At 41.4% G+C, this 52,850-nt stretch carries 54 protein-coding genes and 1 rRNA gene; 37 read left to right on the top strand and 18 right to left on the bottom strand.

The features are described 5' to 3' along the window. The coding region (locus tag FTT98_RS10645) for a transposase domain-containing protein (RefSeq protein WP_180177369.1) at positions 1-508 on the bottom strand (508 nt) is incomplete at its 3' end. A gap of 926 nt (positions 509-1,434) precedes the next feature. Here FTT98_RS10645 and FTT98_RS10650 point away from each other — a divergent pair. Genes FTT98_RS10650 through FTT98_RS10685 form a run of 8 tightly spaced genes read left to right on the top strand, consistent with a single transcriptional unit; the run spans position 1,435 to position 9,659 of the window. Beyond that, positions 1,435-2,916 (top strand): carbohydrate porin, encoded by a 1,482-nt coding sequence (locus FTT98_RS10650; protein ID WP_180177370.1) that lies wholly within the window; start codon positions 1,435-1,437, stop codon positions 2,914-2,916. 33 nt (positions 2,917-2,949) lie between these two features. Next, complete coding sequence (locus FTT98_RS10655) at positions 2,950-4,005, top strand: ABC transporter substrate-binding protein (protein ID WP_180022184.1); 1,056 nt, start codon at positions 2,950-2,952, stop codon at positions 4,003-4,005. 9 nt (positions 4,006-4,014) lie between these two features. Continuing rightward, positions 4,015-5,268 (top strand): MFS transporter, encoded by a 1,254-nt coding sequence (locus FTT98_RS10660; protein ID WP_180177371.1) that lies wholly within the window; start codon positions 4,015-4,017, stop codon positions 5,266-5,268. Next, positions 5,265-6,113: an ABC transporter permease gene (locus tag FTT98_RS10665; RefSeq protein WP_180177372.1), complete on the top strand. Its 849-nt coding sequence runs from the start codon at positions 5,265-5,267 to the stop codon at positions 6,111-6,113. Before FTT98_RS10660 ends, FTT98_RS10665 begins: the two co-directional genes overlap by 4 nt. Further along, positions 6,110-6,904 carry an ABC transporter permease gene (locus FTT98_RS10670; RefSeq protein WP_180177373.1) on the top strand — a complete coding sequence of 265 codons (795 nt, stop codon included), beginning with the start codon at positions 6,110-6,112 and terminating at the stop codon, positions 6,902-6,904. The genes FTT98_RS10665 and FTT98_RS10670 overlap by 4 nt, the downstream gene beginning before the upstream one ends. Before the next feature lie 12 nt (positions 6,905-6,916). Beyond that, positions 6,917-7,972 (top strand): ABC transporter substrate-binding protein, encoded by a 1,056-nt coding sequence (locus FTT98_RS10675; protein ID WP_252725830.1) that lies wholly within the window; start codon positions 6,917-6,919, stop codon positions 7,970-7,972. 2 nt (positions 7,973-7,974) lie between these two features. Then, positions 7,975-8,808 (top strand): ABC transporter ATP-binding protein, encoded by an 834-nt coding sequence (locus FTT98_RS10680; RefSeq protein ID WP_078191496.1) that lies wholly within the window; start codon positions 7,975-7,977, stop codon positions 8,806-8,808. Positions 8,809-8,828: 20 nt separating this feature from the next. Beyond that, positions 8,829-9,659, top strand: a complete 831-nt coding sequence (locus tag FTT98_RS10685; protein WP_180049465.1) for an ABC transporter permease — start codon at positions 8,829-8,831, stop codon at positions 9,657-9,659. A 172-nt stretch (positions 9,660-9,831) separates the two neighbouring features. On the opposite strand, the gene FTT98_RS10690 is transcribed toward FTT98_RS10685, so the two are convergent. Further along, positions 9,832-10,926 carry a sigma-54-dependent Fis family transcriptional regulator gene (locus FTT98_RS10690; RefSeq protein WP_180177374.1) on the bottom strand — a complete coding sequence of 365 codons (1,095 nt, stop codon included), beginning with the start codon at positions 10,924-10,926 and terminating at the stop codon, positions 9,832-9,834. A 230-nt stretch (positions 10,927-11,156) separates the two neighbouring features. Between FTT98_RS10690 and FTT98_RS10695 the strand changes: the two genes are divergently transcribed. Next, positions 11,157-11,372, top strand: a complete 216-nt coding sequence (locus tag FTT98_RS10695) for a molybdopterin-binding protein (protein ID WP_067765474.1) — start codon at positions 11,157-11,159, stop codon at positions 11,370-11,372. A 45-nt stretch (positions 11,373-11,417) separates the two neighbouring features. Further along, positions 11,418-12,242, top strand: a complete 825-nt coding sequence (locus FTT98_RS10700) for an ABC transporter ATP-binding protein (RefSeq protein WP_078194037.1) — start codon at positions 11,418-11,420, stop codon at positions 12,240-12,242. A gap of 163 nt (positions 12,243-12,405) precedes the next feature. Here the strand turns inward: FTT98_RS10700 and FTT98_RS10705 are convergent, their stop codons facing one another. The 3 genes from FTT98_RS10705 to FTT98_RS10715 all read right to left on the bottom strand — a co-directional run bounded on the left by FTT98_RS10705 (position 12,406) and on the right by FTT98_RS10715 (position 16,694). Then, positions 12,406-13,770, bottom strand: coding sequence for an LLM class flavin-dependent oxidoreductase (locus FTT98_RS10705; RefSeq protein ID WP_180177375.1), 1,365 nt, complete (start codon positions 13,768-13,770; stop codon positions 12,406-12,408). Between the two features lie 254 nt (positions 13,771-14,024). Beyond that, a complete protein-coding gene (locus FTT98_RS10710; protein ID WP_180035133.1) occupies positions 14,025-15,392 on the bottom strand; it encodes an MATE family efflux transporter in 1,368 nt (455 codons plus the stop codon). Positions 15,393-15,539: 147 nt separating this feature from the next. Next, positions 15,540-16,694 carry a methionine aminotransferase gene (locus FTT98_RS10715; protein WP_180039774.1) on the bottom strand — a complete coding sequence of 385 codons (1,155 nt, stop codon included), beginning with the start codon at positions 16,692-16,694 and terminating at the stop codon, positions 15,540-15,542. 230 nt (positions 16,695-16,924) lie between these two features. On the opposite strand from FTT98_RS10715, the gene FTT98_RS10720 reads away from it, so the two are divergent. The 4 genes from FTT98_RS10720 to FTT98_RS10735 are packed head-to-tail and all read left to right on the top strand — an operon-like array spanning position 16,925 to position 22,553. Next, on the top strand, positions 16,925-19,540 hold the full coding sequence (locus FTT98_RS10720; RefSeq protein ID WP_180039772.1) for a type VI secretion system Vgr family protein: 2,616 nt from the start codon (positions 16,925-16,927) through the stop codon (positions 19,538-19,540). Then, positions 19,541-20,446: a DUF4123 domain-containing protein gene (locus FTT98_RS10725; protein ID WP_180039770.1), complete on the top strand. Its 906-nt coding sequence runs from the start codon at positions 19,541-19,543 to the stop codon at positions 20,444-20,446. 22 nt (positions 20,447-20,468) lie between these two features. Beyond that, positions 20,469-20,885: a hypothetical protein gene (locus FTT98_RS10730; RefSeq protein ID WP_180039768.1), complete on the top strand. Its 417-nt coding sequence runs from the start codon at positions 20,469-20,471 to the stop codon at positions 20,883-20,885. A 12-nt stretch (positions 20,886-20,897) separates the two neighbouring features. Next, the gene (locus tag FTT98_RS10735) at positions 20,898-22,553 is read left to right on the top strand and encodes a DUF2235 domain-containing protein (RefSeq protein ID WP_180039766.1); all 1,656 of its coding nucleotides are present in this window, start codon (positions 20,898-20,900) and stop codon (positions 22,551-22,553) included. A 50-nt stretch (positions 22,554-22,603) separates the two neighbouring features. Here FTT98_RS10735 and FTT98_RS10740 read toward each other — a convergent pair whose 3' ends face one another. Further along, on the bottom strand, positions 22,604-23,524 hold the full coding sequence (locus FTT98_RS10740) for a Dyp-type peroxidase (RefSeq protein ID WP_180039764.1): 921 nt from the start codon (positions 23,522-23,524) through the stop codon (positions 22,604-22,606). 159 nt (positions 23,525-23,683) lie between these two features. Between FTT98_RS10740 and FTT98_RS10745 the strand changes: the two genes are divergently transcribed. After that, positions 23,684-24,304 (top strand): LysE family transporter, encoded by a 621-nt coding sequence (locus FTT98_RS10745; protein WP_180039762.1) that lies wholly within the window; start codon positions 23,684-23,686, stop codon positions 24,302-24,304. A gap of 109 nt (positions 24,305-24,413) precedes the next feature. Here the strand turns inward: FTT98_RS10745 and znuB are convergent, their stop codons facing one another. Genes znuB through FTT98_RS10760 form a run of 3 tightly spaced genes read right to left on the bottom strand, consistent with a single transcriptional unit; the run spans position 24,414 to position 26,479 of the window. Continuing rightward, positions 24,414-25,214 (bottom strand): zinc ABC transporter permease subunit ZnuB, encoded by an 801-nt coding sequence (znuB, locus tag FTT98_RS10750; protein WP_180039760.1) that lies wholly within the window; start codon positions 25,212-25,214, stop codon positions 24,414-24,416. 3 nt (positions 25,215-25,217) lie between these two features. Next, positions 25,218-26,009: a zinc ABC transporter ATP-binding protein ZnuC gene (znuC, locus tag FTT98_RS10755; protein ID WP_180039825.1), complete on the bottom strand. Its 792-nt coding sequence runs from the start codon at positions 26,007-26,009 to the stop codon at positions 25,218-25,220. Then, positions 25,982-26,479 (bottom strand): transcriptional repressor, encoded by a 498-nt coding sequence (locus tag FTT98_RS10760; protein WP_078191481.1) that lies wholly within the window; start codon positions 26,477-26,479, stop codon positions 25,982-25,984. The genes znuC and FTT98_RS10760 overlap by 28 nt, the downstream gene beginning before the upstream one ends. Positions 26,480-26,618: 139 nt before the next feature. On the opposite strand from FTT98_RS10760, the gene FTT98_RS10765 reads away from it, so the two are divergent. From FTT98_RS10765 to FTT98_RS10815, 11 genes are all read left to right on the top strand, one after another. Next, positions 26,619-27,458 carry a metal ABC transporter solute-binding protein, Zn/Mn family gene (locus FTT98_RS10765; protein WP_180039758.1) on the top strand — a complete coding sequence of 280 codons (840 nt, stop codon included), beginning with the start codon at positions 26,619-26,621 and terminating at the stop codon, positions 27,456-27,458. 170 nt (positions 27,459-27,628) lie between these two features. Next, entirely contained in the window at positions 27,629-28,027 is a 399-nt protein-coding gene (locus FTT98_RS10770; RefSeq protein ID WP_078194025.1) for an ATP synthase subunit I, read from the top strand. 102 nt (positions 28,028-28,129) lie between these two features. Further along, positions 28,130-29,005: a F0F1 ATP synthase subunit A gene (gene atpB, locus FTT98_RS10775; RefSeq protein WP_078191478.1), complete on the top strand. Its 876-nt coding sequence runs from the start codon at positions 28,130-28,132 to the stop codon at positions 29,003-29,005. 84 nt (positions 29,006-29,089) lie between these two features. After that, complete coding sequence (atpE, locus tag FTT98_RS10780) at positions 29,090-29,335, top strand: F0F1 ATP synthase subunit C (RefSeq protein ID WP_000424060.1); 246 nt, start codon at positions 29,090-29,092, stop codon at positions 29,333-29,335. Positions 29,336-29,373: 38 nt separating this feature from the next. Continuing rightward, positions 29,374-29,844 carry a F0F1 ATP synthase subunit B gene (locus tag FTT98_RS10785; RefSeq protein WP_078191477.1) on the top strand — a complete coding sequence of 157 codons (471 nt, stop codon included), beginning with the start codon at positions 29,374-29,376 and terminating at the stop codon, positions 29,842-29,844. 12 nt (positions 29,845-29,856) lie between these two features. Beyond that, positions 29,857-30,393, top strand: coding sequence for a F0F1 ATP synthase subunit delta (locus FTT98_RS10790; protein ID WP_078191476.1), 537 nt, complete (start codon positions 29,857-29,859; stop codon positions 30,391-30,393). 42 nt (positions 30,394-30,435) lie between these two features. Then, positions 30,436-31,980 (top strand): F0F1 ATP synthase subunit alpha, encoded by a 1,545-nt coding sequence (atpA, locus tag FTT98_RS10795; RefSeq protein ID WP_078191475.1) that lies wholly within the window; start codon positions 30,436-30,438, stop codon positions 31,978-31,980. Between the two features lie 88 nt (positions 31,981-32,068). Beyond that, the gene (gene atpG, locus FTT98_RS10800) at positions 32,069-32,938 is read left to right on the top strand and encodes a F0F1 ATP synthase subunit gamma (RefSeq protein WP_078191474.1); all 870 of its coding nucleotides are present in this window, start codon (positions 32,069-32,071) and stop codon (positions 32,936-32,938) included. A 29-nt stretch (positions 32,939-32,967) separates the two neighbouring features. Then, positions 32,968-34,362: a F0F1 ATP synthase subunit beta gene (gene atpD, locus FTT98_RS10805; protein ID WP_078191473.1), complete on the top strand. Its 1,395-nt coding sequence runs from the start codon at positions 32,968-32,970 to the stop codon at positions 34,360-34,362. A gap of 26 nt (positions 34,363-34,388) precedes the next feature. Continuing rightward, on the top strand, positions 34,389-34,808 hold the full coding sequence (locus FTT98_RS10810; RefSeq protein WP_180022171.1) for a F0F1 ATP synthase subunit epsilon: 420 nt from the start codon (positions 34,389-34,391) through the stop codon (positions 34,806-34,808). Positions 34,809-34,954: 146 nt separating this feature from the next. Continuing rightward, positions 34,955-35,260 carry a hypothetical protein gene (locus FTT98_RS10815; protein WP_180022170.1) on the top strand — a complete coding sequence of 102 codons (306 nt, stop codon included), beginning with the start codon at positions 34,955-34,957 and terminating at the stop codon, positions 35,258-35,260. Between the two features lie 13 nt (positions 35,261-35,273). Here FTT98_RS10815 and FTT98_RS10820 read toward each other — a convergent pair whose 3' ends face one another. After that, positions 35,274-35,717 (bottom strand): AAA family ATPase, encoded by a 444-nt coding sequence (locus FTT98_RS10820; protein WP_180039756.1) that lies wholly within the window; start codon positions 35,715-35,717, stop codon positions 35,274-35,276. 106 nt (positions 35,718-35,823) lie between these two features. Here FTT98_RS10820 and FTT98_RS10825 point away from each other — a divergent pair, with 106 nt between their 5' ends. Together FTT98_RS10825 and adhP are read left to right on the top strand one after the other, a co-directional pair. Further along, entirely contained in the window at positions 35,824-36,285 is a 462-nt protein-coding gene (locus tag FTT98_RS10825) for a hypothetical protein (protein ID WP_180022168.1), read from the top strand. 317 nt (positions 36,286-36,602) lie between these two features. Further along, positions 36,603-37,631, top strand: coding sequence for an alcohol dehydrogenase AdhP (adhP, locus tag FTT98_RS10830; RefSeq protein ID WP_180039754.1), 1,029 nt, complete (start codon positions 36,603-36,605; stop codon positions 37,629-37,631). A 99-nt stretch (positions 37,632-37,730) separates the two neighbouring features. On the opposite strand, the gene FTT98_RS10835 is transcribed toward adhP, so the two are convergent. The 4 genes from FTT98_RS10835 to FTT98_RS10850 form a co-directional block, all read right to left on the bottom strand. Beyond that, positions 37,731-38,345, bottom strand: a complete 615-nt coding sequence (locus FTT98_RS10835) for a hypothetical protein (RefSeq protein ID WP_180022166.1) — start codon at positions 38,343-38,345, stop codon at positions 37,731-37,733. Positions 38,346-38,488: 143 nt separating this feature from the next. Next, the gene (locus FTT98_RS10840; RefSeq protein ID WP_078191466.1) at positions 38,489-38,866 is read right to left on the bottom strand and encodes an RcnB family protein; all 378 of its coding nucleotides are present in this window, start codon (positions 38,864-38,866) and stop codon (positions 38,489-38,491) included. Positions 38,867-39,087: 221 nt separating this feature from the next. Beyond that, positions 39,088-39,633 (bottom strand): glutathione peroxidase, encoded by a 546-nt coding sequence (locus tag FTT98_RS10845; protein ID WP_111885877.1) that lies wholly within the window; start codon positions 39,631-39,633, stop codon positions 39,088-39,090. Positions 39,634-39,777: 144 nt separating this feature from the next. Beyond that, positions 39,778-40,536, bottom strand: coding sequence for a helix-turn-helix transcriptional regulator (locus FTT98_RS10850; protein WP_180039752.1), 759 nt, complete (start codon positions 40,534-40,536; stop codon positions 39,778-39,780). Between the two features lie 122 nt (positions 40,537-40,658). On the opposite strand from FTT98_RS10850, the gene FTT98_RS10855 reads away from it, so the two are divergent. Next, complete coding sequence (locus FTT98_RS10855) at positions 40,659-41,540, top strand: DMT family transporter (RefSeq protein WP_180039750.1); 882 nt, start codon at positions 40,659-40,661, stop codon at positions 41,538-41,540. Positions 41,541-41,979: 439 nt separating this feature from the next. Here the strand turns inward: FTT98_RS10855 and FTT98_RS10860 are convergent, their stop codons facing one another. From FTT98_RS10860 to FTT98_RS10870, 3 genes are all read right to left on the bottom strand, one after another. Next, positions 41,980-42,549, bottom strand: coding sequence for an L-threonylcarbamoyladenylate synthase (locus FTT98_RS10860; protein WP_111885874.1), 570 nt, complete (start codon positions 42,547-42,549; stop codon positions 41,980-41,982). Positions 42,550-42,580: 31 nt separating this feature from the next. Then, on the bottom strand, positions 42,581-43,762 hold the full coding sequence (dprA, locus tag FTT98_RS10865; RefSeq protein ID WP_180039748.1) for a DNA-processing protein DprA: 1,182 nt from the start codon (positions 43,760-43,762) through the stop codon (positions 42,581-42,583). A 111-nt stretch (positions 43,763-43,873) separates the two neighbouring features. Continuing rightward, positions 43,874-45,028 (bottom strand): LysM peptidoglycan-binding domain-containing protein, encoded by a 1,155-nt coding sequence (locus tag FTT98_RS10870; RefSeq protein WP_180039746.1) that lies wholly within the window; start codon positions 45,026-45,028, stop codon positions 43,874-43,876. Positions 45,029-45,147: 119 nt separating this feature from the next. Between FTT98_RS10870 and def the strand changes: the two genes are divergently transcribed. The 3 genes from def (at position 45,148) to FTT98_RS10885 (ending at position 48,331) form a co-directional block, all read left to right on the top strand. Next, positions 45,148-45,678, top strand: a complete 531-nt coding sequence (def, locus tag FTT98_RS10875) for a peptide deformylase (protein ID WP_078191459.1) — start codon at positions 45,148-45,150, stop codon at positions 45,676-45,678. A gap of 90 nt (positions 45,679-45,768) precedes the next feature. Then, positions 45,769-46,188, top strand: coding sequence for a DUF2946 family protein (locus FTT98_RS10880; protein WP_180026133.1), 420 nt, complete (start codon positions 45,769-45,771; stop codon positions 46,186-46,188). A gap of 73 nt (positions 46,189-46,261) precedes the next feature. Next, positions 46,262-48,331: a TonB-dependent copper receptor gene (locus FTT98_RS10885; protein WP_180039744.1), complete on the top strand. Its 2,070-nt coding sequence runs from the start codon at positions 46,262-46,264 to the stop codon at positions 48,329-48,331. A 47-nt stretch (positions 48,332-48,378) separates the two neighbouring features. On the opposite strand, the gene FTT98_RS10890 is transcribed toward FTT98_RS10885, so the two are convergent. After that, positions 48,379-49,584, bottom strand: a complete 1,206-nt coding sequence (locus FTT98_RS10890; protein WP_180039742.1) for an oxygenase MpaB family protein — start codon at positions 49,582-49,584, stop codon at positions 48,379-48,381. 95 nt (positions 49,585-49,679) lie between these two features. Between FTT98_RS10890 and FTT98_RS10895 the strand changes: the two genes are divergently transcribed. From FTT98_RS10895 to FTT98_RS10915, 5 genes are all read left to right on the top strand, one after another. Next, positions 49,680-50,276, top strand: a complete 597-nt coding sequence (locus FTT98_RS10895) for a TetR/AcrR family transcriptional regulator (protein ID WP_180039740.1) — start codon at positions 49,680-49,682, stop codon at positions 50,274-50,276. A gap of 113 nt (positions 50,277-50,389) precedes the next feature. Beyond that, positions 50,390-51,028 (top strand): ABC transporter ATP-binding protein, encoded by a 639-nt coding sequence (locus tag FTT98_RS10900; protein WP_180039738.1) that lies wholly within the window; start codon positions 50,390-50,392, stop codon positions 51,026-51,028. Next, complete coding sequence (locus FTT98_RS10905; RefSeq protein WP_180039736.1) at positions 51,025-52,041, top strand: hypothetical protein; 1,017 nt, start codon at positions 51,025-51,027, stop codon at positions 52,039-52,041. Before FTT98_RS10900 ends, FTT98_RS10905 begins: the two co-directional genes overlap by 4 nt. A 48-nt stretch (positions 52,042-52,089) precedes the next feature. Continuing rightward, a complete protein-coding gene (locus FTT98_RS10910; protein ID WP_180039734.1) occupies positions 52,090-52,287 on the top strand; it encodes a hypothetical protein in 198 nt (65 codons plus the stop codon). A gap of 450 nt (positions 52,288-52,737) precedes the next feature. Further along, positions 52,738-52,850 (top strand): 16S ribosomal RNA (locus tag FTT98_RS10915); the annotation flags it as partial.

Here is a 52,850-nt window from a genome sequence, read left to right on the forward strand (position 1 = left end):
TGACTAGGCACGTGGCTCTCACTTGTGGGTAAGGTGCTACAGCAGTTTTACCTTTAGATGAGCCAAAATGATTAAAGTTCTCTTCGGTCAGCGGCATAGACCAAACCACCCCATCAACAGCACATATGCTAAGTCCTTGAAAGTTTGAATATTGTTGCTGTGTTTCATCAAACCATGCTTGGCTGAGCAGAGAGAATAAGGTACTTAAAGGCTCTTGTCCTAAACGTTGTCGTGCTTGGACTGCTGCACTAGGAACACAATATTCTGTTGTACCAAACACGAGGTTTAATTGCTCTACAACATAGCTGATGGGTTGATTTCGAAACAAGGCAAGCCCAATAACAAGCCAAACCACATGCTCAGCAGGTAATTTTCTCCTTCTGATTGATGCCTTACCTGTTTGATGCAGGCTTGTTTCAATCCAATTTAAATCAATAAGTTCACAAAAATGGTTGAGTGATGGGAGAGAATGTTCAAGAGTGGATTCTAAATGTTCAGATAAAGACATAAAAAAATGAGCGTATTCACATACACTCATTTTTACTACATTTTACTAAAATTTGCTTAACTGACTGGCATTACCCACGTCAGTGGGTTTTTTTATGCTCTAGTAATATCAGAAGCGCAATTTGATCCAAATAAAAGAACGATACGCGGTAGTGTCATCCGCAATTGTTTGAGACAAGACGACTTTTAATCAAAAATGTTTTTGCGATCCTTTGAATCATTTGATGGTATTAAACGAGTTTTGTCGGTGAGGTGTATTGCACCGCAAGATGGTTTCCTTGCGAAGCACGCTTCTCATTTTGTCGAATGAGAAACAACGTTTCGTAAGAGTACCTCCAGCCGAAGGCTAATCCCGTTATTCAATCCCTAGATGTAAGACTCCATCGAATAGATTTAAAAATCATTTTAAAAATCCGAAATTACTTTTACAGGCGTAACATCAGTTATTAAAAGCCCAAAGCGTATTTCTTATTTCATAAAATGAGATATAAAAATGGAAATAACTGATGATTTGAAATAAGCAACTGTTGAATAACCAACAGTTTTTTGGCGTTAAAACCAACAGAATTTATCAGATTTAAATAATAAAACTTTAAAAAATAAATACTTAAAATGTTGGCACAGTTGTTGCCATATTAGAGTGAACAAAACTCACCACTGTATGGAACATTTATGAGTACTTTTACGCATCGATATCTTTCTGCTTTTCGTGTCCTACAACAGGCATGTTGTTGTGCTATGACACTCGCGATGATGCGCGCTTAAATTCTAAAAGCTGTCTTCGAGTTTCGGTCGTGCATAAGTTGAATAAAACCTATGACCACTCAGATTAATTTTTAAAAAACCCACGCAGTACATTCACTTCATGCACCTTGCATGGGGTTGGGGGATTTTGCGCTTTGGGAAAAATGTTAGTGAAACCAAATCATGAAAAAAACCACATTAACCGTTGCGGTCGGACTGATTTTATCCGCAACCAGTCCGCTGAGTTTTGCATCGGATGAAGCACTTCAGCAAGAACTGAGCAGCTTAAAACAACAAATTGAGAGTTTGCAAAAACGCTTAAATGCAGTGGAATCTGGGACGACCAAAAGTAAAGTCGTAGAAACGGCCGCGTTGACGACAGAAGATACGACCAACGCCGCTGATGTTGAAGGTGAAACGCAGGTTTCAGAAGTAACCACAGCAACATCCGAAGATATCGACGGCTTACGTGCAGATATTGAAAACTATAAGTACGATCAGTCACGTCAATATGAACGTCAAATCACCAAATCGACTCGTGATACAACCCTGTATGGCACAGTTCAACTACGTGCCAGTGCGCTCGATGAAACGGGTGTGTTGGGTGCAACCAAATCGACATTTGATATTGGGACTGCGCTGATTGGTGTGCGCGGGAATTTATTCCGTGATTATAATGAAGGCAAAAACCTCGACTATCAATTGTCCTTTGGTTATGGCAAACGCAATGATGGCACCAATAACAGTAACTTTAACTTACTAGATGCCTTTGTTCGCTATAACGCTTTTGCCACCAATGCGGGCCCTGAAACTGCCAAACTCAACTTTACGCTCGGTCAGCAGTTATTGCCCTTTGGTCTAGATGTGCAGTCTCCTGAAGATTTGCGTCCGACCATTAATACCGCTGCAGCTTCGACCTTTCTAGGACTGTTTAACCGTCAAAATGGATTTATCGTCCGTGGAGATGCCAAACCTTTTGTCGACTTTGCATCGAACTACCGTGCGCCGCTATTTGAGTATGCCTTAGGGTTGACCAATGGGAACGCCAGTAATAAGGCAGATGACAACAATGGCAAAGATTATATCGGTCGTGTGGCTTTTACCTTGCCAGTGGACTACGCCAGCATTTTCCGTGAGTTGAAGTTTGGTGCCTCTTATATCAAAGGCGAATCGAAAATTTCAGCCGGCGGAATCACTGATAATGCTGCGAAACGTGATCGTTTGGGTTTCGATATTTATTATAACCACGCACCATTTGGTGTGACCTATGAATATCTGCAAGGCAAGACCGATTATGTCGACACCGTAGCCCAAGACATCAAAGAAGCCAAAGCGGAAGGACATACTTTTACCGCTTTCTACACCTTGGGTGATCAGTTCTACAACAGTATTAAATCCAACGCCAAATTTGATGATTTCTGGCCGAAGTCAGTCCAAGGTTATTACCGTTTTGACCGCTATAACCCGAATAAAAACAACGCAAGCTATCTCGATACCGCGAGCGGTCGTATTGGTGAATATGACATTCACTCTTTGGGTTTAAACCTATTTTTTGCGCAAACCACAAAATTCCAATTACAGCTGAATCACTATCTGTTTGATGTCGAAACGGCAAATCAAAAAGACACCAATGAGCTGCAAGCTCAGGTTCAGTACACCTTTTAATTCAAATATTTAAACCATTAAGGAACATTTAAAATGAAAATTATCTCTAAAAAAATCGCAGCCACATTCTTGGCACTTTCAGCACTTGGTTTAAGCGTTCAATTGCATGCTGCCAATCCCAAAGAAATTCGCATTTCAGTATCAGCTGCGGGTGAGGGGGGTAAACCCAAAGTGGGCGGTAGTTTTGTAGCTACAGCACATTTACGAGGTGTGCTCGAACAAGAATTTAAAAAAGATGGCATTAAGGTGAATTGGCTCTTTTTCCCAGGAGCAGGCCCTGCAACCAACGAAGCTTTAGCCAATGGCAAAGTGGACTTTGCATTGCATGGCGATTTGCCCTCATTGGTTGGACGTTCAACGGGATTAAAAACCAAAGTCTTGTTTTCAACAGGGCGTTTTGGTCCTACCTATGTGGTGGTGCCTGCCGGATCAAATGCTAAATCCTTTGCAGATCTCAAAGGCAAAAAATTCTCCGTCTTTAAAGGCACCAATGGTCAGATCGTCTTTAACCGTGTATTAGCAAAATACAATTTAACTGAGCGCGATTTACGAGTGATTTCGCAAGATGCCTATTCGGCGCGTACTGCGTTAGCGACAGGTGATATTGATGCCACGATTACTTCACCGTTTAGTTTGCAAGCGCGTGGTGTGGCGAAAACATTACTAGAAATTAAAGATCCCAAAGTTGCACCGATTGCGCACTTTTGGGTGACAGAAAGTTTTGAAAAACAATATCCAGAGGTGGTGCAACGTGTCGTGACGACACTGATTAAACAAGCGCAGTGGAGTTCTCAAGAAGCTAATCGTAGTGCGCAATATAAACTTTGGGCACAAAGTGGCATTCCGTTGGTGGATTATCAAAAAACGTGGGATGGCTGGAATTTAAAAGACCGTACTACACCGCTATTAGACGAGTTCCACCGTTCACAAATTGACAGTGCTTTAAAAATTGCCAAAGACGCTCGTTTAATCCGTCGTGATGTGGATACCAAAACATGGTATGAGCCGAAGTATCTGAATAATGCCTTGAAAGAGCTGAAGTTAGAGGGTTACTGGCGCCAATTTAATGCTCAAGGTCAACCGAAGTAAGTCGCAGCCATGAGTCGTCCGATTGAAAGCAATGTGATTGCCAGTCCATTAACCACCAAATTTATGAGCAGTTTTGTGCTGCTCACGATTTTGGCTGGACTAGGGGTAGGCATAGCACGGGTATTAATTTCCTTGTATGCCGTGCATTTAGAAGCCACCGAATTGCAATTGGGGTTAATTTCAGCAGCGCAAAATTTTGGCATTTTGATCATGGCATTGCCGATTGGCGTGTTGGTACAGCGCTTTGGGTCTTTGAAAATATTCTGCATCGGCAGTGTGTTGGGCGCTGTGGTCTATAGCTTAACGCCACTCAAAGCTGGTGCATGGTACCTCTTTGCGGTGACAGCCTTGGTGAGTTTTGTCTTACCCATGCGTTTTGTTTCGATCAATACCGTTTTTCTGAGCAATTTAAAGCGTTTAGGTCCAGCCCGTGCGGGTTGGTTTCGCGGTTCGCACATGATGGGATATTTCCTGATTGCACCTGCATTGAGCGTGTTGTTGATCGAGCATTTCGGCTATGGCGGAAGTTTTTATGTGGTGTCTTTGCTTTTTTTAGGCACCTTGCTGTTGGCTCCGTGGTGCTTTCAACGTAGCACTCCACAAGCGACGAATCGCCCGCATTTTCAATGGCGAGATATTGTGGCGCCTTTGGCACTCATCAAAACCCATGCCTCACTGCGGATTGTCTGCATATTGGAATTTTTGAGCAGCGTGGCAAATAACTACTTTGGCTTTTTCATTGTGGTGATTGCTATTCAAAGTTTTGCACTTTCAGAGCCTATGGCAGTGATGCTGCTGACCGTACAAGGCATTGTCTTTGTGGGTTCGCTATTTAGCATGGGCGGTTTGGCTGAGCTGATGGGTTATCAAAAGTTTTATTTAATTGGCTTAAGCCTGATGGCAACGGCATTACTGATTTTAGCCTTAACCAAGATCACGCTGTTGATGTGGCCTGCTTCAGTCATGTTTGGACTTGGGCTCGGTATGTTGCATATCGCCAATTTTATGTCTTTCGCCCGAGTGGGTGAGCAAACCGCGATGGCAAAGATTTCTCCAATTTTAGCCCTCGTCGGACCTTCAGGTGGACTGTTGGGTGGCTTGATAGGCGCCGTATTTGGCGCACAGGTTGGACTACAAAATTTATTTTTACCAATCGGGCTGGTGTTTATTGGTCTGATTATTTTGATCAGCAAAGATCAGGAATTTATTCAATTTTTAAAACCTGATGTCTCAGAACAGAGCGTAAAAGGACAAGAATTATGAGCCTTACGGATGTATCTGCACATTCGGTTCCCTTGCAAAGTGACCGAAGTGCGTTGGATTTTTTTAAGACCTATTTAAAACTAACTTTGCAAGTGGTGTGTGGACTCCTGATGCCAGTTTTGTTGTTCGGTCTATGGTATGTGGCAACACTTAAACAGTGGTTGCCTGAGCAGATTTTACCTGCACCGAGTCTGGTGTGGCAAAGCACAGTCGAATTATGGCAAAGCGGTGAATTGAGTTTTCATTTTGCCATCAGTGCCAAACGTATTTTATGGAGTGTCTTGCTTGGTGCCAGTGTCGGGATTTTGCTTGGTACTGTGTTGGGATTAGCAAAGCGTAGTCGGGACTTTATTTTTCCGACGGTGAATCTTATTGCGCAATTTCCCATAGTTGGCTGGATTCCATTATTGATGATTTTCTTAGGTATAGATGAAGCTTTAAAAATTGCAGCGATTTCTTTAGCGGTATTACCACCGCTGCTGATTGCAACTTATAAAGGTATTACTCATGTGCCGAATAGTTTGATGGAAGTGGCAGAGGTTTACCAATACAGCAATTGGCAGAAACTCAAAGAAGTGATTTTCCCAGCTGCACTACCCAGTGTGATCAGTGGTTTACGTCAAGGCATTATGCAGGCGTGGTTGGCATTGGTTTTTGTCGAGTTATTAGCAAGTAGTGAAGGAATTGGTTATCTCATGGTGTGGGGACGTCAGCTAATGCAGATGGACTTAATCTTCATGGCGATCATCCTGATTGGTATTACGGGCTATGTCTTAGATACCTTGCTGGCTTGGTTAGAAAAAACTGCACGCTTTCACGCAACCCGAGTAGGAGGCAACTCATGAGCATTCTTTCATTACACGGGGCAGCGCACCAAGTCTTAGTTAAAGCAGCAAAAGCACTCGTTCTACCTGTGGCATTTATCGCACTGTGGGTTGTGGCTTCACAGCAAAACTGGGTTGATCCAAAGTTGATTCCTAGTCCATGGCTCGTGCTGCAAAAAGCTGTGACCGTGCTCCAACAACCGAGCTTTTTGACAGGCTTTGGCGAAAGTTTGGCACGAAATTTTATCGGCTATGGCCTAGGTGCGATAGCGGGTGTGCTGTTTGGCATCTTGATCGCGAGTTCACGCCTTTCGAATTGGTTATTTGCACCGAGCTTTCATGTATTGCGTCAAATTTCGCTGTTTGCATGGTTGCCACTAATTTCGACCTTTTTAGGTGAGGGACACGGCGCCAAAGTGCTGTTTATTACCTTATCGGTGTTTTATCCCGTGGCGCTACACACCTTTGAAGGTGTGAGCAGTATTTCGCATAAATATCGTGAAGTGGCCGAAGTCTACCAATTTCCCAAGACATACGCGTTTCGTAAATTGATATTACCCGGTGCTTCGGCGCAGATTTTTGTCGGTTTACAACTTGGGCTGATTTTCGCATGGCTTGCCACTATTGGCTCTGAATTTTTATTGGCGAACTATGGCAATGGTCTGGGCAATATCGTGATTCAAGGGCGTCAGGCTTTTGATGTCGAACTGATTATTTTTGGCATGTTGCTGATTGGTGCTGTGGGCGTGTTGCTCAATACGGTACTGACTTGGGTTGAACGTAAAGTTTTAGCTTGGCAGCAGGTTGGATAGGAGAACATAACAATGAAAAAAATGACAATCCATAACATTCCTCAACTCTGGCGTAGCCTATTTTTAGCTGCCTTGGTCGGTGGCACAGCCTTGGTTGGTTGCAGCACGCAGCAAGTGGATGAACCTCAGCAAATGGCTTTAAAAGAACTACGCTATCAAAGCTATCCGGGACTGGTGTCTTTGCCTGAGTTGGCACAAGACTTGGGCTATTTAGGCGACATTAAACTCAGTTATGTCGGCACAGTACAAGGTGGGCCACAAGATTTACTCACCTTGGTGGCAGGAGATGTTGATTTCGCTGGAGCCTTTAATGGCGCTGTGGTGAAAGTTATTGCCGCGGGTCTAGATGTGGTCCCAGTCGTCGCATCTTATGGCAGTGATGCTGAACAAAACGTGGGTTTCTACGTGCTAGAAAATAGTCCTATACGTGGCCCACGAGACTTTATTGGCAAGAAAGTCGCAGTGAATGCCTACGGGGCACATTATGACTTTGTGGTGAAAGACTATTTGGCTCGTCATGGCTTAACTGACGATGAAATCCGACAAGTTGAGCTGATTATGTTGCCACCAGTGAGCTCAGAACAAGCTCTACGGAATGGTCAAATTGATATTGCGGTGTTCTCAGGCATTTTGGAAAAACGGGCCTTAAAACATGGTGGTGTACGTAGCATCTTTAAAGATATTGATTTATACGGGCCCTTTACCGCAGGCAGTTTTTCGATGCGTGGAGAGTTTATTCAAGCGCATCCTGAGTTGGCTCGTACTTTTGTCAGTGGCGTGGCCAAAGCTCAGGAATGGCTACACAACACGCCGAAAGAGCAAATCATTGCCCGTATGGAAAGCATTATTGAAAAACGTCAACGCAATGAAAATACAGCACTTATTCCATATTACACAGGCACAGGTGTCCACGAAGTCGGTGGCGTGCAAAAAGATCAAGACTTTGCCCCATGGGTGAGTGCCTTAGAAAAAGAACACAAATTAAAACCGAATCAAATTGAGGTCAGTCGCATCTATAGCAATGAATTTAATCCCTATGCGAAAGACCAAAAATCAAAAGGAATATAACAATGACCAGTGCATTACATTTAGATCACGTACGTAAGGTATTTCCTGCACAAAACCATGTCGGCAGTAAAAACTATAAGCCTGAATTTGTTGCTGTAGAAAATGTCACTTTGGATATTCAACCGGGTGAATTTGTTTCAATCGTAGGGCCAAGTGGCTGCGGAAAATCTACATTATTAGACTTAATTGCAGGTTTAACCAAACCGTCTGCAGGGCAGATTTTACTGAGTGGCAAGCAGATTACTCAACCGGGTTTAGACCGTGGCATTGTGTTTCAGCAATATGCGCTCTATCCATGGTTAACCGCACTGGAAAATATCGAATTTGGCCTAGAAGCCAAAGGCGTAGCAAAAAAAGAACGCCGTGAAAAAGCCGAATACTATTTGCAGCTTGTAGGCTTAAGTGGCTTTGAAAAGCATTATCCAAATGAGCTTTCAGGTGGGATGAAGCAGCGGGTTGCGATTGCCCGAAGTTTGGCTTATGAACCAGAAATTTTATTGATGGATGAGCCCTTTGCTGCCTTGGATGCGCAAACCCGAGAAACCTTACAGGCCGAGTTGATCAATATCTGGAAAAGCTCGAAAAAAACCATCGTTTTTATTACTCACAGTATTGATGAAGCGATTTATCTGAGTCAGCGCGTGGCGATTATGACCTCAAGACCGGGGCGGATTAAGGAAGTGATTGAAATTCCACAAAGCCTGCGCAGCTCGAGTGAAGATGTCCGTTCATTGCCTGAATATGGCCGAATTCGCCACAAAATTTGGTCATTGCTCAGTGAAGAAGTGATTAAAGCGCAAGCCCTCGAAAAACATAAACAGCTTGCACATAACTAAAATATTCAGAGGATTTATTTATGTTATCGACTAAACAAGCCATCAGTTATACGCAAACCTATAACGACATTAAACCCCGACTACAGTTCACTTGGTTAAACACGGTATTTAAACGCACCATTGCCATCGTGGCTTTTTTCCTGCTGTGGGAGATTCTGCCGCGTAGTGGTGTGGTCAATCCAGCCTTTTTACCGCCGTTATCTGTGGTGTTGGAAACCACATGGCAGCTATATCAAAGCGGGCAATTAGGCATCCATTTCTTGGCCAGTATAAAGCGTTCCATTATTGGTTTCATTTTGGCCCTAGCGATCGCTATTCCTTTGGGTCTCATCATCGGTTGGTACAAGCTCGTGGCTGAAACCTTAAATCCATTGTTAGAACTGTTTCGAAATACCACAGCACTAGCATTAATGCCGCTGTTCATCTTATTTTTAGGCATTGGTGAAACCTCAAAAATCAGTCTGTTAGTGTATGCATGCACATGGCCGATTTTATTGAACACCATTACAGGCGTACAAACAGTCGATCCTTTACTGATTAAATCGGCACGAACCATGGGCCTAAAACCCTATCAATTGTTCCGAAAAGTGATTCTGCCTGCATCCGTACCCACGATTTTTGTCGGTATCCGTCTGGCAGGGGCGATTTCGATTTTGGCCTTAGTGGCAGTAGAAATGTTTGGTGCCAAAGCAGGTCTGGGGTATCTGATTATTTATTCGCAGTTCAGCTTTGAAATTCCACAAATGTTTGTGGGGATTTTAGTCATTACTCTTGTAGGCTTATCCTTTAACTACTTCTTGATTGGTCTAGAGAAATACTTCACAGCGTGGAAACGTAACCCCGTGGAATAATCTAGACGAAATAGAAAAATAAAAAAACCTCGGGATATACCGAGGTTTTTTTATTGCTGATTTTTTATATTTAAAATAATGCAATGAATAAAAAATAATGTGGATGACTATTTATTTATCATTTTTGTATGGATTATTATTTTAATGTGGAGAAAATAAAAATATGACTTATTTATAATAAGCCATATTTAATCAGGCGAGTACGAATCACGTTCCTTGTCACTCCAAGCAAACGAGCCGTATGCACTTGATTGTATTGACAGTGTTGATATGCACTACGGATAAATTTTTCTTCAATCAGCTCATTAATATTGTCTTGCTTAAGTTGATTTGCGGCTTGAAAAATTTGTAAAAAGGTTTGCTCGAGTAACTGTCCTGCATCTTGAATATCTTTGATATTAGCTACAGCTGAGGTGGCATTGTGTAAGTTAAAGGGTTCAGCACGCGAAAACGACGATGCACTTTGAATACTCGAAAAACTAATATCTTCCGGTTCAATCACACCTTTTTCACTGACTAAAATCGCATGTTGAATGGTATTTTCTAATTCGCGAATATTGCCCGGCCAACTATGTAAACTGAGTTTTTTGAGAGCTAGTTGGCTGAGGCGTAACGGCGTGTCATGTGGGTTGGTTTGATAGACCTGAATGAAGTGTTTAACCAAAGGCAAAATGTCACCACGACGCTCTGCGAGACGTGGAATGCGTAGCAACGCTACATGTAAGCGGTAGAATAAATCTTCCCTGAAACGCCCGTCCTGTACGGCATGCTCCAAATCGACATTGGTTGCGGCTATGATTCGGACATTAATCGGAATGGATTTGAGGGAGCCGACTCGAACGATCTCTCTTTCTTGTAAAACACGGAGTAATTTGACTTGCATTTGTAAGGACAGATCACCAATTTCATCTAAAAATAAGGTGCCATTATGGGCTGCTTCAAACCAACCGACACGGCTATTAATTGCCCCTGTAAACGCTCCTTTTTCATGTCCAAATAATTCGCTTTCGACCAATGATTCGGTAAAGGCACCACAGTTGACCGCGATAAAAGGACCTTTGGCACGATGGCTCAATTGATGAATTTGGCGTGCAACCAACTCTTTACCTGTGCCCGTATCACCAATGATGAGTGCATTGGCCTCACTTGGCGCAATTTGTTCAATTCGTGACAACAACGCTTGCGATAACGGGTCTGCAAAGACCGTCGCTGTTGCCCGTTTATGTTTCAGTGCAGAGGGCACTGCAGGGTGGGTCAAAATAGACATATCGTTTCTTATAGTTGTTGAAAATGCAGATCATGATGAAAGATTTAAAAATAAAAGATAAATAATAATTCGATATTTAAATATCAGTTTCACCGATAAATTCATGCGTGGATTATTTATCTGATTTTAAGATAAATAAAATCGGGATAACTAAAGGATAAATCAAGATATAGCAAGTGATTGAACTGTTTTATAGTAAAGCTCTCTAAATAACAAAAGGCATAATTAAAATGGCGATTACTTCAGTAAATGTGCGAAACCAATTCAAAGGCGTGATTAATGAAATCGTAGAGGGTCCTGTGGTTTCAGAAATTGATGTGGAAACCAAAGCAGGCTTTTTTACGTCCGTGATCACGACGCGTTCGGTGAAGGATTTAGATTTAAAAGTAGGTTCAGAGGTGGTGGTGTTAATTAAATCGACGGAAGTGTCACTGGCTAAACTCTAAGGTTTAGTCCAGCAAAGTTTGTCAGCACAAATAGAGAATAATGATATGAGCGTAGAACAAGCTGGTTCGGTTTCTATTCAGCAGCTAACGAAACATTATCCCACACAAAAGCAAGAAGACTTAACCGTACTTAAGGACATTAACCTGAATATTCAGCCGGGTGAGTTCATTAGTATTGTGGGAAGTAGTGGCTGCGGAAAATCCACATTATTACGGTTGTTGGTTGGTCTAGAGCGTCAGTTTCAGGGCCAGATTTTGGTTGATGGTCAGCCTATACAGGGCACGAGTTTGGAACGTGGTATCGTGTTTCAAGATCATCGCCTGTTTCCATGGTTGACGGTACGGGAAAATGTACGGATTGCATTGCATAAAAGCCAGTTTAGCCGTGCAGAAGAAGATGTATTGATTGATGAACATTTAGAGTTGGTCAAATTAACCCAATTTAAAGATGCTTATCCTTCGCAGTTGTCTGGTGGGATGAATCAGCGTGTGGCGATTGCCCGTAGTTTGGTGAATCGACCACAGATTTTACTGCTCGATGAACCCTTTGGTGCACTCGATGCATTGACCCGTCAAAATCTACAGGATGAATTGCAGCGAATTTGGCAAAGTGAAAAAATCACCATGATTATTGTCACCCATGATGTCGAAGAGGCGGTATTTTTGGGTGATCGGGTTGTGGTCATGCAGCCACATCCGGGACGAATTAAACGTATTGTAGATATTCATTTAGCCCATCCGCGTAAACGCGAAGATGTCCGTTTGACCAATATTAAAAATGACATTTTGACTGACTTTAGTGATCCAGTAAAAGATCAGTTGCTTGAACCTTTATCTCACCGATTTGCTGATTATAAATTTGCATGGTAAGTCTGGATTGACCATCTCATAGACAATGTAAAAGTCCCGAATTCAGGGCTTTTTTAGGCTTATCAAATATAGTCAGTATGATCATCGTTTAAGCTAGATCAATTTCAGTCCATAAAAATGCCCCAGTTGGGGCATTTGTTTTTCAGTTTTATCAAGCGTTGGTTTATGAGGCTTGAGAGGTATGTCTTTTTTCTAAAACATATTGGTTTTCAGGTCGTTTTAGACCTAAGTTTTCACGTAAAGTCGTGCCTTCGTATGCCGTTCGGAATAGACCGCGACGTTGTAGTTCAGGAACGATGAGATCGACAAAGTCATTTAACCCCGCAGGTGTTGTTGGCGGTAGGACATTAAAACCATCGGCAGCGTCATTCTCAAACCATTCCTGCAGTTGGTATACGACTTGTTCCGGCGTGCCGATCAAGGTCCAATGTCCACGGGCTGAAGCGATATATTGATAGAGCTGACGAATACTAAAATTGTGCTTACGGGCAATATCAATCATCATTTGCTGACGACTGGAGAAATTAATGTCTGCATCTTCTATTTTCGGGAAAGGGGCTTCTAGATCAAATTTGGCCAGATTAATGCCACCTGCCAAAGCAGACAATAAACTTAAACCCACTTCTGGGTGAATTAAACTATTTAAAAAGTCATATTTTTCTTGGGCTTCTTGCGCTGTCTTGGCAACAAAAATCGAAACCCCCGGCATAATTTTGAGATCATCTGCATGGCGGCCATATTTCACTAAGCGGTTTTTGACATCACGATAAAAGGCTTGCGCATCTGCTAAGTTCTGCTGTGCTGTAAAAATCACTTCGGCATATTTACCGGCTAGTTCACGACCATCTTCAGATTGTCCCGCTTGTACAATCACCGGATAGCCTTGCGGTGGGCGAGAGACGTTGAGAGCACCCAGTACCTGATAGTATTGGCCCTGATGATTGGGCTGATGTTGTTTTCGGGCATCAAAAAATTGCCCAGTTTCTTTGTTGTAATGGAAGGTATCATCCTCCCATGAGTCCCAAAGTTTTTGAGTCACCTCAATAAATTCATCGGCACGTTCGTAACGCTCTTTGGGTTCAGGGTGCTGCTGAATGTTAAAGTTTTTTGCGGCATCGGCAGAGGCTGTCGTTACCACATTCCACGCAGCACGACCTTTAGAAATATGATCTAAAGAAGCGAATTTTCGCGCCAAAATGTAGGGGTCTTCATAAGTCGTGGACGCTGTGGCAATAAAGCCAATATTTTGCGTCACAGTAGACAGGGCTGCAAACAATGTGACGGGTTCAAAGCCGACGCCTTTATCGCCCAAACCTTTCTCACCTTCGACAGCAGAACTCCAACGGACAGACAGACCATCGGCAAGAAAGTAGGCATCAAATAGACCACGTTCTGCGGTTTTTGCCAGTTCAATTGCATAATCAATATTGAGATGATCTTGTGGGCGAGATTCTGGGTGGCGCCAACCCGCGACATGCTGTGAGGTGGTTGGAATAAAAGCCCCAAGCTTTATTTGACGTTTAGACATAAAAAATTTCTCATCCCAATTATTCTTAAAAGATAAAAGGGATAAGAACAAAATCTATGCCAAACCGTAATTGTTTGAAAATATGCAATTTTTAATTTTAATTGGTTCTAGGTGTAGATAAATCAACAGGATATAAAACCAAATGTTGAAAAATAAACAGCAGTTTAACGGCAAACTTTATGCATGGATCCGTACAAGATTTTCCATATTGAGATGCAAAGCTGCGGATTGGCATTGAACGCTATTAGCGAGCCTTATAGCAATACTTTGATGGCTTTTCGTCTCCATACCAGTTGGTAATACAGCCCTTGTAAAATACATAAGCTGACAAAAGCCAAAGCATAGGCATACCAAATGCCTTTTAAGCCCCACCATTCACTGAATAGGTAGGCACACGGCACTTCAATGCAAATAATCGCCATAATATTAATAATCATCGGCACGGTCACCGTTCCGCTAGCCCGCATAATGGAAGCAAAAATAGCACTGGCACCAAAAAATAAAATCGACCAAAGCACAATGAACAGCAATTCTTGACCGAGAACCACAACTTCAGGATCTGTAATAAATAGCGCCATTAAATATTTAGAGAATAAATAGCCCAATGCCACCAAGATGCCAGTAATAATGAAATTCATCCCGATGGCCGTACGTTTCACGCGATTAATTAGTTCAGATTGACCCGAACCGATGGCTTGTGCGGCAAAAATAGAAGCTGCAATCGCGATGGACAAGGCCGGGAATTGGATATAGTTCAAAACCTGATTGACCGCGCCATATGCAGCAGTGGCATCAGCACCATGGCGGTTAACTAAACCGACAATCACGAGACCGGCCACAGAGGTCGTGACCATCTGTATACCCGTAGGAATGCCTAGTTTTAAGATAATTTTGCTGAGATCATGTTGATGGCGAATATGACGAATCAACTCGAAGTCGAGTTTGAGCGGGTGATCTTTCTTTTTTAAATAGAAATATAAAAATACCAAGGCAATTAAAAAGCCGATATGACTGGCAATGGCAGGGGCAATAATACCTAAACTTGGAAATCCAAATTTTCCGGCAATCAGCACGGGTGTAATGATCAGCCCTGAACCAATGGTCATACCTGACGCAATCAGCGGTGTTGTACTGTCACCGACCCCACGCAAAATCGAGGTGTAAATAATATAAATAAAGAGTAGTGGACTACCCGCAAGCATCCATTGCACATAAGGCAAAGATAAATGCATCACGTCAGGGGCTGTGCCTAAGGCCAATAAAATGGGCTTGGCAAATATAACCCCTAAAAAGGCAATAATGCTGCCACCAATCAAGGTCATAAAAAGGGTGGAACCCACCACAGTACGAACTTTTTCAAGATTCTGCGCGCCCCAAGCTTGCCCCACCAACACGGTTGCACCTGCCGAGAGTCCAATCACAAAAGCCATTAAACAGAACAAGATCGGGAAAAATACCGCAACGGCTGCAATGGCATGCACCCCAAGCATCTGACCGACAAAAACGGTGTTAATGGTCCCAGATAAATTCTGCAAAATATTGGTGGCGATCAAAGGCACCAGAAAAACTAAAAACGTTTTCCATAAATTTTGCTGAGTAACGAGGGACTGTTGTTTTGACATGCTCAGGTCCTAGACGCGGCTTTTTATGATTTTAAGTTACTGATAACACTATCATGTTGGCATTCAAAAAAGCCTTAGTTTTTGAGTAACCAAGGCTTCATTATTTCTACATGTCTGTTTTAAAAAAACGTTTGGGCAGATACGGCTTTAAACCGCGGAGAGAATCTCTGCAGCTTGATCTAAGGTGGCATCTTGTTTGGCAAAACAGAAGCGTAATAATCGTAAATTTTCCGGCGGTTTTTGATAGAACACTGAGACAGGAATCGCCACGATTTTATGTTGCTCTGCCAACAACTGACACATTTCCACATCGCTTAAATCTGGGCGTATGGCACTGTAATCAAGGTTTTGGAAATAGGTACCTGCGGACGGAATCAACTCAAATTTAGAGTGGCTTAAGCCCGCATTGAAACGGTCACGCTTGGCTTGGTAAAAATCGGCCAATTCAGCAATGTGCTCAGGATGTTCTGCCATAAAGTTAGCCAATGCCATTTGTACGGGCGTAACACCGCAGAAATTTGCAAATTGATAGATTTGGCGAAACACTTGCATCAAGGCTGGCGCTGCAATGCAATAACCAGTTTTCCACCCTGTGACATGAAAAGTTTTACCAAATGAACCCACGACAAAACTACGTTCACGCAGCTCAGGAAATGACAAAGCAGATAGATGCTGACGACCATCAAAAATTAAATGCTCATAGACCTCATCCGACAGCACAATAATATTTTTATCTCGAATCAGTTCGATCAAGTTGAGCCAGTCCTCACGATCCCAAATAGCACCTGTTGGATTATGCGGTGTATTGACAATAATCATCCGGGTTTTATGGTTAATCGCAGCGGCAACACGATTCCAATCCACAGTAAAATGGGGCGTCTCTAAGGCAATGTGAATGGGATGAGCCCCAACCAATTTTACACTGGGCGCATAACTGTCATAGCTCGGATCAAAAATAATCACTTCGTCACCCGCATGAACCACGGCTTGAATGGCACTAAAAATACCAATGGTTGCACCCGGGGTAATGGTCACTTCGGTGTGAGGGTCAATATTTAATTGGTCTCGATGGGCAAACAGTTGGACCAATTGCTCACGTAAATGCATCAGTCCATCGCCGGGTGCATATTGGTTAAAACCCTGTTGCGTCGCATCACTTAGCGCATTTAACAGCGCTGGAGGTGCAGGAAAATCAGGAAAACCTTGAGATAAATTCAGTGCATTTAGACGCTGCGCCATTGCGCTCATGACGCTAAAAATAGTCACACCTTGTGCAGGCAGTTTGGATTCAATTGTGATCATGGAGCTTAAAATTTTTAATAGGTTGCATTTTGAGTGTAGCAGCATCTCAGCGGCTGCGAAAAGTTAGATCAGCAAAATTGATCCAGTATTGACGTTCCTATTCTCTTGAATCCTAAAGTGATGCAAAAGCCAAAAAGAAGAATTCAACAATTTACTTACAAAACAAGGTGGACGAAAAAATAATCATTTTCTAAAATACGAAGTTTATAAAAAATATTTTCCTTATAACAATGCTTAAAAATATTCACGCCATGGTGGAAAACTTTGGCTTTAGCGTACAGAAACGTGCGCTACATATTCATTTTTCAAATGAATCATTAAACACAGAAGTTTTTATTCAACGGATTGAGGGTCAACACCGTATCAATCAAGGCTTTCGTGCGGAAATTATTTGTCTCTCGACCAATGCTCATCTGGCTTTAAAGCAGTTTATCGGTGGCCGAGTGGCTGTCGATCAAGTGACAGATTTGGGACAACTCAGTCGCCTGACTGGTGTAATTACGGGGGCTAGCCAAGGTCAAAGTGATGGTGCACTGACCGTTTATAAACTGGTGATTGAGGATGCCACAGCGCTCTGGCATAAGCGTCGTAACAGCCGTGTCTTTATGAATAAATCGGTACGGGAGATGACCGAGATTATTTTTAGTGAATGGCAGAAAAAAAGCACATTATTTGCCGCGAGCTTGAGCCTCAACATGGATGGATTGACTCGAAACTATGATGTTCGACCATTTACTATGCAAGCCAATGAGAGTGACTACGAATTTCTGACTCGACTGTGGCGCAGTGAAGGGATCAATTGGTTAATTGATGAAGCGGAGTTATTTGTCGCATTTTCGGCTGCACCGATGCAAGCACAGAGGCTGCGTTTAATTGATACGAATCAGGCTTATAGTGCTTTAGAGCGGAAAAAAATTCGCTTTCATCGGAGTCATGCCACGGAACGTTTGGACACGATTACCAGTTTTGTGGCAGAACGCTTTTTACAATCGACCACGATTCAAACGCAGCGTTGGCAAGCTCAACAATTGGCACAAGACCAAAGTAATCCGCTCTTAAGTGCCCATGCACAGAGTGAGCAACAGCATAATGAAACCTTAAGTTTAGAGCAGGCGTGGACCGTAAGTTCGGCTTGGACAACTGACCTTAAAGGTGCAGATCAGGCGACCACTTCAAATACACAGCAATTGGATCAGTTGAATCGGCAACTCAATCAATATCAGGAATTACAAGCCAAATATTTTACCGCCAGCAGTAGCGTAAGGGATGCACAAGTTGGGTATTGGTTTGAATTAGAAAATCATCCTGAAATCGATCAACATCAAACGACAGATCGTGAATTTCTCATATTGGGCAAAGCATTTTATAACCAGAATAATTTACCCAAAGATATTTTGGTTCAATTAGAAAAGTTACTTGCGGCGAGCCGTTGGCTATCTTTAGGGGATGAACGGCAGGCCAATGAGTTGTATGTGGTCCGTCGGCAAATTTCCGTGGTGCCTGAATATGATCCTTTATTACACCGGCCACCTGCGTTTCCACAGCGGGCTAAAGTGGTCGGTCCAGAAGGTGAAAGTATTTATGTCGATGCTTGGGGGCGTATCAAAGTTCGTTTTACGTTTACCCGTAGCGATGACCACAGTCATGATGGCGGAGCAGGGAGTAATGATAATGACAGTGACTCGGCTTGGGTTGATGTACTGACCCCATGGGCAGGTGAAGGTTATGGCGCACGTTTTCATCCTCGTATTGGCGAGATCGTGGTCATCGACTTTTTTGAGGGCGATGTGGATCGACCCTTTGTAGTAGGACGAATACATGAGGCTGAGCGCTCTCAGACCATGTTTGATCTCAAAGGTCAGCTTCCTGAAACCAAAAAGCTCAGTGGTATCCGTTCGCAGGAAGTTGCGGGAGCAGGCTTTAACCAACTACGCTTTGATGACACGACGGGGCAGATCAGTACCCAATTACAGAGTAGTCATGGAAATAGCCAGTTAAATTTAGGAAACCTTAGTCACTCAAAAGAAAACGATACAAGTGAAGGTAGAGGCGCTGGGTTTGAATTAAGGAGTGATTTAGCTGGTGCAATACGCAGTAAAGGGCTATATATATCTACATATGAACAACCCAAAGCTGAAAAAAATCAATTAGAAATTAAAGATGCAATTGATCAACTTTCTGAAAGTTTATCAGAGATGCAAATACTTTCTGAGTATGCTGAAAAGCAAAAGGCTGAGCCTGCTGATATGCTTCAAAATATTGAAATTTATATAAAAAAAATTGAAGAGCAATGGCTTGAATTAAATGCAATGAAAGAAGCTTTTATGTTGATAGCTTCACCTGAAAGTATAGGAATGCTTGCAGGGAAAAATATTCATCTAAATGCATTAGATAGTTTAACAATCGGTAGCGGAAAATCAATAAACTTAAGTAGTAGTGAAAATCTTATTTTAAATGCTAAAAAGAAAGCTAGTTTTTTTGTTGGTGAAGATGATTTAAAAGTTTATACAGCCAAAGGAAAGATGGATGTACAAGTCCAAGATAATACGATGGATTTATCCTCAAGGTTGGACTTAACCATTACATCTTCTGAAGGGAAAGTGGAAATAAACAGCCCAAATGAAATAGTTTTGAAGGCAAAAAACAGTGCTATTAAAATTGATGGTAATGGAGTCACTATTATTACTCCTCAAACATTTACATCAAAAGCAAGTCAACATATTTTCACAACGGGTGTATCTGTAACTCCTAAATTGCCAATTTTTCCAAATAATATTTGTTGGGAATGTCTTGCTCGTAGATCCTCTCAAAGAGGTGCATTTGTAAATAAAGGGGACGGGTTGTAAATGATAGATAATCAAATTAATATTTTATTTAAGACATTTGAAAAATATCCTTTAGAAGATATAGGGTTAAATATATATGCACTTGCAGATGCAGCACAAGACAAGAAGTTTTTAACTAAATTAAATAATTTAAGAATGAAATGTTTATTAAAGGAAGCAAGTGGTGATAAAGCGCGAGAAATCTCTCCTCATTTAATTACATTACCAAAAGACTTTGAAAGTATAGAGTGGAGTTGGATTTCAAAAAATATTTCAGGTACTCCTAAAATGACAATTATAATTAGTAAACTTTCTTTTGAGGAGTTATATGATCATTTACGTAGTTTCCTGGAGGTTAAATTTGAAGGTGGGCTTGAAATGATACTAGCTTTTTGGGATCCATTAATACTGGCAACATTAATTGGTAATGAGAAAGATAAAACTTTATATGTTAATGGACCAGTATTTGATTGTGAGCAAGCTTCAGTTTTATTGGAACCTATTCAAAGTTGGTGGTACTGGGATAGATTAGGCAAGTTACAGGTTTTATTTGGTTTAAATAATGTTTATAACGATTTTAAAGAAAACAAAACCCCCCCATTAGTTTTTACCTCTGATCAGGAAGAATTAATGGTTGAAGCAACCTTTCCTGATAATATAATCTATTATCTGAAATTAAATAACTCTTTCTTAATAAAAGATATCCCTGAAATTGAATTATATGATTTTGTTACTTGTTCAATTCCTGAGGCTAGATTGTATGGATTAAGTGGTACAAGAGATATTTTAAACTTTATTTGTATGAAAATAATTTATGGAAATGATTACTTAAATAATTTAAAAGTTAATGAGGTTCTAAATCTATTAAAAGATAAAAAAATAGATATGGATGAAGCAATGAAATTGTTAGTTATTAAGGCTAGTTAGTATAAATATTTAGGAGAGAATAGTGAATATTTTTAAAATAATAATTTTACCTGTTAGTTTGGCTTTAAGCACTATAGGGTGTGCTGGAGTAAAGACTTCTTATATGATGGCTACTACTTCATTTAATTATAGTCCTCATTATTCCGATTATATGTTGAAAGTAAATGGAGAGGAAATAGGAGGAGGGTTTGGTAAGGCAATTTCTACAAATAAAATTCATGTTGGTAAACAAGAAATAGTATGGGGTGAGACTAATAGTGAAAATATCCACTTTTCTAAAAATGAAATTTTTCTTAATAAAGCTGAATTAAGGAATAAAAAATATCTTGCTGCTCATATTTACCCAGATGATACTGTTGAAATAATTACATCTAATAATTTACCAGTACCGACAGAAAAAGGCTTGAAATGGTTAAATAAACTAAAAAATAATAATTAAGCGAGATTTAAAATGTCTGAAATAAATCGTGTAATTGAAACAAATAGTGATGTTCCAAATAATGAACCTACTGCTAAACAAGATTGTAGCGATGTAGTACATATTTCAGTTTTCTTCGACGGGACTGGAAATAACAAGGACAAGGACAGTGATAAAAAGAAATGGTCTAATCCAGCACGACTATGGCGAAATGCTCGTACATTCATTGATAGTCAAAAGGGAGATTGCTCGAATTATGCGATTTATGCTTCTGGTGTTGGTACTCGTTTTAACGCCGACTTAAATTTTTTTCAACGTGCTATTTCGGTACTTCAAGATCATTTGGGTTTAGGTGCAGGTTTAGGGTTAGGTGGGGCTAGGCGTTTAGATTATAGCGAAGAGCAGTTAAACGATGCACTTAAGCAAGTCATGATTTTTAATGCACAGAAAGCTGAGATTGATGTTAGTAAATATGTTAATGAGAAAAAAGATTATAGTTTTGCTGAAATAGCTAAAAGTTTGGATGAGCATCGTTTAATAAAAAAAATTAATATTTCCACCTTTGGATTTTCTCGAGGAGCTGCTTTAGCAAGGGCATTTACAAATCAGTTTATGTGGCAGTGCGAATCCAGTTGTGATGGTTTAACCTATGGAACAGGTAAATATCCCATTGAGTTTAAATTTATGGGTATATTCGATACTGTTGCATCTTTTGGTTTGCCTGCAGCAAATTTAAACAATAATATTACATTTAAAGGCCGTGATATGGTAATTGATGAGCGCGTAAAAATGTGTGTTCATCATGTGGCTGGTAATGAATTGCGTTTTGCATTTCCTGTTGATTTAATACATAAAAAAAATGGTGAAATATCTAACTCTAATTGGAAAGAGTTGGTATACCCAGGTATGCATTCTGATGTGGGTGGTGGCTATACGCCAGGTAGCCAAAATGTAAATGATAACTTTGCTAGAATTCCGTTAAAAGACATGCTTCAAGAGGCAACAAATGCTGGTGTAAGAATGCTGAGTTATGAGGAGTTAGAGAAAGATCATAGCCAACTTTTTGAACAGCAATTTGAAATTAAAGAAGAAACGCAAAGATTATATAATGCAGTAAAAGATAAAATATCTAATGCTGGAAGTATTGAAGAGCAGATTATTTCATTTATGAAAGTTTATTACAGTGCTTATGGCACCTTATCTAGAAATAATGTGGATTCTGTTAGTGAAAATGCGAGAAAAGGCATAGGTAATAAAGTAAAAGATACTTTGATGTTTTGGAGTCCTCGAGACATGGCTACAGAAATGGACCGGTTGCAGGCATTAAGAAATGGTGCTGGAATATTTAAGGTGACCTCACCCGTATCTGAAAGTTATGAATATCTAATTAATATGGAAAACTGGATTTTAGAGAGTTGGAATGAACCTGCTCATGAAGATGTAACAAAATTTTATTCTGACTTTGTGCATGATTCTAAATATGGTTTTTTATTCAATGCTGAACCATTTAGTTATTTTAGACAAAGAACTGTATATGAATCACGTAGAAGTGATCAAGGTAAAGAAATAGATAAAAAGCTTAGTGAAGAAAAAGCCGTTTGTGAAATTAATGCTGATGATATTCCTCAAGAGGAATTTATTGATTCATATGAATCTGCTGTTGCTAGTAATTATGAAATAGCGTCATGAATGTATAAACATATAATAAATGAAGCCGACACTCGTCGGCTTTTTCTACTTTACCCTTCTAAAACTTCTTCCAACAGCTCTTCACTTGGTGCAAAGTAATACGCTCCGTCCATTGGCGTAACAAAGTGAAGTAAGCGGTCATGAATGCCGTCACCACTGGTGCCAAACATACGAACCAACATACTGTCGATAATGCTGAGATCTTTGGTATAAGCAATAAAGAACAAACCTTGGTCACCGCGGCCATCGCCATAAGGCAATGAATGACGCAAAATTGCGAGTTCTTCACCCTCACCATCTTCAACAACGGTACGTGATATATGTGAGTTTTCAGGTTGTTCGTCTTCGTTCAACTCAATCGATTCAAGTTTGGTACGCCCAATTACATGTTCCTGAGCATCTACCTTTAACTTTTTCCATTTATCTAAGTTGTGTGCATATCGCTGCGCAAACACAAAAGAACCATCTGCAAAAATGCCTGCTTCTTCAGAAAGTAAAGCTGTTTCAGCGCGGTCATCTGGAAATTGAGGGTTTTCAGTACCATCAATAAAGCCAGTTAAGTCACGGCCATCGAAATTACGGAAGCAAACACGCTCATCTAAAACCTCCACTTTATCTTGAATGCCATCAAAGAAAGCTTGGCTTAAAGCAAAGCAAATATCTGTACGCTGTGCTGCAATGTGAATCAGTACATCTGCTGGGGCTACAGGCATGTTAAATGAACCTTGAATTGGATCAAGTTGTTTAAAGCCTGCCGGAGCTTGACTGTAAAGTTGTGCCCAAAGTTCAGGTCCAAAAGCCACAGCTGTTTTAATCTGTGCATTAGGATGTTGGGTAATTAGACGATCACGAGTGCTAAATAAGTCTTCAAGTTGTTCTTTTAATTCGCTAATCGTTAAATCTTTTAAACGTAAAACAATAAAACGAGCATGATCTGAGGGTAATGGCAAAATTACAGATTGAGCAGACATTCATGGCTCCTAAAAATTATAATTTCTGAGTGGCTGTGTATATTGTGCCTTAAGCAGCGCTGAGAGTGTAGCCTTCATTTGGCCTTTTAGCGTGCATTATTGTCATGAAAATAGAGTAAATGTCATATAATACAGACCCATTTCAAACTTGAGCTAATGATGTCCTATCAAATCTGGATTGCATACATGTTGGCATGTTGGGTAATTAGTGTTTCCCCAGGTGCAGGTGCAATTGCGTCTATGTCGAGTGGTTTGAATTATGGGTTTAAGCATGGGTATTGGAATGCAATCGGCCTGCAATTGGCACTTTTGGTTCAGATCGCCATTGTTGCAGCTGGGGCAGGGGTCTTATTTGCGACGACACCATGGGCTTTTCTGATCGTGAAATGGTTTGGAGTGGGATATTTATTGTATCTGGCTTATTTACAGTGGACAGCGCCAACTGAGTCAATTGAAATCCAACAAGATTTACCAAATAAATCACGTTTAAAATTAGTTGTACATGGCTTTTTGGTCAATATGAGCAACCCTAAAGCGATTGTATTTTTGTTGGCGGTTTTGCCGCAGTTTTTAGATTTATCCAAACCCCAATGGATTCAATATGTCATCATGGCTGCAACAATGATTAGCATTGATCTGATTGTCATGGCGGGGTATACCGGTCTCGCTGCAAAAGTACTGCGATTATTAAAATCACCCAAACAACAAAAATATTTGAATCGAACCTTTGCGGTATTATTTGCTTGTGCTGCGAGTTTATTGAGTTTGGTGCATCAATAAATCCAGTTAGATGATTCTGAGCATCGTATTTGACGTGCAAAAAAAAGCCATGCAACTGCATGGCTTTTTTATTTTGATATGTGGCGAATTGAGCAATGAACGTTGCTACTTAAGCCACTTTCTTAAATTTTTGCATAATAAAAATCAGGGCAAAGAGCAGCGCCATGGTTAATACAATAGTCAGTCCTGTAGAGGTGTTTAAACCAGCACTTGACCATAACCCCACGGTCACACCGACTTGGGCAATGATGAAAGACCACAGCACCATTTGTTTCGGGGAATTTGCCAATAAACGAGCGGTTAATGCAGGAATCACTAACAATGCACCCATCAGCAATGAGCCGACAGCACGTAAAGCCAATACGGTAAATAATGCCAGTAATAACATAAAAATCAGACGTTGCCATTTAGCGCTGACACCTTCACTGACCGCAATATCGGGGTCAATGGCAATCTGAATCTGCGATTGCCAACTTTTATACAGCACGGTCAGTGCCACAATGATCACCACTGTAAAGACAGGCAAATCTGACCAAGAAATGGTGAGTAAATCACCAAATAAATAGCTGAGTAATTCAGGTTTTAAGCTGGGCAAACGTTGTATGAAGAGTAAGCCAGAGCACAGGAGTGTTGCTGAACATAGCGCGAGCAAGGCGTCATTGGGCAAGCGAGGGTCGTGTAACACCCATAAGATTGCAACCAATAAGAGCGCAATCAATGTAACGCCTGTCCAAAGCGGTAAACTCATCGCACCGGCAATGGCGACACCGAGTAAAGTGCCATGTGCCATGGTGTCCGCAAAAAATGACATGCGACGCCATAACATTAAACAGCCAAGCGGCGCAGTCAGGAACACCAGCAAAGTGCCCATGATCCATGCTGGCAAAAGGAGTTGTAGCCATTCCATCATGGATTATGCTTCCGGTTCAGGGTGAATATGGGGACGAGAGTCATGCTGGCAAGGCGTTGCACTATCGCCATGCGCACAGTGATCGTGATGGTGTTGATAGAACACACGATTTGTTCCAAAGATCGCTTGATATTCAGGATGTTGCTGTACATTTTCAGGCAAGCCACTGCAACAAATATGTTTGTTCAGGCAAACCACACGGTGCGTGCCTTGCATGACCCACTGTAAATCATGAGAAACCATCAAAACTGCACAGCCATATTTTTCTGGCAAGCTACGCACGTAGTCATACAGTTCCGCTTCAGACTGGATATCCAGACCTTGCATAGGTTCATCCAGAACCAATACATTCGGTTGACGCAATAATGCCCGTGCAATCAATACACGTTGACGTTCGCCGCCCGACAATTGCTGAACTTTAGATTGTTGTAACTTGGCAATGCCTGTATCACGAATAATTTCTTGCTTAATGCTGGCATCACATTTTTCTAGTGCCAATAAATCACACACACGTAGTGGTAAGCTGTGTGATGGATTAAATTTTTGTGGCACATATGAAAATTTTAATTTTTGTGTGCTGATCACTTTGCCAGATACAGGTTTTACAATACCCAACAACACTTTGATTAGCGTGGATTTGCCTGCACCATTGGGACCGATTAAGGTGACAATTTCTTTTTCGTGTAAGGCGAAATCTACATTTTTTAAAATGTCACGTTCATCGATTCGGACATGAACATGCTCTAAAGCCACAATGGGCTTCACATTTAGTGTTTGCTGCGGCACTGCTGACAGATCCCTGAAATTTCAATAATACTGTGATGTGCAGTAAAGCCATCGGATGCAGATAATTCATCGAGTTGCGCCATCAAGCCTTGAGCAGATGCTTCTTTGACTATTTTACAGTCTGTGCAAATCAGAAATGCTGCTTGATGTCCTTCGCGCGGATGGCAACATGGGATGTAAGCATTAATCGACGTTAGACGATGAATCAAACCTTTTTCAAGCAGAAAATCCAGCGTACGGTACACTGTCGGTGGAGCTGCAGGTCGGTCAGACTCACTTTTGATTTTAGCCAAAAGGTCATAAGCGCCCATTGGTCCCGTTGCATTTAAGATCAGTTCCAATACTTCTTTACGCAAGGGCGTAAGTCGAGCACCCGTCGCACTACAGAGACTCTCAGCTTCAGCAAGGCGCTGTTCGACATTATGATGATCGTGTACACCATGCAAAGCATTATGATGTTCGTGTGAACATGCGCTCATAGCCAACCTCGAGTACGAAACTGTATAAAGAAAAAGACTTTAAATCTTAACATGAAGCGTAAGGACTTACGAACAGACGTAGGTTTTTTTACGATTTTGTTATATTATAACACTATTCATTTTATGGTGCTCTCTCCCCATGTCCCGTGTATTTCTTTTTTGTAGTTTGGCTTTATTCAGTGTAATGAGCTGGGCGCAAGGTCTCGTTGTTTCTACACAACCGATTTATCTAATCGCGAAGGATGTACTCAAGGGCGTAGAGCAGCCAAAACTACTGCTTGACCATCAATCTGGACATGATGTGAGTTTGACGCCTGCGCACCGTAAAACCGTGCAAGATGCCAATCTCGTTTTATGGCTAGGCCAAGCGCATGAAGCGCCATTGGCAAAAATGTTGGGTGAAAGTGGCAAAAGTATTGCTATTTTAGACTCAGGCATTATCAGTGCTTTGCCATTACGGGATGTCCGTGGCAATGCATTAAAAGGCACAATCGATACCCATGTTTGGCTTGAACCTAACAATGCAGTTCGAATCGGCTTTTTTATTGCTGCTTTACGTTCACAACAGTTTCCAGAACATCGTGAAAAATATTGGGCTAATGCGCGTGCATTTGCGCAGAAACTCTTGATCACAGCCCAAAAAACAGATGTGTCGAGCCGTGCTCAGCCTTACTGGTCTTACCACGATGCCTATCAATATCTTGAGCGCTCACTGAATTTGAAATTTACCGGTGCGTTGACAGATGATCCACATGTCGCGCCGACATTGGCACAAATCAAATACTTGAAAGACCATCGCGCGCAGCCAAAAATATGCTTACTTGCAGAAGCACATGCCAGTCAAAATCAGTATCAAAAGCTGGGTGGCATCGTCTTTCAGCCGGTGGACGAAACCATGAGTGGGGCAGGGGATTTTGTAACAGCATGGAAGATGTTGGCTGATAAAACCCTTAAGTGCACACTAAATGCGCGAAAGTAATGTAAAAAACAAACAACTATTGATTAGTTTGAAAGCAGTTTACCAATTTAAAAAAACACGACTAAGGTCGGGAAAAGATTGCAAGTTAAGGGGTGTAACTCTATAATGCCTGCGATTAAAAATAATCATCAGTTAAACTTGTCAAGCAGAATTGCTGTGAGTGAACAAAAATGAGTCGAACTAGTCGCATGATTGATCGACGATTAGCGAAAGCTTTAGTCATCTTACAAGCAGTAATGATTCCTGTTTCAGCCCTGATTGGTTGGGTCCTTAAAGACACAATCACAGCATATAGTGCAGCTTTGGGTGCGTTGGTATGCTGGCTAGCAAGTAGCTACTTTTCATGGCAGTCGTTTCGTGCGGCTGGTGCCCGTGCCTCTAAACAGGTGCTGTCAAACATGTATCGTGGCTTAATGGGCAAGTTTGCAATCGTGATTGTTGGATTCATTTTGATTTTGATCAATGTCAAACCGTTGTCAGCGGTGGCATTGTTTTGTGGTTTTATGCTCGTACAAAGTATGTCGTGGGTCGCTCCTTTTTGGGCAACACGCTTAAAAAAACGAGTATAAACACAACAAAAAATTGAAAAGTTTTTTGGAGAGTAACGAGATATCAGGCAGCACGCGATATTCGTTTTCTCTATTAGTTTTGACATTGACCAGGTGTGATTTATGGCTGCTGAAGAACATGCCCTTACTTCGACCGAGTACATTCAGCATCACTTGACTAACTTGACCTATGGCAAAATGCCAGATGGTACTTGGAAGTTAGCTGAGACTGCTAAAGAAGCTCAAGAGATGGGGTTCACTGCTATTCACTTGGATTCAATGGGTTGGTCTATTGGCCTTGGTATAGTTTTCTGTTTGTTGTTCTGGGTTGTAGCGAAAGCTGCAAACTCTGGTGTTCCGACCAAGTTCCAGTCTGCAATCGAAATGATTATCGAGTTCGTTGACTCAAGTGTCCGTGACACTTTCCATGGCAAATCGCGCTTAATCGCGCCGTTAGCGTTGACCATCTTCGTGTGGATTTTCCTCATGAACTTGATGGACTTGATCCCTGTTGACTGGATTCCTTATACAGCTCAATTGATCGGTGCTAACGTGTTTGGTATGGATCCTCACCACGTTTACTTCAAAATCGTTCCATCTACTGATCCTAACATTACCCTTGGTATGGCATTGTCAGTGTTTGCGTTAACTATTTTCTATAGTATCCGTGAGAAAGGTCTTGTCGGATTCGGTGCAGAATTTGCACTTAACCCATTTAACCCAAGTAACCCAGTTTTAAAAGCATTACTTATTCCGGTAAACATTATTCTTGAATTAGTAACTTTTATTGCACGTCCAATCTCATTGGCTCTACGACTGTTCGGTAACATGTATGCGGGTGAGTTGATCTTCATCTTGATCGCATTACTACCGTTCTGGATCCAGTGGGCGTTGTCTGTGCCTTGGGCGATCTTCCATATTCTTGTTATTACGTTACAAGCATTCATTTTCATGATGTTGACTATCGTATATATGAGTATGGCTAGCGAAAAGCATTAATGGTATTGCTCAACTGTCAAAGGGTGGTTGGGCACACAATTTTTTAACTTAATTTGGTATAAACCTAACCTCTGAGGAATTATCATGGAACTCACTTTAGGTCTAGTTGCAATTGCATCTGCTATCTTGATCGCTTTTGGTGCTTTAGGTACTGCGATTGGTTTTGGTCTTCTAGGCGGCCGTTTCTTAGAAGCTGTTGCTCGTCAACCAGAATTGGCTCCACAACTTCAAACTCGTATGTTCTTAATCGCGGGTCTTCTTGATGCTGTGCCTATGATCGGTGTTGGTATTGGCTTGTTCTTCATCTTCGCTAATCCATTTGTAGGTTAATCAGCTTAATTCCTAAATTAAACTATTGAGGAATAGCAATGAATATCAACCTCACATTGATTGGCCAAGCGATTGCTTTTGCGATTTTTGTCGCATTCTGCATGAAATTTGTTTGGCCACCACTAATCAATGCGATTAGTGAGCGTCAGCGTAAAATCGCTGATGGCTTAAACGCTGCTGAAAAAGCGAAAGCTGACCTTGCGGATGCGCAAGCACAAGTGAAAGCTGAATTAGATGCGGCTAAAGCACAAGCGGCTCAATTGATCGAACAAGCGAACCGTCGTGGTGCGCAATTGGTAGAAGAAGCGCGTACTCAAGCTGCGGCTGAAGGTGAGCGTATTCGTCAACAAGCTAAAGAAGCTGTTGATACTGAAATCAATGCTGCTCGCGAAGAATTACGTCAACAAGTTGCTGCTCTTGCAGTTACTGGCGCAGAAAAAATTCTGAACCAGCAAGTTGACGCAGAAGCTCACAATGCCATGCTGACTCAGCTGGCTGCTAAACTTTAAGAGAGGCGGATTATGGCTGAACTCTTGACGTTGGCACGCCCATACGCTAAAGCAGCATTTGCTTACGCTTCTGAGCAAAATGCAACTGACGCTTGGTCAAATGCATTGAACTTGCTCAGTGCTGCGGTGCAAGACGAAGCATTTTCAGCTTATCTAAATCGCCCTGAGCTTACGCCTGCTGAGCAGGTAAGTGTTTTCGCAAAAGTTTTAGGTGAAGACCAGACTGCAGCAGTGTCAAACTTTTTGACATTGCTTGCCGATAATGACCGTCTGGCACTTCTTCCTGAAATTTCAGAAGAATACGAACAGCTCAAATCACAGAATAACAATACTGTGGATGTAGTGATTGAATCTGCATTCCCATTGACTTCTGTACAAGAACAATTACTTGCGCATGCATTAGAGAAAAAATTCGAAGCTGCCGTAAATGTTTCTGTAGAAGTTAACCCAGCGTTAATCGCGGGTGTAGTTATTCGTGCAGGCGACCAAGTGATAGATGATTCTGCGCTTAACAAGCTTGAAAAAATGCGGACTCGTCTTCTTGCTTAACAGCTCGAAGACTGAACTTTAAAAAGATTGAGGTATAGCGCAATGCAACAACTGAATCCATCCGAGATCAGTGCGCTCATTAAACAGCGTATCGGCGATCTGGACACCAGCGCGACCGCTAAGAACGAAGGGACCATTGTTATGGTTTCCGACGGTATTGTGCGCATTCACGGCCTTGCTGATGCAATGTACGGTGAAATGATCGAATTCGACGGCGGCTTATTTGGTATGGCACTGAACCTAGAACAGGATTCAGTGGGTGCCGTTGTCTTAGGTAACTACTTAAGCCTTCAAGAAGGTCAAAAAGCTCGTTGCACAGGTCGTGTATTAGAAGTTCCGGTTGGTCCAGAACTTTTAGGCCGTGTAGTAGATGCTCTTGGTAACCCAATTGATGGTAAAGGCCCTATTGACGCAAAACTTACTGATGCTGTTGAAAAAGTAGCACCAGGCGTAATTTGGCGTCAATCAGTGGATCAACCTGTACAAACTGGTTATAAATCAGTAGATACAATGATCCCTGTTGGTCGTGGTCAACGTGAGTTGATCATCGGTGACCGTCAAACTGGTAAAACAGCTATGGCGATCGATGCGATCATCGCTCAGAAAAATTCTGGCATTAAATGTGTATACGTAGCAATTGGTCAAAAACAATCGACTATCGCTAACGTTGTGCGCAAGCTAGAAGAAACTGGCGCTATGGCGTACACAACTGTTGTAGCAGCTGCTGCAGCTGATCCTGCGGCGATGCAGTATCTTGCTCCGTATGCTGGTTGTACAATGGGTGAGTACTTCCGTGACCGCGGTGAAGACGCGCTTATCATTTATGATGACTTGTCTAAACAAGCTGTTGCTTACCGTCAAATTTCATTGCTTCTACGTCGTCCACCAGGTCGTGAAGCATATCCTGGTGACGTATTCTATCTACACTCACGTTTACTTGAACGTGCTTCACGTGTATCTGCTGACTACGTTGAGAAATTCACTAACGGTGAAGTTAAAGGCCAAACTGGTTCATTAACTGCATTACCGATTATTGAAACTCAAGCCGGTGACGTATCTGCATTCGTACCTACAAACGTAATTTCGATTACTGACGGTCAGATCTTCTTAGAAACATCATTATTCAACGCAGGTATTCGTCCTGCTGTGAACGCGGGTATCTCTGTATCACGTGTTGGTGGTTCTGCTCAAACTAAGATCATCAAAAAATTGTCAGGTGGTATCCGTACCGCTCTTGCGCAATACCGTGAATTAGCTGCGTTTGCTCAGTTCGCTTCTGACCTTGACGAAGCAACTCGTAAACAGCTTGAACATGGTCAACGTGTAACTGAGCTTATGAAGCAAAAACAATATGCTCCATACTCAATTGCTGACCAAGCTGTTTCAATTTATGCATCTAACGAAGGCTACATGGCTGACGTAGAAGTGAAGAAAATCGTTGCATTTGATGCTGCGTTGATCTCTTACTTCCGTTCAGAAAATGCTGCGTTAATGCAAAAAATTGACGAGACTGGTGCTTACGATAAAGAAATCGAAGCAGCAATCAAAGCAGGTATTGAAAGCTTTAAAGCGACTCAAACTTACTAAGATTCAACTGTGTTGAATCTGGTTTTGGTTTGGTTCACGGATCAACCTTCGGAAGCTCGAAAGGGCTTTCGAATACTAGGTTAAGCGTATGGCAAATTTAAAAGAAATTCGCGCCAAAGTAGCTAGTATCAAAAGCACGCAGAAAATTACTCGCGCGATGCAGATGGTAGCAGCTTCTAAGATGCGTCGTGCGCAAGAGCGCATGGCTCAAGGCCGTCCGTATGCCGAAAATATGCACCGTGTAATTGCTCATTTGGTACAAGCGAACCCTGAATACAAACACCGTTATATGGTTGAACGTCCTGTAAAGCGCGTTGGCTATATCATTGTTTCTTCAGATCGTGGCCTTGCTGGTGGTTTGAACATTAACTTGTTCAAAAAAGTGGTAAAACACGTACAACAGCAACAAGAGCAGTCAATTGAAGTTCAATTTGCTTTAATTGGTCAAAAAGCGGTTTCGTTTTTTAAAAACTACGGCGGTAAAGTTCTTGGTGCAACTACAAACGTAGGTGATGCTCCGAGTCTTGAACAGTTAACTGGTTCTGTACAGGTGATGTTAGACGCGTTTGATAAAGGCGAGTTAGATCGTATTTATCTAGTGTCAAACGGCTTTGTCAACGCCATGACTCAAAACCAAAAAATCGAACAGCTTGTTCCTTTAGCAGCTGCTGAGGAAAGCGAAGGTCTAAACCGTCAATACGGTTGGGACTATATCTATGAACCAGAAGCTGAAGAGCTTTTAAATGGTTTATTGGTTCGTTACATTGAGTCTATGGTTTATCAAGGTGTGATTGAAAACATCGCATGTGAACAGTCTGCTCGTATGGTTGCAATGAAAGCTGCAACTGATAACGCGGGTGAATTGATCAAGAGCCTACAACTTATTTATAACAAGCTGCGTCAAGCCGCGATTACTCAGGAAATCTCTGAGATCGTTGGTGGTGCCGCTGCCGTTTAACATTATTAGTTTGAATTGAGGAGACAGCAATGAGTAGCGGTCGTATCATTCAGATCATCGGCGCGGTTATCGACGTCGAGTTTGAACGTAACAGCGTTCCTAAGATCTATGACGCTCTCCATGTTGATGGTACTGAAACTACATTAGAAGTTCAGCAGCAACTTGGTGATGGCGTAGTTCGTACTATTGCAATGGGTTCTACTGAAGGCCTTAAGCGTGGTCTTACTGTAACTAACACTGGCGCGCCTATCTCTGTACCTGTAGGTACTGCATGTTTAGGTCGTATCATGGACGTTCTTGGTCGCCCTATCGACGAAGCTGGTCCTGTTGGTACTGAAGCTCGTTTACCAATTCACCGTCAAGCGCCTTCTTATGCAGAACAAGCGGCTTCTACTGACCTTTTAGAAACTGGTATTAAAGTAATTGACTTACTTTGCCCGTTCGCTAAAGGTGGTAAAGTTGGTCTGTTCGGTGGTGCCGGTGTTGGTAAAACTGTAAACATGATGGAGTTGATCAACAACATCGCGAAAGCTCACTCAGGTTTATCTGTGTTTGCTGGTGTTGGTGAACGTACTCGTGAAGGTAACGACTTCTATCACGAAATGAAAGACTCTAACGTTCTAGACAAAGTAGCAATGGTCTACGGTCAGATGAATGAGCCACCAGGTAACCGTTTACGCGTAGCGTTGACTGGTTTGACTATGGCTGAGTACTTCCGTGACGAAAAAGACGAAAACGGTAAAGGCCGTGACGTTCTATTGTTCGTTGACAACATCTATCGTTATACACTAGCGGGTACTGAAGTATCAGCACTTCTAGGTCGTATGCCATCTGCAGTAGGTTACCAACCGACTCTTGCAGAAGAGATGGGTGTTCTTCAAGAACGTATTACGTCTACTAAGTCTGGTTCTATTACGTCAATCCAAGCGGTATACGTACCTGCCGATGACTTAACTGACCCATCGCCTGCGACTACCTTCGCTCACTTGGACGCGACTGTTGTATTGAGCCGTGACATCGCATCTTCTGGTATTTACCCAGCGATCGATCCACTTGACTCTACTTCACGTCAGTTAGATCCACTTGTAGTGGGTACTGAGCATTACGAAATCGCTCGTTCAGTTCAAAACGTTCTTCAACGTTACAAAGAATTGAAAGACATTATCGCAATTCTTGGTATGGACGAATTGGCAGAAGAAGACAAACTTACTGTATACCGTGCACGTAAGATCCAACGTTTCTTCTCTCAACCGTTCCACGTAGCTGAAGTGTTTACTGGTGCGCCTGGTAAACTTGTACCGCTTAAAGAAACGATTCGTGGCTTTAAAGGTCTTCTAGCTGGTGAATACGATCACATCCCAGAACAAGCGTTCTACATGGTTGGTGGTATTGACGAAGTGATTGCTAAAGCTGAGAAACTTTAATTAGTTACCTAATTTAGGAGATTCTCATGTCAACGATGCAATGTGACGTTGTAAGTGTTAAAGAGTCTTTGTACTCAGGCACTGTAACTATGCTAATTGCTAAAGGTGCTGGCGGTGAGTTGGGTATTATGCCTGGCCATGCTCCGTTGGTAACTTTGCTCAAGCCGGGCGCAATCCGCGTTCTGCTTGAAAATGGTACAGAAGAATTGATCTATGTATCAGGTGGTGTACTTGAAGTTCAACCGCACGTTGTTACAGTACTTGCAGACACTGCAGTACGTGCTGACAACCTTGATGAAGCAGCAATTATTGAAGCTCGTAAACAAGCTGAACAATTGTTAGCAAATCAAAAGAGCGATTTGGACGCTGCTGCTGCATTGGCTGCTCTTGCAGAAACTGCTGCTCAGTTGGAAACCATCCGCAAAATCAAAAACCGCGCTCAATAAGACACGGTTTGAGATTGAAAGAGCCACCCGAAAGGGTGGTTTTTTTATGCCTAAAGTATTTGAAAAAACTGATCAATCTAAAGTTGCATATATTTTATTCATATTTTGATTTATTCTCATTCAATTCAACTGCCTAACACTGCCTTATGAATCTCATCGCTTTTGAACCTCACTTTTGGGAACTTTACCAAGACTTTGATCACTATTATTTAAGTATTGCGGTCGATATGAGTTCGGTGGTGTCTTGTTGGGATGTGGAATTGACGCATGAAGAAGTGCAGCAATATGAGCATCGTGGTCGTGTCAGTATTCAAGAACTGGCAAAAGAGATGGTGGCTGAAACCTATAGAGGTGATTTTAGTTCTTTGGAAAGTCGCTTGGTGAAACCGTATGAACGACAAGCCATGCAAGCTGCGTTTAAAACATGGCAACAGCAGCAACAAGCTGAGTAACTGGTTTATGCGGTTATGGGTTCATCGGTAAGATTGAGAACTCGCCATTTGCAATAATTTTAAGCTTAAAAATTTCAGTAAAACCTTCTTCATAGCAGGGAATTTCTGATTTCTTATAGGTGGCTCGAACTCCAACTTCGGGAATATTGGCTTTACCTTCTCTATAGCTATTACGTTCTAAAGTACTGGCCAAATCAGTGTCAAAATAATAAGCAATTACATCAAAGCCAGCATCTCGCGTACGTTGAATATACCGCGCACGATCCATACGTGTCGGGTTGGTGTTATCAATTACCATTTTGGTTTTAGACACCAAACCAGCTTCAAAAATTATATTTTCACGATGTCGGGTTTTCAGCATATCAAGATTAATACGCAAATGACTGTGATATAAATTCAACATATAAAATGTGGATTTACCCGATGCTTGTACACCGGTGAAAATAATCAGTTGCATAGTGGATGAAAAAATCTGTAGACCTTATATTACATATTAAAGCAGCTACGGGCTTTTGCTACAATTTTTGCACTGCCAATAACAACAAAATAGGTCAGGACTTTTTATGTATACACTTCGATTATGTTTCTGCTTATTGCTGGCAACGCCGCTGCTTGCCTGCCAAAGCCAATATGTCACCACACCGAATGTCGCGACTGAAGCCGCATTGGTAGCGGAATCAGTGGATAATGGCATCAGTACAGAACTTGAAATTCCCTATTTATCCGCTTTTCGCAACCTAAGACAAGCCTATAACCACTGTGTGGCGTTCACCTCAGCAGAAGCTTATGTGTATACTGACAATCGACTGGAAGAACATTTAGAGCAGGGCACGCTGATGGCGCGTACAGAAAATGGCGCTTTTCTACATAAAATGTTGGTGGAGGGAATGGGAGCTGACAAAACTCGAATTACCCTGTTTCTGCCAGCCAAATTTCATTTTGCCCAAGCCCGTTTTAAGCAAGATGTGCAACGTGCACTTGGACAAGATAAAAACTGTAATACCTATGAGTTTGCTCAATCTTAAAATAGGAAAAAGAGGCAGTTGTTTATTTTCTGGTTGGGAGATTTTCTATGCTTAAAAATTCTATGCGTTTCAAATATTTGAATATCGGTTCTTAACACTATGTGGGAAGTTTTAGATTAAAAAATATTGTGAATTTACAGCATGGCACTTTGTGATGTGTGGTCGATCAACCGATCATCAGGTACTGAATCACAAGAAGTAGCAAACCGAGAGAATTGCTTACAAATTCATCACGCCGACCAATTTATTCTTCCTCTATAGTAGAGCTAGGTTGTTTAAAAAATAATCTCAACACTTATAAGATGGAGAGAATAAATATGGCAACAATGAAAGCAGCCGTAGTGACTGCATTTAATCAACCACTACAAATACAACAAGTCGAAATTCCTAAAGTCACGCCGGGCAAAGTCTTGGTCAAAATTATCGCGACAGGTGTCTGTCATACCGACTTACATGCCATGCATGGCGATTGGCCTGTTCAGCCAACCTTACCTTTTATCCCTGGACATGAAGGTGTCGGTGAAGTAGTTGAAATTGGTGAAGGAATTGAACATTTAAAAGTTGGTGATATCGTCGGGATTCCTTGGTTATATTCAGCGTGTGGGCATTGTGATCATTGCTATGCGGGCTGGGAAACCTTATGTAAACAACAACAGAACTCAGGCTATTCAGTCAACGGCAGCTTTGCAGAATATTGCTTAGCAGATGGTGATTACGTCGGTGTGATTCCTGAAGGTGTCGATCTATTAGAAATCTCACCTATTCTATGTGCTGGTGTCACTGTTTATAAAGGATTGAAAATGACCGAGGCCAAAACAGGGGATTGGGTCGCCATTTCCGGTATTGGTGGTCTAGGTCATGTGGCAGTGCAATATGCCAAAACAATGGGCTTTAATGTCGTAGCGATTGATGTTGATGACTCAAAACTTGAATTGGCCAAAAATCTCGGTGCCGATGTCGGCATTAATGCCTTAAAAACCGATGTAAAAGAAGCAGTGTTGCAGGCAACGGGTGAAGGCTGTCATGGTGTCTTGGTGACGGCGGTTTCTCCGAAGGCCTTTGAGCAGGCTGTTGCCATTGTCCGTCGTGGAGGTACCATGGTCTTAAATGGTTTGCCACCCGGAACTTTTGACTTGTCGATCTTTAATATGGTGCTGGAGGGAATTACGGTATGTGGTTCAATTGTTGGGACACGTCTGGATTTAAAAGAAGCACTAGATATCGCTGCGCGCGGTAAAGTCAGAGCACATATTCATGTTGAACCGCTCGAAAATATCAACGATATTTTTGATCGTATGGAAAAAGGTAAAATTGATGGCCGTATCGTGATTGATATGCGGCTTTAATGCAAAATCCCACAGGCAACATAACATAGAGCAAAATCAAGACAGACCGATTCAGTATGATTGAAAGGTCTGTCTTGCATGTTTAGAGCTAAGAGAAAATTAGCTTTCTGATGTTTTTTCTTGAGCTGAATGATCTGAAATGATCATGCTGGCAAGTTTAACCATCTCCAGTTGGATATTACCCATTTGATTTTTAATTTTCTGAATATCGACTTGAGTTAAATCCATTTGACCATTTAAAAAGGGTGAAGCCAAAACTTGCTGATTGGCAGCTTGTAAATTGCTGCGAATATCATTGATTTCAGTACTTTTTAGGTTCAGTCCACTGAGTGCCTGATTAAAACCTTTCAATTGTTGTTGCAGCTGATCGGCTGCTTTTTGTAGTTGAATCGGGTCTTGGCTATTGACTGCCGTTTCAATATCGCTTTGGGTTTGTTTCAATTGCTCAACATAGCTGCCCGCTTTCAATTGCATGTCGGCGACATCACGGACAATGTAAAACATATTGCCGCTTTTTAGATTTTGTTGCTGAGCCGCTGATTCTGTTTCAGTTGCTTCATGATGCTCAGAGGAAGCCGTATTGGATAATTCAACTTCTTCAGTGGTAGTTTGAATGTCTTGCTCAGGTGCTGTTGCAGGGTCACAACCGATCAGCACCAAAACACCACTAAAAATGGCAAAAGGGAGAAGGGCATTCTGCACTAGCTTTTTCATTCAATCATCACTATGTGTTAAGTCTATGCTTTGAATATAGGGGCAGAATGTGGATTAAAAATAGATTGTTGCAAAGCAATAACAAAATAATCGCTTGAACAAAAAAAAGAGGGCATTTGCCCTCTTTTGATGTTTTGGTGGGTTTAACCCGCAATGATTTTGATAATGGCGTGGCTGACGGCATTCATTAAAATGTAGTCGCCATTCACTTTAATCCATTGTTGGTTTTTGCCTGGTTTAGATAATTTTTTGTATTTGGTGTGGTCTACTTTGTAGCTATGACCACGGTATTCAGAAGGTACTTTTTGTCCAGAACGCCAATCATGTGAAGGATTTACGGCTTTTTTCTTGTTCTGGCTTTGGTTTTTTACTGGTGTGTTTTGTTTAGTGTGCTGTTGAGCTTTCGTATTTTGATTATGCGCAGGTGCATGTTGTTGGCTATTTTGCGGTGCAGCCATTGCTGGAGCAGCAACAAGTGCTGTCGAAATAGATAAAACGATAGCTTTCATTAATGTATTCATAAGTTCACCTGTTTACTGCTGGATGTGATTTGATAAGACTCATCATAATGAGTATTTACAGGGAAACTTTGAACAATGTATATGTGAAATATTAAAATAATGGATAAACTATGTAAATTATCATTATGTGATAATTGATAACTATTATTGTGATAATTTAAAATGATCAATCTCAGTTAAAATCAAAATAATCTTAACTGAGAGATTGAGATATTGGCGAATTATTTGGCTAATTCAGCATTAATGGCATCGACAATACGTGCATCATCTGCCTTGATGTCAGGTGCAAATCGAGCCACAACTTCACCTTGTTTATTCACGAGGAATTTTTCAAAGTTCCAGAGCACTTCAGGCTTTGGATTTGGTGTTAAACCGTATTCAACTAAATCATCCCACCATGGGCCTTCACCAATGCGTTCAGGAATGGCTTGGGTTAAGGTTTGATAAAGGGGGTGTTTATCCGCGCCTGCAACAGAAATTTTTGCAAAAAGTGGGAAATCGACCTTGTAGTTGATCGAGCAAAATTCTTGAATTTCCGCTTCAGAACCAGGTTCTTGTTCTAAAAAGTTATTGGCAGGAAAACCTAAGACTTCAAAACCTTGTGATTTCTTTTCTGTATAGAGTTTTTCTAGGCCTTCATATTGCGGTGTTAGCCCACATTTAGAGGCCACATTGACCAATAATAAAACCTTGCCTTGGTATTGATTGAGTGTGGTGTCATCACCTTGGATGGTTTTTACCGGGATATCGTAAACTGAAGCTGACATATTCGTTCCTAATTGAAGTTGTGCCTTTCATCCTTGTTTTAAAGGGAAATCTGGTGAACAGCAAGCTTTTATCGATAGGTTTTTCGCATAATTTTTGTAGTACTTTGCAGAATTCGAGCTGATGCTTGCTTGAGTGCTTGGCATTTAACTAGTGGCACGGTGTTGGTTTGGGGTTTTTCCTGTATAGCGTTTAAAAAACTCAATAAAGCTTGAGCTGTGTTGATAACCCAATTCATAGCTGAGAGCTTTAATAGACTGACCAGCGCGGAGTTGTTGAATGGCATAAATAATTTTCGCACGGTTTCTCCATTCAGAAAGGCTCATTTGCAGTTCGTTCTGACTCAGCCGCAATAACTGACGCTCACTCAAAACAACATTGGATAAGCATCGCTGTAGGCTCAAGCTAAAATGATCTACATCTGCGAGCTGCGCTAAGATCGGCTTTAACACCGCATCATGGCTTTGCGGCAAATAATGTTGATGTTTGGGCGCTGTTTTTAACTGGTCGAATAAGACTTGTAGCAGGTGTCGATAGGGTGGTGTGGTATGTTGCTCTGTAGGAAAGGCCAAAATTTCTTGCACCAACAAACGAAAGAAAGGCTGGATGCTAAACACTTCAGTCTGCTTGGGAAAATCTACGCAGAGATCTGGTGCCAGTCGGATTGCCACATAATGAATGGGTTGTTCATCAATCGCGACCGAGCAATGTTCTGTATGTGGGGGAATCCACACCCCATAACTGGCAGGTGAGAGATGGTGTTGTCCTTGTATCTCATACTCGAAAATACCATCGAGACAAAAATTAAAATCACCCCAAAGACAACTGTGCGGATAGACCGTATCTAATGTGGTGTAGTGCGCTTCAAAAAGCTCGATTTGTTGTTCAATCGGTGCTGATGTCATATATGCCTAGGTGTCGATGTCTGAACTACAATATAAATGTCTGAAATCATGTATTTCAATTAAAACAGACATCACTCAAAATACCTAGACCAATCTTTGCACAATATATTGAGGAGTCAGACATGTTGCTTCAAGCGCGTTGGGCGAAATTTGCAATTTGTTTGCCTCTGATCGCGGTATTTATATGGTCGTTGAATATTACCGTCACCCGCTATGTAACTGATTATATTTCACCGGTCAGTATCAGTTTTTATCGATGGTTTATTGCATTTTTGATCCTGACCCCCTTTATGCTGAAAACCGTTTGGCAGCAAAGACAGTTAATCATGCAGCATTGGCAGCAATTGGCTGTGCTGAGTGCTTTTGGCATGGTGTTATATCAAGGCTTGGGCTATACCGCTGCGCATTATACGACGGCGACCAATATGGGCATCATCAATGCCTTTATCCCTGTTTTTACGATTGCCGTTGCATTTTTCATACTTAAAGATGTGCCCAACCGCTATGCCATCTTAGGCTGTGCGATTTCATTTACGGGGCTATTGTTTGTCATTGCGCAAGGCGATTTCAGTCAATTACTGAATATGGGCGGACATTTCGGCGATATCCTCATGATCTTCGCAGTGTTCTTTTATGCCTTTTATGGGGTGTTTTTAAAAAAATGGCAATTGAAACTTCCGCTACTGTTGAGCTTATATGTACAAATTTTCTTTGCCGTTTTATATCACTTGCCATTCGTGTTGTATTTAGGCATTGACGCGATTAATCCTGCGAATGCGCCAAGTGTATTTTATGCGGCAATTTTTCCATCATTGATTGCACCGTTGGTATGGATGTTGGCTGTGCAACATCTCGGGCCGAATCGCACCAGTATTTTTATGAATTTGATGCCGGTATTTACCGCGATTATTGCCTATTTCTGGTTGGCTGAGCAGTGGATGTTTTATCATACCGTCGGCACAGTGATGACGATTACTGGGGTGATCTTGGCGCAGCGTAAGTAAATCTAGTAAAAAGATGAAAATTTACGAGAAGTATTGATTAAAAAATAAACAAACAAACTTATTTTTTTATAGAGCAAATCTTTTGAAAATGGATTTTTGAGTGTAAAACTGAATTAAAAAAACAAATGCTCGTCTTAAAAATCAATCAAAAATAGATACATATTTTGACTAAGTAGTTATAAAATCACAAATAAAGTGCTTATCAGTAGTTTTATTTATATAAAAAATCTATTTGTTAAATTTAAAAAAATATTACATAATACTTTCATCGTAAATGATGAAGTAATTCTTAATAATTACTTGATATTTACCCAGAGATTGTAAGACCCTCTGGATGTGATTTTATACACATCCTTTTTTATGCTCAGCCATCCCTATATGGCTGAGCTTTTTTTTGTCTGTATTTTCCCGAAAGGCAGGTGTAGACAGGCATCCGAGCTTATGCGCGGATGATTTCACCTGTTTCAGCATCAATAATTTTGCTTGGTTCTTGGCTTAGGCCGAGATCACCATTTAAATAATTGAGTTCATTGGCAAAATACTGATTGGCTTCTTGTAAGGAACGTGCAGGGGTTAATCCCGCAGGATTGGCACTGGTAGACACAATAAAGCCATTAAAAGCTTGGCATAAAGCCACACATAAAGAGTGGGTAGTCACACGGACTGCGACTTTTGGATGATTGCCTTTAATCCATGTTGGAATATGGTCACCAGCTGGTAATAACCATGTGGTTGCACGCTCATTGGGTTTACGGTTGGTCCATGTCGCAATGACTTGCTGACGCATATCTTCTGTTAAGCCTTGGAGCAGGTGTTCAACTTGAGCGACATTGGCAGCCAATAAAATCACGCCTTTTTCAATGGGACGTTGTTTTAAGCGCAAAATTTCGAGAAAGGCTTGCTCATTGTAGGGATCACAGCCCAATCCCCAAACAGCCTCTGTAGGATATGCGAGAACCTGACCTTTTTTAAGACAGGAAGCTGCTTCTGCAACAGAGGTGGTAATCATTTCTATAGACCTTAACTGATTCGACAAAGGACTATTGTGAACCTAATTTACCCATTCGACAACGTAAGTAGTGTCCGGCTTGTTGTGTGGCATAGCCCATTAACTCTAATTCCATCAGTTGACTGGTCAATGTCGCGGTATCAATTTTGAGTTGAATGGACAATTGATCAAGGCTTTGGCCGACCCAATCAAGCTGCCGATACAGCGCAATTAAATGTTCTGGGATAGGTGCGGGTGGCGGGGTGTCCGGTGTTGCTGTTTCGGGTGTCGCTATTTCGGTGGTTGTTAAGGTTTTGGCAGCCTGCGATTGCCACTGTGTGGCCAGAGCTAGGTCTTCAATGACCTGTTGTGGATGATCAATCAAAATTGCACCTTCGCGTATGAGTTGATGGCAACCTTGATGCGATTCACTATAAATATGGCCTGGGATGGCAAAAATAGATTTGCCTTGTTCGGCAGCGCGTTGAGCTGTGATCAGTGAACCACTTTTTAATGCCGCTTCCGCCACGATGACACCAAGGCTGAGCCCACTCACGATACGATTTCGATGTGGAAAATGGTATTGCAATGGGGGAGTGTGTGGAAGAAACTCACTGATTACGGTTCCCCCATGTTGGATGATTTCTTGTCTTAAACGCTGATGTGCGGTCGGATAAGTTTGATCTAAACCTGTACCCATCACGGCAATGGTTCTGTGGTGTTGTATGGCAGCGCGATGTGCCGCTTCATCAATTCCTTGTGCTAAACCGCTATTAATATAGAACCCTTGCTCACTCAGATAATAAGCAAAATCATAGGCAATTTGCCGACCTTGGGGACTGGGTTTGCGACTACCTACAATCGCAATCTGTGGTTGCATCAAGGCTTGGGCATTGCCTTGTCCAAATAGAATGGGCGGCTTGTCGCTATAAGGTAAAAGCTGTTGTGGATAGTTTAGGTCTTCAGGAATCAGTACAAAGTCACTGTATTGTTGAATATCCTGGAGACATTTTTCAAAGCTAAGCTGTCCACTTGGACTATGAAATTCTTCAAAGCGCTGTAAATGATTTTTATGCAGTCCTAATTTTTGCCATGTGGTGATTTGATCAGGCTTAAGGGCGTGGTGTAGGGCAGGATAGTGCTGCTGAATTTTATAGAAACTACGAAGTGAGTGTTGCACCACAAACCACAGGCGAATGTAATCTAAATGCAAGTCAGTCAATGAGTTGAGCATAATGAGACCTTTGAATCTGTCTTCTTTTTATGGTTTAAAATTATTAGTGATATTGTTGTTGGATAATAAAAAATGAGGCTGAAATACAACCTCATTTTTGTGGATTTAGAATTAGTCATCCATCAGTGGGGGCTGAATTGTTGCACCTACGTTGATTGGTAATTCGCTTTCAAGTACATAAGCATAGCTTAAGTTATCAAACGTTTTGAATACCATGATGTTACCAATACGTTGTCCTGGAAGTTGAACACGTTCTTTGGTTTTTGGATCAGTCACGATTTCACCTTTTTGGTTCACGCTAAAGACTTGACCAGATTGAACGCCTTGCAAGCTACCACGGTCTATCGTCACCACACTGTGAACCGCTGCGGTACCAATAGAACCCATGACACGGACAACACTACCGCCAGCAGTGACATTTTCAGCATTGGTTGGATAGAACAGCGTTGGCAGCATTGGGTCATATTCAGGAAGAACACGATCACCACGACGAACTTCGGCATTATAAGTATCGGTCAGTTCTAAAGTGGTAATGTCATTTTCACCACGAACGGCAACACCTGAAGCGACTTGAGTCAGTTCTAAACCTGCGTTGTATTTTTTGCCGTTTGCATCGGTAAAGATGTACGGTTCGCCTTCACGATAAACAGCATAACGTTGACCGACTTGCATGCCTTGGCCGCGTGCATAAACTGTTTGGCCTTTGGCAGCTAATACACGTTGATCAGCTGTACCTAAAATGTAAGGTGTACCTTCAACAGAATCAGCGGCAACAATCATGCTGCGCTCAAGCCATTGCTTAATATATTCCAATGGAATAACCGGAATCGCACTATTTAGGGATTCAACACGAACTTGTGGTTGAAGTTTAGTGCCACCTGTATAGCGACGAATAATACCTTCACAGCCATCACCTTCATCCTTGCCGATGATTGGGCGGCCATTGTAGGTACACATTAATAGGCGGTCACCTGGGAAAATCCAGTGTGGATTTTTCACGTGTTTATTGCTCGCCCAGATTTCAGGCCAGCGCACAGGATTTTTTAAGAAACGCTTGGAAATATCCCACAACGTATCGCCTTTTTTCACCACATAAACTTGAGGCGCACCTGCCTTCAATGACGGTGGATTGACGTTACGAGCAGGGGCAGCTTCTGCAACACTGACCATTCCCATCCCCACACTTACACAGACTGTAAGTGCCAATAATTGTTTTTTAAACCCCAAGGCACTAAAAGTTGGCATGCCCTTCAAAACCTTTTTCATTATCATAATTCCTAAAATTATGTATGTAACTGCGTTATAATAACGATATTACACACAATTTTTTGATGAAGCATTCCTTCATTTTGTTTTTTGATCAATGGCATAAGTGAGGACGTCGTATGGCCTTATTACCTATTTTAAGTTTCCCCGATCCCCGTCTTCGTACCATTGCAAAACCAGTCGAAGAAGTTACTGATGAAATTCGTCAGTTAGCAGCCGACATGTTTGAAACTATGTATGAAGCACCGGGAATTGGCCTGGCAGCAACACAGGTAGATCACCATATTCAGCTGATAGTCATGGATTTATCTGAAGAAAAAGATCAACCCATGGTGTTTATTAACCCCAAAATTACGCCATTGACGCAAGAGACGCAGCCCTATGAAGAAGGCTGTTTATCAGTGCCTCAAATATACGATAAAGTTGAGCGCCCGTCACGTGTAAAAATTCAGGCAATTAACCTTGAAGGTCAATCATTTGAAGTGGAAGCGGACGGACTTCTCGCAGTTTGTATCCAACATGAAATGGATCACTTAAATGGTAAGTTATTCGTCGACTATCTATCGCCTTTGAAACGTCAACGTGCACGTGACAAAGTGGAAAAATTGGTTCGCCAACGTCAAAAAGATAAAGTCGCAGTTAAACGTTAATTGATCGCGGTTAAAAAATACCTGAGACAAGCCCAATTTCGATTGGGCTTTGTTATACTTGGGTCAGACAAATGTTAGGGTTTGCCTGTATTGTTTCGTAGTGGAGTGCTGCTGTCCTTTGCAGCCGTTTTTTTGCAGATTGCTGTTTTTTTACAGCCATTGTTGCCCAAGCAATATCAAGTTGCTCCGGTCTGCGAAACCATTACGCGTGCACTTTTACTTCCCAATGTTCATGCTGAACATACCGCACATTCACACCATTCCTCTTCCGCTCACGCAGAGCAGGTTCAAGTCGATCATACTGCCCATGAACATGATGCCAGTCATCAATGTCAGTATTGTACGGTCTATGGCAATTTGGTTTTGCCTCCTGAACTTGATGTAAAAGAAGTGCTTGATCGAATTCAAGTTCGTTTAATTGCTTTTCAAAAAGCTTTCAAGCATGTCTGGTTTGTTCTTCAACAACTCTTTTTACTTCCGCAAGGTCGAGCCCCACCACTCGCTGCATAAATCCGACGTTTTTTTTAACTTGGGTCGTTGAGGACTCAGGTACGCCTTTATTTATGTATTTTGTGAGATAAACATGGCTCAGCCTAAATTTTTTCTACAGCCTCTTGCGGCTGCAATTTGTGTTGCCTGCTATTCAACTACGGTGATGGCTGACGAGATGTCAGTAGAGATGACGGAAACCAATGCCGTTCAGACTTTGGCACCGATTGTGGTGACGTCACATCAGGGGAATGATGCCAATGGCCTGATTGTTCGTGCCAACCCCAAACAGCCGATTCAACCGATACCTGCCAGTGATGGGGCCGATTATTTAAAAAGCATTGTGGGGTTTAGTGCCATTAAAAATGGGGGAACCAATGCAGATCCAACCTTCCGTGGCATGTTTGGTTCACGCATTAAAATTTTGACCGATGGCACAGAAAATCTCGGGGCGTGTCCAAGTCGTATGGATGCACCAACGTCTTATATTTCCCCTGAAAGTTATGACCGAATTTCAGTGATTAAAGGCCCTCAAACGGTTCAATATGCCAATACAGGTTCTGCTGCAACAGTCTTGTTTGAACGAAAACCTGAACAATTCGATGCTGATAAAAACTACCGTGGTCAAGCCAGTGTGATGATCGGTTCTTATGGTCGTTTAGATCACAATGTCGAAGCGGCAGTCGGTGATGAGAAAAAATATGTCCGTTTGAATGCCAGTCGTTCTGTTGCGGATAGCTACCAAGACGGAGATGGTAATACTGTGCCGTCAGACTGGGAGCGGTGGAATACAGATTTGGCTCTTGGTTGGACGCCAAACGAAGATACATGGGTAGAACTTACTGGAGGTAAAGCCGATGGTGAGGCGGTATACGCAGGCCGTTCAATGGATGGTTCGCAATTTGCCCGTGAAAGCTTAGGCCTTCGTGTCGAGAAAAAGAATGTCACGGAGGTGATTAAAAAAATCGAAGCACAGGTCAACTATAGTTTTAATGATCATGTCATGGATAACTTCAGCTTACGTGAGTTTCAACCAAGTGGCATGATGAATATGCCAATGGCATCGAATGTTGCTCGCAGAACATTAAATGCACGTATGGCTATGACACATGAATGGGATAAGATTGACTTTGTCACAGGCATTGACACACAGAACAATGAACATAGCATTCGCAAAGGGATGCGCAATAGCTATAAAGACAAAGCACGTGAACCCGATATGAAGTTTCAGTCATATGGTGGTTTTGGAGAAGTCAGTTATCAATTGAGTGACAACAATAAGTTGGTTTCGGGACTTCGTCTCGATCAAGTGCAAGTGAAAGATGAGCGCGCCGCTTCGAAAGCGAGTGGCTATAACACGGAGCTGAATGAAACATTACCAAGTGCTTTTATTCGTTTTGAAAATAAGCACCCTGAACATGACAATGGTAAAACCTATATCGGTCTAGGCTATGTAGAGCGCATGCCAGATTATTGGGAATTATTCAGCCCAAAATCAGGAAATGGTCATAACAATACATTCAATCATATTGATACAGAAAAAACGCTTCAGTTAGATATGGGTTATCAACATGAACATAGCGCTTTGAATTCCTGGGTATCGGCTTATGCAGGTTTAGTGAGAGATTATATTTTAACAAGTTATAAGTCTGGATCAGGAATGATGAAGGGTATGGAAGCACATAGCCGAAATGTGGATGCCACCATTGCGGGAGCTGAAGCAGGGATTGGCTATCAATTTAGCGATCATATTCAAGCCGATGTCAGCGCAATGTATGCGTGGGGTAAAAACACCACAGATGGCAAGCCGTTACCGCAAATCTCACCTTTAGAAGCACGTATCAACTTACGTTATATTCAAGATAATTATACTTTGGGAGCGTTTTGGCGTGTGGTTGATGGGCAAAATCGTATCAGTGCGTACCAAGGCAATATCGTGGGTTATGACCTGAAAGAAAGTGCAGGTTTTGGCACACTGTCTTTAAATGGTACTTATCATATTGATGAGGGTGTAGATGTATCTGTGGGTGTAGATAATCTCCTGAATAAAACCTATACCGAACATCTAAATAAACTGGGTGATGCAGGGACAGGTTTAGCGACCGATCAACAGTTTAATAATATTGGTCGCAATTATTGGGCACGTATTTCGATGAAATTCTAAATCTTGATATTTGTTATCCAAAAAGCAGAGCGATCGCTCTGCTTTTTTTATTGGTGCATACTGGCCAGTTGTTTGGCCTTACTTTGATACAGTGCTAAACCGAGTTTTTGAATCGCACGGCCTTTTTGCTGTAATTTTTGACTTAAACTTGGGACATGCTTAGCGCCTGAATACAGGACAAGATTTCTAGCCAATAAATAATAGGCAAACCATGCGGCGGACTGTGGTTTGAGCCCTAATTTATGCATGCGTTTTTTGCCAATAAAAAATTGTGTCAGCTCCAGATGTTGTCGATAAGCCAGTTTTTGCTGAAGTGCTCGGAGGTATTTGTACTGTCGTTCAAAAGGTTCTTTAGAGAGACTGGCGCCGAGAGCCATACTGCTTGCATCAGATTGAGGATGTACAAATTGCATCCAATACAACAGTTTCCAACCATCAGATTCTTTTTCAATTAACCATTTGTCATCAATACCCATCAACCAACCCACATAACGCCAAAAGTGCAAAAAGCTTTCAGTCTCTTGTTTTGATGGAAAAATCCCTAAAGCGCGAATGCCCAAAAGTACCACACTGCTAAAGGCAAGATTGGTCATCGCCAAGTCAAATTGATTCATCGGCACCCCCCACGTTGCAAAATCCCAGTCTTTACCTTTTTGGAGTTGATGCCGTACCACAGCATGAATAAAACGCACATAAATCGTCGATGTAAATCCCGCATACAAACGTTCGAGTCCGCGTTCTTCAGTGATATCTACCCACCATTTTGTGGTTTCAGCCAGACGTGTACCTGCTTGTTTATTTAAAGCACCGGTCAGCATGAGCGGCTGATTGAAACCGGGGAAGAGATAACCCACCATGAGTGAAAGATCTCGCAATATAAAGCCATTGTTAATCCCTAGGCGATGGGTGAATTCAAGGGCTTGCTGTATTTTTTCTGGCTCTAACCAAGGCGGTGTTTGTTCAACATGCTTAAAAAAATGCTCGAGCTCAGGAATAGGAAAGGGGAGCTGCTCGACACCTTTAAATAAGGCGATTTCAAAATATTCACGATGCTGTTTAGGGTTCTGCATCATCCACGTGAGCACTTTTTCCATCTGTGGATCACCACATTGCAAGGCTTTATTGAGGGCAAGATATTGAGCGTAATTTGGCTGTGCAGCCTGACCCGTCAAATGAGACAACAGAAAACTCAGTAGATTAGATTGCTGCGTGGCCTGAAATGAAGCCAGTCGGGTATTGAAGTGAGTGGTCATGTTTTGATCTTCAATGTTATTGTTGCATACCACACTAATATGAATATTTATTCGCATTCAATTCGCATAACACTATCGCATTGGAGAGCAATAGAATGAGAAAAAGACCACAACAACAACGCGCGAAAATGATCGTGGAAAGCATTTTGCAAGCAGCGCAGTTGTGTATTGCAGAACAAGGTTTACTGGAGCTGACGACGCCCAAAATTGCGGAAAAATCTGGTGTGAGCGTTGGATCGATTTATCAATATTTTGAAAATAAGGAACAAATCGTAGACGAGTTACTGCTCAGAAAATCAGAACAATTGGGGTTAGCACTAAAAAATATAGTCGTGGAGCAAGAGCAGCACAGTATTTATGAGGTGATCCCACTTTGTATTCAGTTTGGCTTTGATATGTTGAAAGCTGATCGTGGCTTCTTCATTGAGATCTTAAAACATTGGCATCAATACAGTCATTCAGATGCCTCTCAGGTTTTGGAAAAGCATTTTTTTGAAGTTGGGATGTATTTATTTAATCGTTATTATTCACATTGGAACTTTGAAACGCTGAAACATCGCTCTTTTGTGATTATTAACAGTACTTTATTTACCATGATGCGCTATGTGAGCAATAATAGTTTTTTAATTACAGAACAGCAGCTTAAAGTTGAATTGTCAAAGATGATTTTGGCGTATTTAGATAGTGAATAACACTGAAAAAATAAATTTGTCTATTAAAGAATCTATTAAATTCTGATCCAAGATATGTGAAGATAGATTAATAATAAATCAATAACTTAAGATAATAAATCAGGAACATCATCATGGTTTCTTTGAGTTTGCAGCAACTGTCCAAATCTTTTGCGGGAAAACGTATATTTTCAAATTTAAATTTAGAGTTAAACGAATTCGGAATTGTCGCTGTTGTTGCTGAGAATGGAGCAGGGAAGTCCACCTTACTTGCGATGATTGCTGGGATGTTGGATTTTGATGCAGGCAATATTTTGATTAATGATCAGCAATATGCCCCTCACAATAATGAATACAAGAAACTTGTGGCCTATGTGCCAGATAAAAGCCCTATTTATGATTTTTTACAAGGGCAGGAGTTTCTGAATTTAATGTGTGATATTCGAGGGATAGCGCATGAGCAGTATCAAATCTTCATTGAAAAATTTAAATTAGAAAACTATTTAGCCACGCCGCTTGCTGAAATGTCTTTTGGTACTACCAAAAAGTTTTTATTGGTCGCAGCCTTAATGACCACTGCACCATTACTGATTTTAGATGAACCGAGCAATGGCTTAGATCAAAATGCCTTGGCTGAATTAACAAGCATACTTTTACAGCAGAGCCAATCGAAATTGATTTTATTGTCTTGTCATGATCATGTATTTAGAAACAGTCTTGCAGCAAAAATCATCGAGCTAGATCGGCTAAAGTCCAATGAGCAGGCAGCATGAATAGACAAATATATGTTGGGCAGCGAACAATCATAAAAACGCTTTTGAAATACCGGTGGACATTTTATGTCAAGACCACAGCAGACGCAGTTGCACGGCAAAAGCATTTACTTATTTTGGTCGCATTAATTCTCGGGCCAATGCTATTCGGACTGCTCTTATCATTAGTGCAGCCCATGATTGATTTGGTTTATTGCAAATCATTAATCACAAATCTGTTTCTTTGGACTGGCTTTCTTGCCTTAAATGTATTTTGGTGTGCGATACAGCGTAAAGCTTTGAGTGGTGGGGAAGGGTATCGCTATCTAGCGCTATTGCCCATCACGCTTAAAAGTCGCTTTGCCGTGGAAATCAAATTGTTAGGCAGTTTAAGCTTTTTGCTGTTATTGCCTTTTGTTTTAGCACTTTTATATGTTTGGGTTGAGTATGAGCTTCTAGCTTCCATTGGCATCAGTGTATTGATGCTTCTTTGGATCTTTAATTTATTAATCATACAAATGCTGTTTTTACAACAGAATCAATATTGGGTTTTAGTCTGTCTTTTGACATATTTGCCCATTTTGAGTCTAGCGATATTGGACGCTCAACTCGTTGCGCTGTTGTTATCTACTTTCATCTGTATAGCGGTAATAAAATTTTGGCTGCTCGGCAGAAAATCAAAACCAATAAAGCTGCAAGTACCTAACGTATTTGTGATACAGAAATATAACCCACTCTGGCTCAGTCAAAATAAACTCATTATTCGTCAGGTATTTCATAAAAGATTTCTTACCCATCGTATTGCCAGTATCGGTATATCAGTTACAGCGGTCGTGATTTTGCATTGGTTCGCCACACAGGTGGATACTTGGAACATCATGAGCCTTGATTTTACTGCTTCACAATTATTCCAATTGATGTGTGCCATCTATATTGTACTGAGTTTATTCAATCTAGGCGTGATAAAAATGGACTTAAAATCAAATTTTGAATATACAGAGCGATTCTGGATCATTCAAGGATTCACACTATAGCAGCTCAGAAAATACGAGTACTGTGTTTTATTAATAATTGGTTTAATGATGAGTGTGCCAGTCTTGATGTGGCAACTGCTGAAAGGTGGATTCGTTGATGTGCTATTGATGGCGACATTATTTTGTATCGCCATTCCATTTATTCAATGGTTGTATAGAAAACCTGAAGAAGTGCACGGTGTTATGCCAAATTTAATGTTTATCATATGGGTGCCTGTGGCGTATTGCATGCTTTCTGTACGCTAAAAACACTTTTTTAAGTAAAAAACACTGATTTAGTAGAATAAATAAACAAACGTAATGAAAAACTAAAAATAAATGGAAAAAGGTGTTGCAACGAATATGAAATGCTGTAGAATGCACATCCATCGGCGGTGATGAAGATTAAAACTTCTGATAAAACAATAACTTGGTTAAATTGATTGAGTTGGGTTTTATTTGATAAGTTTAAAAATAATTTGAATTACCGGTTGACTCTTTAGAAATAAAGAGTAATATAGCCGACCTAGCTTGCTGGTGACGAACCAATAAGAAGATCATTAAGAGATTATGAAGAACAACTTGTGTGGATTTTTACTGATTGATCGAAATTATTTTCATTGATTGATGGTAGGAATTACTCGAAGTTTATTTGAGCAAATTTTTGTCAGTAATTGATGAGCCAAGATTGGTACCCTTTAAGGTACTATTGATTTTAAACTGAAGAGTTTGATCATGGCTCAGATTGAACGCTGGCGGCAGGCTTAACACATGCAAGTCGAGCGGGAATAGGTAGCTTGCTACCGATTTCTAGCGGCGGACGGGTGAGT

This window comes from Acinetobacter sp. YH12039 (genome assembly GCF_013420015.1).
Classification (GTDB): domain Bacteria; phylum Pseudomonadota; class Gammaproteobacteria; order Pseudomonadales; family Moraxellaceae; genus Acinetobacter; species Acinetobacter amyesii.

Excerpts from the sequence above, each read along its gene's own strand:
- FTT98_RS10650 (WP_180177370.1), top strand. The coding sequence starts at position 1,435 with ATGAAAAAAACCACATTAACCGTTGCGGTCGGACTGATTTTATCCGCA.
- FTT98_RS10655 (WP_180022184.1), top strand. The coding sequence starts at position 2,950 with ATGAAAATTATCTCTAAAAAAATCGCAGCCACATTCTTGGCACTTTCA.
- FTT98_RS10660 (WP_180177371.1), top strand. The coding sequence starts at position 4,015 with ATGAGTCGTCCGATTGAAAGCAATGTGATTGCCAGTCCATTAACCACC.
- FTT98_RS10665 (WP_180177372.1), top strand. The coding sequence starts at position 5,265 with ATGAGCCTTACGGATGTATCTGCACATTCGGTTCCCTTGCAAAGTGAC.
- FTT98_RS10670 (WP_180177373.1), top strand. The coding sequence starts at position 6,110 with ATGAGCATTCTTTCATTACACGGGGCAGCGCACCAAGTCTTAGTTAAA.
- FTT98_RS10675 (WP_252725830.1), top strand. The coding sequence starts at position 6,917 with ATGAAAAAAATGACAATCCATAACATTCCTCAACTCTGGCGTAGCCTA.
- FTT98_RS10680 (WP_078191496.1), top strand. The coding sequence starts at position 7,975 with ATGACCAGTGCATTACATTTAGATCACGTACGTAAGGTATTTCCTGCA.
- FTT98_RS10685 (WP_180049465.1), top strand. The coding sequence starts at position 8,829 with ATGTTATCGACTAAACAAGCCATCAGTTATACGCAAACCTATAACGAC.
- FTT98_RS10690 (WP_180177374.1), bottom strand. The coding sequence starts at position 10,926 with ATGTCTATTTTGACCCACCCTGCAGTGCCCTCTGCACTGAAACATAAA.
- FTT98_RS10695 (WP_067765474.1), top strand. The coding sequence starts at position 11,157 with ATGGCGATTACTTCAGTAAATGTGCGAAACCAATTCAAAGGCGTGATT.
- FTT98_RS10700 (WP_078194037.1), top strand. The coding sequence starts at position 11,418 with ATGAGCGTAGAACAAGCTGGTTCGGTTTCTATTCAGCAGCTAACGAAA.
- FTT98_RS10705 (WP_180177375.1), bottom strand. The coding sequence starts at position 13,770 with ATGTCTAAACGTCAAATAAAGCTTGGGGCTTTTATTCCAACCACCTCA.
- FTT98_RS10710 (WP_180035133.1), bottom strand. The coding sequence starts at position 15,392 with ATGTCAAAACAACAGTCCCTCGTTACTCAGCAAAATTTATGGAAAACG.
- FTT98_RS10715 (WP_180039774.1), bottom strand. The coding sequence starts at position 16,694 with ATGATCACAATTGAATCCAAACTGCCTGCACAAGGTGTGACTATTTTT.
- FTT98_RS10720 (WP_180039772.1), top strand. The coding sequence starts at position 16,925 with ATGCTTAAAAATATTCACGCCATGGTGGAAAACTTTGGCTTTAGCGTA.
- FTT98_RS10725 (WP_180039770.1), top strand. The coding sequence starts at position 19,541 with ATGATAGATAATCAAATTAATATTTTATTTAAGACATTTGAAAAATAT.
- FTT98_RS10735 (WP_180039766.1), top strand. The coding sequence starts at position 20,898 with ATGTCTGAAATAAATCGTGTAATTGAAACAAATAGTGATGTTCCAAAT.
- FTT98_RS10740 (WP_180039764.1), bottom strand. The coding sequence starts at position 23,524 with ATGTCTGCTCAATCTGTAATTTTGCCATTACCCTCAGATCATGCTCGT.
- FTT98_RS10745 (WP_180039762.1), top strand. The coding sequence starts at position 23,684 with ATGTCCTATCAAATCTGGATTGCATACATGTTGGCATGTTGGGTAATT.
- znuB (WP_180039760.1), bottom strand. The coding sequence starts at position 25,214 with ATGATGGAATGGCTACAACTCCTTTTGCCAGCATGGATCATGGGCACT.
- FTT98_RS10760 (WP_078191481.1), bottom strand. The coding sequence starts at position 26,479 with ATGAGCGCATGTTCACACGAACATCATAATGCTTTGCATGGTGTACAC.
- FTT98_RS10765 (WP_180039758.1), top strand. The coding sequence starts at position 26,619 with ATGTCCCGTGTATTTCTTTTTTGTAGTTTGGCTTTATTCAGTGTAATG.
- FTT98_RS10770 (WP_078194025.1), top strand. The coding sequence starts at position 27,629 with ATGAGTCGAACTAGTCGCATGATTGATCGACGATTAGCGAAAGCTTTA.
- atpB (WP_078191478.1), top strand. The coding sequence starts at position 28,130 with ATGGCTGCTGAAGAACATGCCCTTACTTCGACCGAGTACATTCAGCAT.
- atpE (WP_000424060.1), top strand. The coding sequence starts at position 29,090 with ATGGAACTCACTTTAGGTCTAGTTGCAATTGCATCTGCTATCTTGATC.
- FTT98_RS10785 (WP_078191477.1), top strand. The coding sequence starts at position 29,374 with ATGAATATCAACCTCACATTGATTGGCCAAGCGATTGCTTTTGCGATT.
- FTT98_RS10790 (WP_078191476.1), top strand. The coding sequence starts at position 29,857 with ATGGCTGAACTCTTGACGTTGGCACGCCCATACGCTAAAGCAGCATTT.
- atpA (WP_078191475.1), top strand. The coding sequence starts at position 30,436 with ATGCAACAACTGAATCCATCCGAGATCAGTGCGCTCATTAAACAGCGT.
- atpG (WP_078191474.1), top strand. The coding sequence starts at position 32,069 with ATGGCAAATTTAAAAGAAATTCGCGCCAAAGTAGCTAGTATCAAAAGC.
- atpD (WP_078191473.1), top strand. The coding sequence starts at position 32,968 with ATGAGTAGCGGTCGTATCATTCAGATCATCGGCGCGGTTATCGACGTC.
- FTT98_RS10810 (WP_180022171.1), top strand. The coding sequence starts at position 34,389 with ATGTCAACGATGCAATGTGACGTTGTAAGTGTTAAAGAGTCTTTGTAC.
- FTT98_RS10815 (WP_180022170.1), top strand. The coding sequence starts at position 34,955 with ATGAATCTCATCGCTTTTGAACCTCACTTTTGGGAACTTTACCAAGAC.
- FTT98_RS10820 (WP_180039756.1), bottom strand. The coding sequence starts at position 35,717 with ATGCAACTGATTATTTTCACCGGTGTACAAGCATCGGGTAAATCCACA.
- FTT98_RS10825 (WP_180022168.1), top strand. The coding sequence starts at position 35,824 with ATGTATACACTTCGATTATGTTTCTGCTTATTGCTGGCAACGCCGCTG.
- adhP (WP_180039754.1), top strand. The coding sequence starts at position 36,603 with ATGGCAACAATGAAAGCAGCCGTAGTGACTGCATTTAATCAACCACTA.
- FTT98_RS10835 (WP_180022166.1), bottom strand. The coding sequence starts at position 38,345 with ATGAAAAAGCTAGTGCAGAATGCCCTTCTCCCTTTTGCCATTTTTAGT.
- FTT98_RS10840 (WP_078191466.1), bottom strand. The coding sequence starts at position 38,866 with ATGAATACATTAATGAAAGCTATCGTTTTATCTATTTCGACAGCACTT.
- FTT98_RS10845 (WP_111885877.1), bottom strand. The coding sequence starts at position 39,633 with ATGTCAGCTTCAGTTTACGATATCCCGGTAAAAACCATCCAAGGTGAT.
- FTT98_RS10850 (WP_180039752.1), bottom strand. The coding sequence starts at position 40,536 with ATGACATCAGCACCGATTGAACAACAAATCGAGCTTTTTGAAGCGCAC.
- FTT98_RS10855 (WP_180039750.1), top strand. The coding sequence starts at position 40,659 with ATGTTGCTTCAAGCGCGTTGGGCGAAATTTGCAATTTGTTTGCCTCTG.
- FTT98_RS10860 (WP_111885874.1), bottom strand. The coding sequence starts at position 42,549 with ATGATTACCACCTCTGTTGCAGAAGCAGCTTCCTGTCTTAAAAAAGGT.
- dprA (WP_180039748.1), bottom strand. The coding sequence starts at position 43,762 with ATGCTCAACTCATTGACTGACTTGCATTTAGATTACATTCGCCTGTGG.
- FTT98_RS10870 (WP_180039746.1), bottom strand. The coding sequence starts at position 45,028 with ATGAAAAAGGTTTTGAAGGGCATGCCAACTTTTAGTGCCTTGGGGTTT.
- def (WP_078191459.1), top strand. The coding sequence starts at position 45,148 with ATGGCCTTATTACCTATTTTAAGTTTCCCCGATCCCCGTCTTCGTACC.
- FTT98_RS10885 (WP_180039744.1), top strand. The coding sequence starts at position 46,262 with ATGGCTCAGCCTAAATTTTTTCTACAGCCTCTTGCGGCTGCAATTTGT.
- FTT98_RS10890 (WP_180039742.1), bottom strand. The coding sequence starts at position 49,584 with ATGACCACTCACTTCAATACCCGACTGGCTTCATTTCAGGCCACGCAG.
- FTT98_RS10895 (WP_180039740.1), top strand. The coding sequence starts at position 49,680 with ATGAGAAAAAGACCACAACAACAACGCGCGAAAATGATCGTGGAAAGC.
- FTT98_RS10900 (WP_180039738.1), top strand. The coding sequence starts at position 50,390 with ATGGTTTCTTTGAGTTTGCAGCAACTGTCCAAATCTTTTGCGGGAAAA.
- FTT98_RS10905 (WP_180039736.1), top strand. The coding sequence starts at position 51,025 with ATGAATAGACAAATATATGTTGGGCAGCGAACAATCATAAAAACGCTT.
- FTT98_RS10910 (WP_180039734.1), top strand. The coding sequence starts at position 52,090 with ATGAGTGTGCCAGTCTTGATGTGGCAACTGCTGAAAGGTGGATTCGTT.